Source organism: Sphingomonadaceae bacterium OTU29LAMAA1, from assembly GCA_024072375.1.
Classification (GTDB): domain Bacteria; phylum Pseudomonadota; class Alphaproteobacteria; order Sphingomonadales; family Sphingomonadaceae; genus Sphingomonas.
The window spans coordinates 3,591,146-3,646,556 of record CP099617.1; the positions used below are offsets into that span (position 1 = coordinate 3,591,146).

General features: G+C 66.6%; 58 protein-coding genes, 1 pseudogene and 1 riboswitch (2 of these 60 cut by a window edge). Of the genes and pseudogenes, 25 read left to right on the forward strand and 34 right to left on the reverse strand.

Going from position 1 to position 55,411, the window contains the following annotated elements; translation table 11 throughout:
* Positions 1-165 carry the 5' portion of an acetyl-CoA carboxylase biotin carboxyl carrier protein gene (gene accB / locus NF699_17190; GenBank protein ID USU04747.1) on the reverse strand. It extends 324 nt beyond the left edge of the window, so the window shows 165 of its 489 coding nt (coding positions 1-165); it begins with the start codon at positions 163-165; its stop codon lies beyond the left edge, outside the window.
* A 14-nt stretch (positions 166-179) separates the two neighbouring features.
* Complete coding sequence (gene aroQ / locus NF699_17195) at positions 180-614, reverse strand: type II 3-dehydroquinate dehydratase (protein USU04748.1); 435 nt, start codon at positions 612-614, stop codon at positions 180-182.
* On the opposite strand from aroQ, the gene NF699_17200 reads away from it, so the two are divergent.
* The 5 genes and pseudogenes from NF699_17200 (at position 604) to NF699_17220 (ending at position 2,624) form a co-directional block, all read left to right on the forward strand.
* Positions 604-912, forward strand: coding sequence for a hypothetical protein (locus NF699_17200; protein ID USU04749.1), 309 nt, complete (start codon positions 604-606; stop codon positions 910-912). The two genes, aroQ and NF699_17200, sit on opposite strands and share 11 nt — an antisense overlap.
* A gap of 95 nt (positions 913-1,007) precedes the next feature.
* Positions 1,008-1,100 (forward strand): annotated as a pseudogene (locus tag NF699_17205) (hypothetical protein).
* A 75-nt stretch (positions 1,101-1,175) separates the two neighbouring features.
* A complete protein-coding gene (locus tag NF699_17210; GenBank protein ID USU07139.1) occupies positions 1,176-1,949 on the forward strand; it encodes a thiazole synthase in 774 nt (257 codons plus the stop codon).
* A gap of 112 nt (positions 1,950-2,061) precedes the next feature.
* Positions 2,062-2,244 carry a CsbD family protein gene (locus NF699_17215; GenBank protein USU04750.1) on the forward strand — a complete coding sequence of 61 codons (183 nt, stop codon included), beginning with the start codon at positions 2,062-2,064 and terminating at the stop codon, positions 2,242-2,244.
* A gap of 95 nt (positions 2,245-2,339) precedes the next feature.
* Positions 2,340-2,624 carry a hypothetical protein gene (locus NF699_17220; GenBank protein USU04751.1) on the forward strand — a complete coding sequence of 95 codons (285 nt, stop codon included), beginning with the start codon at positions 2,340-2,342 and terminating at the stop codon, positions 2,622-2,624.
* Positions 2,625-2,693: 69 nt separating this feature from the next.
* Here NF699_17220 and NF699_17225 read toward each other — a convergent pair whose 3' ends face one another.
* The 13 genes from NF699_17225 to NF699_17285 all read right to left on the reverse strand — a co-directional run bounded on the left by NF699_17225 (position 2,694) and on the right by NF699_17285 (position 14,240).
* A complete protein-coding gene (locus NF699_17225) occupies positions 2,694-4,340 on the reverse strand; it encodes a thiamine pyrophosphate-binding protein (GenBank protein ID USU04752.1) in 1,647 nt (548 codons plus the stop codon).
* Positions 4,341-4,381: 41 nt separating this feature from the next.
* On the reverse strand, positions 4,382-4,765 hold the full coding sequence (locus NF699_17230) for a hypothetical protein (protein USU04753.1): 384 nt from the start codon (positions 4,763-4,765) through the stop codon (positions 4,382-4,384).
* Positions 4,766-4,910: 145 nt separating this feature from the next.
* Positions 4,911-5,366, reverse strand: coding sequence for a DUF983 domain-containing protein (locus tag NF699_17235; protein USU04754.1), 456 nt, complete (start codon positions 5,364-5,366; stop codon positions 4,911-4,913).
* Between the two features lie 111 nt (positions 5,367-5,477).
* Entirely contained in the window at positions 5,478-5,819 is a 342-nt protein-coding gene (locus NF699_17240; GenBank protein ID USU04755.1) for a hypothetical protein, read from the reverse strand.
* Positions 5,820-6,313: 494 nt separating this feature from the next.
* The gene (locus NF699_17245; GenBank protein USU04756.1) at positions 6,314-6,547 is read right to left on the reverse strand and encodes a hypothetical protein; all 234 of its coding nucleotides are present in this window, start codon (positions 6,545-6,547) and stop codon (positions 6,314-6,316) included.
* A 43-nt stretch (positions 6,548-6,590) separates the two neighbouring features.
* Complete coding sequence (locus NF699_17250; GenBank protein ID USU04757.1) at positions 6,591-6,806, reverse strand: hypothetical protein; 216 nt, start codon at positions 6,804-6,806, stop codon at positions 6,591-6,593.
* 235 nt (positions 6,807-7,041) lie between these two features.
* Positions 7,042-8,025, reverse strand: a complete 984-nt coding sequence (locus NF699_17255; protein ID USU04758.1) for a type II secretion system F family protein — start codon at positions 8,023-8,025, stop codon at positions 7,042-7,044.
* A 21-nt stretch (positions 8,026-8,046) separates the two neighbouring features.
* Positions 8,047-9,021 (reverse strand): type II secretion system F family protein, encoded by a 975-nt coding sequence (locus tag NF699_17260; protein ID USU04759.1) that lies wholly within the window; start codon positions 9,019-9,021, stop codon positions 8,047-8,049.
* Positions 9,022-9,074: 53 nt separating this feature from the next.
* Positions 9,075-10,358, reverse strand: coding sequence for a pilus assembly protein CpaE (locus NF699_17265; protein ID USU04760.1), 1,284 nt, complete (start codon positions 10,356-10,358; stop codon positions 9,075-9,077).
* 1 nt (position 10,359) lies between these two features.
* Positions 10,360-11,010, reverse strand: a complete 651-nt coding sequence (locus NF699_17270) for a CpaD family pilus assembly protein (protein ID USU04761.1) — start codon at positions 11,008-11,010, stop codon at positions 10,360-10,362.
* 14 nt (positions 11,011-11,024) lie between these two features.
* The gene (locus NF699_17275) at positions 11,025-12,542 is read right to left on the reverse strand and encodes a type II and III secretion system protein family protein (protein USU07140.1); all 1,518 of its coding nucleotides are present in this window, start codon (positions 12,540-12,542) and stop codon (positions 11,025-11,027) included.
* A gap of 124 nt (positions 12,543-12,666) precedes the next feature.
* A complete protein-coding gene (gene cpaB / locus NF699_17280; protein USU04762.1) occupies positions 12,667-13,704 on the reverse strand; it encodes a Flp pilus assembly protein CpaB in 1,038 nt (345 codons plus the stop codon).
* Between the two features lie 62 nt (positions 13,705-13,766).
* Complete coding sequence (locus tag NF699_17285; protein USU04763.1) at positions 13,767-14,240, reverse strand: prepilin peptidase; 474 nt, start codon at positions 14,238-14,240, stop codon at positions 13,767-13,769.
* A 52-nt stretch (positions 14,241-14,292) separates the two neighbouring features.
* Here NF699_17285 and NF699_17290 point away from each other — a divergent pair, with 52 nt between their 5' ends.
* The 3 genes from NF699_17290 to NF699_17300 are packed head-to-tail and all read left to right on the forward strand — an operon-like array spanning position 14,293 to position 16,548.
* Positions 14,293-15,231: an alpha/beta hydrolase gene (locus NF699_17290; GenBank protein ID USU04764.1), complete on the forward strand. Its 939-nt coding sequence runs from the start codon at positions 14,293-14,295 to the stop codon at positions 15,229-15,231.
* Positions 15,228-16,316, forward strand: coding sequence for an FAD-binding oxidoreductase (locus NF699_17295; GenBank protein ID USU04765.1), 1,089 nt, complete (start codon positions 15,228-15,230; stop codon positions 16,314-16,316). Before NF699_17290 ends, NF699_17295 begins: the two co-directional genes overlap by 4 nt.
* Positions 16,317-16,374: 58 nt before the next feature.
* On the forward strand, positions 16,375-16,548 hold the full coding sequence (locus NF699_17300; GenBank protein ID USU04766.1) for a DUF1508 domain-containing protein: 174 nt from the start codon (positions 16,375-16,377) through the stop codon (positions 16,546-16,548).
* Positions 16,549-16,656: 108 nt separating this feature from the next.
* Here the strand turns inward: NF699_17300 and rnhA are convergent, their stop codons facing one another.
* From rnhA to ispH, 3 genes are all read right to left on the reverse strand, one after another.
* A complete protein-coding gene (gene rnhA / locus NF699_17305) occupies positions 16,657-17,139 on the reverse strand; it encodes a ribonuclease HI (protein USU04767.1) in 483 nt (160 codons plus the stop codon).
* Complete coding sequence (gene thrB / locus NF699_17310) at positions 17,136-18,089, reverse strand: homoserine kinase (protein USU04768.1); 954 nt, start codon at positions 18,087-18,089, stop codon at positions 17,136-17,138. The genes rnhA and thrB overlap by 4 nt, the downstream gene beginning before the upstream one ends.
* Positions 18,090-18,229: 140 nt before the next feature.
* Entirely contained in the window at positions 18,230-19,201 is a 972-nt protein-coding gene (gene ispH, locus NF699_17315; GenBank protein ID USU04769.1) for a 4-hydroxy-3-methylbut-2-enyl diphosphate reductase, read from the reverse strand.
* Positions 19,202-19,346: 145 nt separating this feature from the next.
* On the opposite strand from ispH, the gene NF699_17320 reads away from it, so the two are divergent.
* The 6 genes from NF699_17320 to NF699_17345 all read left to right on the forward strand — a co-directional run bounded on the left by NF699_17320 (position 19,347) and on the right by NF699_17345 (position 25,767).
* Complete coding sequence (locus NF699_17320) at positions 19,347-19,982, forward strand: hypothetical protein (GenBank protein ID USU04770.1); 636 nt, start codon at positions 19,347-19,349, stop codon at positions 19,980-19,982.
* Between the two features lie 219 nt (positions 19,983-20,201).
* Positions 20,202-20,294, forward strand: a riboswitch (glycine riboswitch).
* A 165-nt stretch (positions 20,295-20,459) separates the two neighbouring features.
* The gene (gcvT, locus tag NF699_17325) at positions 20,460-21,668 is read left to right on the forward strand and encodes a glycine cleavage system aminomethyltransferase GcvT (protein USU04771.1); all 1,209 of its coding nucleotides are present in this window, start codon (positions 20,460-20,462) and stop codon (positions 21,666-21,668) included.
* A 1-nt stretch (position 21,669) separates the two neighbouring features.
* A complete protein-coding gene (gene gcvH, locus NF699_17330; protein ID USU04772.1) occupies positions 21,670-22,041 on the forward strand; it encodes a glycine cleavage system protein GcvH in 372 nt (123 codons plus the stop codon).
* A 126-nt stretch (positions 22,042-22,167) separates the two neighbouring features.
* Complete coding sequence (gcvPA, locus tag NF699_17335) at positions 22,168-23,526, forward strand: aminomethyl-transferring glycine dehydrogenase subunit GcvPA (protein USU04773.1); 1,359 nt, start codon at positions 22,168-22,170, stop codon at positions 23,524-23,526.
* A complete protein-coding gene (gcvPB, locus tag NF699_17340) occupies positions 23,523-25,097 on the forward strand; it encodes an aminomethyl-transferring glycine dehydrogenase subunit GcvPB (protein ID USU04774.1) in 1,575 nt (524 codons plus the stop codon). Before gcvPA ends, gcvPB begins: the two co-directional genes overlap by 4 nt.
* Positions 25,098-25,245: 148 nt before the next feature.
* Entirely contained in the window at positions 25,246-25,767 is a 522-nt protein-coding gene (locus NF699_17345; protein USU04775.1) for a cytochrome c biogenesis protein CcdC, read from the forward strand.
* Here the strand turns inward: NF699_17345 and NF699_17350 are convergent.
* Positions 25,747-26,646, reverse strand: a complete 900-nt coding sequence (locus NF699_17350; GenBank protein ID USU04776.1) for a DMT family transporter — start codon at positions 26,644-26,646, stop codon at positions 25,747-25,749. The genes NF699_17345 and NF699_17350 overlap by 21 nt on opposite strands.
* A 227-nt stretch (positions 26,647-26,873) precedes the next feature.
* Here NF699_17350 and NF699_17355 point away from each other — a divergent pair, with 227 nt between their 5' ends.
* On the forward strand, positions 26,874-28,403 hold the full coding sequence (locus NF699_17355) for a proline--tRNA ligase (protein ID USU04777.1): 1,530 nt from the start codon (positions 26,874-26,876) through the stop codon (positions 28,401-28,403).
* A 392-nt stretch (positions 28,404-28,795) separates the two neighbouring features.
* Here the strand turns inward: NF699_17355 and NF699_17360 are convergent, their stop codons facing one another.
* Positions 28,796-29,728: a rhodanese-related sulfurtransferase gene (locus NF699_17360; protein ID USU04778.1), complete on the reverse strand. Its 933-nt coding sequence runs from the start codon at positions 29,726-29,728 to the stop codon at positions 28,796-28,798.
* Positions 29,729-29,765: 37 nt separating this feature from the next.
* Here NF699_17360 and NF699_17365 point away from each other — a divergent pair, with 37 nt between their 5' ends.
* On the forward strand, positions 29,766-32,105 hold the full coding sequence (locus tag NF699_17365) for an RNB domain-containing ribonuclease (protein ID USU04779.1): 2,340 nt from the start codon (positions 29,766-29,768) through the stop codon (positions 32,103-32,105).
* Positions 32,102-32,428, forward strand: coding sequence for a hypothetical protein (locus tag NF699_17370; protein USU04780.1), 327 nt, complete (start codon positions 32,102-32,104; stop codon positions 32,426-32,428). Before NF699_17365 ends, NF699_17370 begins: the two co-directional genes overlap by 4 nt.
* Before the next feature lie 123 nt (positions 32,429-32,551).
* Here NF699_17370 and NF699_17375 read toward each other — a convergent pair whose 3' ends face one another.
* Together NF699_17375 and NF699_17380 are read right to left on the reverse strand one after the other, a co-directional pair.
* Positions 32,552-33,700, reverse strand: a complete 1,149-nt coding sequence (locus NF699_17375; GenBank protein USU04781.1) for a saccharopine dehydrogenase NADP-binding domain-containing protein — start codon at positions 33,698-33,700, stop codon at positions 32,552-32,554.
* Positions 33,701-33,797: 97 nt separating this feature from the next.
* Complete coding sequence (locus NF699_17380) at positions 33,798-35,567, reverse strand: ABC transporter transmembrane domain-containing protein (protein ID USU04782.1); 1,770 nt, start codon at positions 35,565-35,567, stop codon at positions 33,798-33,800.
* Between the two features lie 153 nt (positions 35,568-35,720).
* Here NF699_17380 and phaZ point away from each other — a divergent pair, with 153 nt between their 5' ends.
* Positions 35,721-36,953 (forward strand): polyhydroxyalkanoate depolymerase, encoded by a 1,233-nt coding sequence (gene phaZ, locus NF699_17385; GenBank protein USU07141.1) that lies wholly within the window; start codon positions 35,721-35,723, stop codon positions 36,951-36,953.
* A 76-nt stretch (positions 36,954-37,029) separates the two neighbouring features.
* Here phaZ and NF699_17390 read toward each other — a convergent pair whose 3' ends face one another.
* The 3 genes from NF699_17390 to NF699_17400 form a co-directional block, all read right to left on the reverse strand.
* Entirely contained in the window at positions 37,030-37,512 is a 483-nt protein-coding gene (locus tag NF699_17390) for a pyridoxamine 5'-phosphate oxidase family protein (protein ID USU04783.1), read from the reverse strand.
* 246 nt (positions 37,513-37,758) lie between these two features.
* Positions 37,759-38,937, reverse strand: coding sequence for an acetyl-CoA C-acyltransferase (locus NF699_17395; GenBank protein USU04784.1), 1,179 nt, complete (start codon positions 38,935-38,937; stop codon positions 37,759-37,761).
* Between the two features lie 31 nt (positions 38,938-38,968).
* Positions 38,969-39,403: a MaoC family dehydratase gene (locus NF699_17400; protein ID USU07142.1), complete on the reverse strand. Its 435-nt coding sequence runs from the start codon at positions 39,401-39,403 to the stop codon at positions 38,969-38,971.
* Between the two features lie 121 nt (positions 39,404-39,524).
* Between NF699_17400 and putA the strand changes: the two genes are divergently transcribed.
* Positions 39,525-42,572 (forward strand): bifunctional proline dehydrogenase/L-glutamate gamma-semialdehyde dehydrogenase PutA, encoded by a 3,048-nt coding sequence (gene putA / locus NF699_17405; protein ID USU04785.1) that lies wholly within the window; start codon positions 39,525-39,527, stop codon positions 42,570-42,572.
* A gap of 51 nt (positions 42,573-42,623) precedes the next feature.
* Here putA and NF699_17410 read toward each other — a convergent pair whose 3' ends face one another.
* The 4 genes from NF699_17410 to NF699_17425 all read right to left on the reverse strand — a co-directional run bounded on the left by NF699_17410 (position 42,624) and on the right by NF699_17425 (position 45,744).
* Positions 42,624-43,034, reverse strand: a complete 411-nt coding sequence (locus NF699_17410) for a hypothetical protein (protein USU04786.1) — start codon at positions 43,032-43,034, stop codon at positions 42,624-42,626.
* Positions 43,028-43,345, reverse strand: a complete 318-nt coding sequence (locus tag NF699_17415; protein ID USU04787.1) for an N-acetylmuramoyl-L-alanine amidase — start codon at positions 43,343-43,345, stop codon at positions 43,028-43,030. Before NF699_17415 ends, NF699_17410 begins: the two co-directional genes overlap by 7 nt.
* Positions 43,346-43,509: 164 nt before the next feature.
* Positions 43,510-44,715 (reverse strand): mechanosensitive ion channel family protein, encoded by a 1,206-nt coding sequence (locus NF699_17420; GenBank protein USU04788.1) that lies wholly within the window; start codon positions 44,713-44,715, stop codon positions 43,510-43,512.
* 12 nt (positions 44,716-44,727) lie between these two features.
* Entirely contained in the window at positions 44,728-45,744 is a 1,017-nt protein-coding gene (locus NF699_17425) for a DNA topoisomerase IB (protein ID USU04789.1), read from the reverse strand.
* A gap of 115 nt (positions 45,745-45,859) precedes the next feature.
* On the opposite strand from NF699_17425, the gene NF699_17430 reads away from it, so the two are divergent.
* Positions 45,860-46,426 carry a DJ-1/PfpI/YhbO family deglycase/protease gene (locus NF699_17430; GenBank protein ID USU04790.1) on the forward strand — a complete coding sequence of 189 codons (567 nt, stop codon included), beginning with the start codon at positions 45,860-45,862 and terminating at the stop codon, positions 46,424-46,426.
* Positions 46,427-46,502: 76 nt separating this feature from the next.
* On the opposite strand, the gene NF699_17435 is transcribed toward NF699_17430, so the two are convergent.
* The 3 genes from NF699_17435 to NF699_17445 are packed head-to-tail and all read right to left on the reverse strand — an operon-like array spanning position 46,503 to position 49,120.
* Complete coding sequence (locus tag NF699_17435; GenBank protein ID USU04791.1) at positions 46,503-47,597, reverse strand: acyltransferase; 1,095 nt, start codon at positions 47,595-47,597, stop codon at positions 46,503-46,505.
* Positions 47,598-47,616: 19 nt separating this feature from the next.
* Positions 47,617-48,975, reverse strand: coding sequence for a DUF5935 domain-containing protein (locus NF699_17440; GenBank protein ID USU04792.1), 1,359 nt, complete (start codon positions 48,973-48,975; stop codon positions 47,617-47,619).
* The gene (locus tag NF699_17445; protein USU04793.1) at positions 48,968-49,120 is read right to left on the reverse strand and encodes a hypothetical protein; all 153 of its coding nucleotides are present in this window, start codon (positions 49,118-49,120) and stop codon (positions 48,968-48,970) included. The genes NF699_17440 and NF699_17445 overlap by 8 nt, the downstream gene beginning before the upstream one ends.
* 160 nt (positions 49,121-49,280) lie before the next feature.
* Between NF699_17445 and NF699_17450 the strand changes: the two genes are divergently transcribed.
* The 4 genes from NF699_17450 to NF699_17465 all read left to right on the forward strand — a co-directional run bounded on the left by NF699_17450 (position 49,281) and on the right by NF699_17465 (position 53,655).
* On the forward strand, positions 49,281-49,979 hold the full coding sequence (locus tag NF699_17450; GenBank protein ID USU04794.1) for a hypothetical protein: 699 nt from the start codon (positions 49,281-49,283) through the stop codon (positions 49,977-49,979).
* 64 nt (positions 49,980-50,043) lie between these two features.
* Positions 50,044-51,279 carry a glycosyltransferase, exosortase A system-associated gene (locus NF699_17455; GenBank protein USU04795.1) on the forward strand — a complete coding sequence of 412 codons (1,236 nt, stop codon included), beginning with the start codon at positions 50,044-50,046 and terminating at the stop codon, positions 51,277-51,279.
* Positions 51,252-51,971: a hypothetical protein gene (locus NF699_17460; GenBank protein ID USU04796.1), complete on the forward strand. Its 720-nt coding sequence runs from the start codon at positions 51,252-51,254 to the stop codon at positions 51,969-51,971. Before NF699_17455 ends, NF699_17460 begins: the two co-directional genes overlap by 28 nt.
* A 112-nt stretch (positions 51,972-52,083) precedes the next feature.
* Entirely contained in the window at positions 52,084-53,655 is a 1,572-nt protein-coding gene (locus NF699_17465; protein USU04797.1) for an MFS transporter, read from the forward strand.
* Positions 53,656-53,705: 50 nt separating this feature from the next.
* Here the strand turns inward: NF699_17465 and NF699_17470 are convergent, their stop codons facing one another.
* Together NF699_17470 and thpR are read right to left on the reverse strand one after the other, a co-directional pair.
* Entirely contained in the window at positions 53,706-54,242 is a 537-nt protein-coding gene (locus NF699_17470) for a superoxide dismutase family protein (protein ID USU04798.1), read from the reverse strand.
* Between the two features lie 22 nt (positions 54,243-54,264).
* The gene (thpR, locus tag NF699_17475) at positions 54,265-54,831 is read right to left on the reverse strand and encodes an RNA 2',3'-cyclic phosphodiesterase (protein USU04799.1); all 567 of its coding nucleotides are present in this window, start codon (positions 54,829-54,831) and stop codon (positions 54,265-54,267) included.
* Between the two features lie 133 nt (positions 54,832-54,964).
* Here thpR and NF699_17480 point away from each other — a divergent pair, with 133 nt between their 5' ends.
* A protein-coding gene (locus NF699_17480) for a Bax inhibitor-1/YccA family protein (GenBank protein USU04800.1) crosses the window boundary here: on the forward strand, positions 54,965-55,411 show its 5' portion. 294 nt of this gene lie beyond the right edge of the window; 447 of the gene's 741 nt are visible here — the first part of the coding sequence; its start codon is at positions 54,965-54,967; its stop codon lies off the right edge, out of view.

The window sequence follows — 55,411 nt, forward strand, 5'->3', positions numbered from 1 at the left end:
GTATACGGGGGCGGCCTGAGCGGCGGCCTTGCGCGCGACGCGGATCTTGCGGTCGCCCTCCTCTACCTCGATTTCGGTGAGGTGGGTGGCGTCGAGCAGTTCGGCGAGCTGGCGCACGAGGTTTACGTCAACCTGCATGGCACCTGAGTTGGTCTGGTCGGTCATGGGGAGGCCTCCTGTCAGAAGCGCGCCGCCGCTTCAAGCGCAAGGGTGTAGGAGAGCGCGCCGAAACCGGCGATGGTTCCCTTCGCCGCGCGGCCTACATAGCTGATATGGCGGAATTCTTCGCGGGTGTGGGGGTTGGAGAGGTGAACCTCGATCACCGGCGTCCTGATGCTTTTGATTGCGTCGTGGACCGCAACCGAGGTGTGGGTGAAGGCACCGGCGTTGAGGATGACGGCCTTTGCGTTGCGGGCCTGGGCTTCGTGGAGCCAGTCGACGAGGTGTCCTTCGTGGTTGGACTGGCGCATGTCGATCTCAAGGTTCAGCTCGCGGGCGCGGTCTTCGAGCTGGCCGGCGATGTCGTCGAGCGTGTCGCTGCCGTAGATCTCCGGCTCGCGGGTGCCGAGGAGGTTGAGGTTGGGGCCGTTGAGGACGTAGATCGTGTCGGTCATTTCGGTGGCTTATCGCTGTTTTGCGGTCGGGGCAAAGAAGGTGGTTTTCACGCGAAGACGCGAAGGCGCTAAGAAGAAGGTTGTTCGCGCGGAGACGCGGAGACGCGGAGACGCGGAGGATGTCTCGCCCGCGTCAGCGCCGTATGTCATCATGACGGGTTATGAGAGCGCTGCGCGCAAGGCGGTGGCCCTATTCTCCTCCGCGTCGCCGCGTGAACAAACCTTCTTCCTCTTCGCGGCTTTGCGTCTTCGCGTGAATCAACCTTCCGAAGGTGGACACTCGGGAACAGGTGCCTAGATGGAAGCCATCAAGGAGTTTTGAACGTCATGCCGCATAGCGACGGAACCGTATCGATCAGCGTGAACGGCGCACACAAGCGCGTGCATGCGGGGATGAGCCTCGCCGATCTTGCGACCGAACTGGGGCTGGTGCCGGAGAAGGTGGCGGTGGAGCGCAACCTGGAGATCGTGCCGCGGTCGACGCTTGCCGACGTGTGTGTCGAGGACGGCGACGATCTGGAGATCGTGACGTTCGTAGGCGGCGGCGACCATGTTGCGCCGATCGTAGACGATAGCTGGACGGTGGCGGGCCAGACGTTCCGGTCGCGGCTGATCGTGGGGACGGGCAAGTACAAGGACTTCGCGCAGAATGCGGCGGCGCTGGAGGCCTCCGGTGCGGAGATCGTCACGGTGGCGGTGCGACGGGTGAATATCTCCGATCGCAACCAGCCGCTGCTGATGGACTATATCGATCCGAAGAAGGTGACGTACCTGCCCAACACCGCGGGCTGTTTCGATGCGGAGAGCGCGATCCGTACGCTGCGGCTGGCGCGTGAGGCCGGTGGCTGGGACCTCGTCAAGCTGGAGGTGCTGGGCGAGGCGAAGACCTTGTACCCTGACATGCACGAGACGCTGCGCGCGACAGAAGTGCTGGCGAACGAGGGCTTCAAGCCGATGGTCTATTGCGTCGACGATCCGATCGCGGCGAAGCGGCTGGAGAATGCGGGAGCGGTGGCGATCATGCCGCTGGGCGCGCCGATCGGATCGGGGCTGGGCATCCAGAACCGCATCACGATCCGGCTGATCGTCGAGGGCGCGGGCGTGCCGGTGCTGGTCGACGCCGGCGTCGGCACTGCGTCAGACGCGGCGGTGGCGATGGAGCTCGGTTGCGACGGCGTGCTGATGAACACCGCGATCGCCGAGGCGAAGGACCCGGTAATGATGGCGGCGGCGATGCGGAGCGCGGTCGAGGCGGGGCGGCTCGCCTATCGCGCCGGGCGGATGGGGCAGCGGCGCTATGCCGATCCGTCCAGTCCACTTGCGGGACTGATCTAGTAGCTTTGCACCCTAACATATTTGTCACGGAACCGGTCCGACTTGAACCCGTTGTTCTTGCGTTAGATCAAGCGGCCCGGCTGGCGGGGCGCAGTCATCGCAGGAGGTCCTGATGGGCGAGTTCACCGACAAGGTCAAAGGCACCGTCAACGAAGCCATCGGCAACGTGAAGGAAGCCATTGGCAACCACACGGACAACGACAAGCTGGTCGCAGAAGGCGAAGCGCAGCAGCTCGAAGGCAAGGGCGAAAAGGTCAAGGGCAGCGTCAAGGGCGCGCTCGGCGACAACATCTGATCTCGCCGATCAGTATTTTCAGGAAGGGCCGTCCCGATCGCGGGGCGGCCTTTTCTTTGCGACAACCTTTCTTTGCGACAACAGGGGACGACTATATGAAGACGACGATGATCGCGCTGGGCCTGGGCGCCATGGCGCTGTCGCTGGCCGCATGTGGCGGCAAGGGCGACGACAAGCTCGGCAGCCAGGTCGAGGCCGCCGCGGACAACCGCGCCGATGCGCTGGAAGCCGCCGCCGACAACCTGGAAGATCGTGCAGAGGCGGTTCGCGACAACGGCGAGCGTCAGAACGAGGCGATCGACGACGCCGACGTCAACGCCGCGGCTATGTCGGACGAGCAGAAGGCAGCTCTGGTCAACGGATCGTCCAAGCTGCGCTAAACGCTGCCAAACCCCGCCCCCGTCATCGCGCATTCGCAGCGGTGACGGGGTCGGGTCGCTGCCGTCGCTCTACCGCGCGAGCGTCGCGAGGGTGGCACCGGCGGTGATGACCTCGATATCCGTCCTGAGGTGCAAAAGGCGGACGCCACGCCGTTCCTGCGCGCGGGCGAGAGCGGGGGCGAAGCCCGCCGTGCGATCGACGGTTTCGGCCCAGCATCCATAGGCGCGCGCCAATGCCGCGAAATCCGGGTTCGTCAGCGCGGTGCCCGAGACGCGACCGGGAAAGGCACGTTCCTGATGCATGCGGATCGTGCCGTAGCCGCCATTATCGACGACCAGCACCAGCAGGTCGGCATCGTGCTGGACCGCGGTGGCGAGTTCCTGTCCGTTCATCAGGAAACAGCCGTCGCCGGCGAGCGCGACCACCTGTCGTTCCGGATGGCGAAGCGCCGCGGCCACGGCGGCTGGCAGGCCATAGCCCATCGCGCCTGAGGTCGGGGCGAGCTGCGTTCCGGGCGCGGCATAGGGCCAGTAGCGATGCCACCAGCCGCTGTAATTGCCCGCGCCATTGCAGATGATCGTATCGGCCGGAAGGCGCTCGCGCATCGCCGCGACGCACGGGCCGAGGTCCATCGCCACGCCATCGCGCGGTGCGGGCGTCGACCACGCCAGCCATTCCGCATGCGCCGCCGCGCCGCCGGGATGGGGCGGACCATCGAGACCGGCAAGCGCTTCTGCAAAATCGGCCATGCCGGCGCAGATCGCGAGGTCGGTGCGATAGGTCATGCCGAGTTCGTTCGCGTCGGGATGGATGTGAACCAGCCGCTGGCCGGGATGATCCGGGGTGACGAGCGTATAGCCGTCCGTCGTCGCTTCGCCGAGTCGCGGTCCGGCGACGATCAGCAAGTCTGCGGCCTTGACCCGCTCGACCAGTCGGGGATTGGGACCATAGCCGAGGTTGCCCGCATAGCTCGGGCAGTCGTTCGGGATCGCATCCTGCCGACGGAAGGCCGCGACCACGGGCACGCCGGTCCGATCGGCCCAGGCGGCGAAATCCTGTGCGGCAACGCCGTCCCAGCCGGCACCACCCACGATCGCCACCGGACGTTCGGCGGTGGCGAGCAGATCGGCGAGATGGTCGATCGCCGCCTCGTCGCAAGCCTGCGGCAGGCGCTCGACGCGGGGACGATCGATCGCGGCGACCTCGTCGAGCAGCATGTCCTCGGGCAGTGCGAGCACCACCGGGCCGGGGCGGCCGTTCATCGCCACCGCATAGGCGCGGGCGATATATTCGGGGATACGCGCGGCATCGTCGATCCGTGCCGCCCATTTCGCGAGCGGCGCAAACATCGCCTGAAAGTCGACTTCCTGAAAAGCCTCCCGGTCGCGAGTGGCGCGATCGACATCGCCGATGAACAGGATCATCGGCTGCGAATCCTGCCGTGCGACGTGGACGCCGATCGCGGCGTTGGTCGCACCGGGTCCGCGGGTCACGAAGGCGATGCCGGGGCGGTGGGTCAACGTGCCGTCGGCGCAGGCCATGAACGCCGCGCCGCCTTCCTGCCGACACGTCACCGTCTGGATGTGCGGCGTGTCGTGGAGCGCATCGAGCACGGCGAGGAAGCTTTCGCCGGGAACGGTGAAGATGCGCTCGCAACCCTGAGCGATCAACTGATCGACCAATATACGGCCGCCGGTGCGTGTGGGACTCTCCATCCCGCAGTTATCGCCGTCCGATCATCCCCTGTCGAGCGCCGTCACACGCGCGGGCGATTGCCGAAATCGAACCAGCCGGGGCGGCGATCGGCCGGGTAGGCGGGGCGGGCGGCACGCGCAGCGCTGGGTCGGCCGGTGACGCGTTCGGCCAGCGTCGGGGCGGGCGCTGCTGCGGCCACCGGGGTGGCAGCGGTTTCAGCGGCGCGGGCGAGGCGCCCGTTCTCGCGCTCCAGTTCAGCGATGCGGGCATTGGCGGCGGCGAGCCCGGTATCGCCCTGCTTGCGATAGCCGGCGTGCGCCTCGCGCTCGGCGGCATAGCGCGCCTTCCACTTCTTGCCGCCGCCGCTGCTTGCGAGACCGAAGAACCAGCCGGCGATGAGGCACAGCGCCAATGCGGCGAATTGCGTGGTGGTAGTGAAGAGCATCCGGGCCTCCCTGTTACGGGTGCACAACGAGGTCGACCGGGGTTGGTTCATTGCCACGTGCGGGACGGACGAATGGATCGTCACGTGAAGCGATTTGAAAATGCCCGGGTCTGGTGGTCAGCTGCCGGTTCGCTGAGCGACTGGGCTACTGATCGAACTCGCTCTTCGTCGGATCACTATCATGCAACTTTGCCCAGAGAGCCTGTGTACCTGCCTCCTGTGCGCGGTTCACATATTGTGACGCAACCAGCCAGCCCTTGATAGGGCGAAGCGGCAAGAGCGTCCCGAGGGCCATGAAAGGAACCGACGTCAGCAGGTGCACCCACCAAGGCGGGTCAAACGCTACCTGAAGCCAAAGAACAAAGAAGATCAACGGGAGGCAAATGATGCAAAGCGAAAAGAAAGCGGGGCCGTCATCCGGTGCGGCAAAGCGATAATCCAGACCGCATTGTTCACAGCGGTCGGTAACCTTGAGCCATGATCTGAACATGTGGCCCTTGCCGCATCGAGGGCACAATCCTTTCCAGCCACACGTGATGATCCAGCGAAACTTGTCGCCGCCCTCGTGTGGGGGGATGGCGGGCCAATTTTTCTGAAGCATAGCGCCTGCTACAGCAGAGCGGAGACGGCGGACATTGGACAGAATGTCCTACTTTGGGTGGAAAGGAGACAGTCCGCTTTACAAGCTAACCCCTGAAAAGCCGCCGGTTGTTTACGGCTCCTGCTCACAAGCAGCAGCATCGAACGCAAAGTAGCGCCGGCCGGTAACCATGTGAGGTGTGTGTTCCCGCCACCACGCAGCGGCGCTTGGATGATGGTTGGCTAGCTGATCGACCGCCGCCTTGGCGTTGACCATATAGCCTTTCACCGCGAACGTCTTCCCATTGAAGATCGCCCAAACCTGCGAAAGCCAGCCGTGTGGCCCCGTGAGCACGCCTAAACTCCGCCACTCACGCTCGCGCTCCGAGGCCAATGGCAACGACAAACCGATCCACGCGTCTCTGACCCACTCTGGAGCTTCACCGATGGGTCGCTGCACGATCCTGATGTTCATCCCGCGATGCTGTCACGCTGAACAAACGTCCGCAACGGAGAAAGGCTTGCGCCGCTCTCCGCGTCGGCCTTTGGGCGCCAGCCGTCCGGCAGCTTTCCCGCCCGATAGCGGTCCGTCGGCTTTCGGGTGATCGGGTCGGCTTGGTGCCGTCGGCACGGCACGACGTGGTGGGGAGCGGACATCTGGTGTAACGTCGTTCACGATGAGCCAGCGCCCTCACTTTCTTGATCGAACAGGTCTCGTCTTGGCCGTGGCCGGAACCCTGTTTAGTTTGCTCGTCCATGTAGGCGGGTGGGCATATTCCGGCTCGATTTTGCCCAGATGCGCGCCCTCCGATCCGACGGCTTACTGCGCTTCCATCTGGACTTTCTCGGCACTCACCCTCGTGCCGCCGGTCATCCTGTTATTTATGCTTCTGCGTGATCGAGGTGCAGGCTGAACGTCCGCAGTTCGGGCGTTAGCGGAATGGCCGCTTGTGGGTGGAAAGCGGACGTTCAGTCCGCAGGGTTGCGCAATAGCTCTGCGACCTTTTCCTGCCCACCTATCGTCCCGTCGCTGCGGAAGACTTCGACCTCCGGCTCACGGTCGGCAAAAAACTCCACCTCCCAGCGTTCGCCGGGAAGCGCCACGTGCACCATCACCGCGCCCTCGCGAACCGAGGTTAGCGAGTAGTGTGTTCGGCTCGCGTCAAGCTGGCTCAAGAAAGCGTGGATTGTGGGTACGGTCATCGGGCGTGCTTAGAGCCTCACCGCCCATAGCTGCAAATGGGCGTTAGCGGATGTTGGTGACGAGCCAACGAGCGGTTCTAAACAGCGCACCGACCCCATACATCACGACGGCAACGATGCCGAAGATTAGCCCAGCAAGATACACGGGCACAAACGCCTCTGCGTCCGTGATGCCGCCAATCAGACCGATCCCGCACACGACGACGACCAAGACCGGCAGGACGCCAAACAGGAGGAAGTCGAGGCCGATCTTTCGCATGGGGTGAACTGTAAATCGCTGGCGTGGATGTCTGCAAGTGGGCGATAGCCGCCATTCCAGGGTTCGCAGAAGAAACCCCTCAGATGGAAAGTAAGAAGCACGTGCGGTCGCGGCCGTCATTGGCCGACGCTGCTTGCCCAGATGGCGCTAGCGTCTTTTCGGTAGCCGCCGTGCCAATCAATGCCGCCGGCTTACGGGGCCGACGGCTTGCCTTGCGCGTAGCGGCGCATCGTCCTCAGAATGCGTCGCTGATCGAGCAGGCTGCGGGTCCGAGGATGACGATGAACAGCGTCGGCAGGATGAACAGGATGAGCGGGATCGTCATGATCGCGGGCAGGCGCGCGGCCTTTTCCTCGGCACGCATCATGCGTTCGTTGCGGAATTCGCCGGACAGGACGCGCAGCGCGGAGGCGAGCGGGGTGCCGTATTTTTCGGTCTGGATCATCGTCGTGACGACGCCCTTTACCGCGTCGAGATTGACGCGGGTGGCGAGGTTTTCGAACGCCTGGCGGCGTTCGGTGAGGAAGCCCAGCTCGATCGCGGTCAGCGTGAATTCGTCGCCGAGTTCGGGGTAGGCGCGGCCCAATTCCCTGGCGACGCGATGGAAGGCGGCATCGACGGTGAGGCCCGCCTCGGCGCAGATCACCAGCAGGTCGAGCGCGTCGGGCAGGCCCTTGCGGATCGCGTCGCTGCGCTTGGTGATCTTGTTCTTGAGGAAGATGTCCGGCGCTTTGTACGACAGGATGAAGGTGACGGCGACGAGGCCGTAGCGCTTCAGCGGCGACCAGTCGGCGAAGCTGTCCGTGCCATAGACGATGAAGACCATCAGCCCGCCGAACACGATCGGCAGCACCAGGCGACCAAAGATGACGCCGACGGCCCATTCCTTGGACCGGATGCCGGCCTGCATCAGCTTGACCTGCGCTTCCTTGACCTGACTGTCCTGCAACACCTTCAGCGACGATAGCATGCTGCGCATGCGATCGGTGGTGTCGTTGCGCTGGACGAGCTTGGCGCGGCGCTTGGTCGAGGCGGTAATGCCCGCCTTCAGCTGTTCGCGGCGGTCGTTCAGCGCCTTCACCCGCTTGCTCATGGGATCGGTGACGACGGTGGAGACCGTATAGATCGCGAACATCACCGCCATGGCGGCGACGCCCGACAGGATCGTCGCCACCCACAGCACGTCGATGCCCATCAGCGTCGGTCCGGAAGCCTGCATGTCGCTACCCAGTTCTTTCCGTTAGATTTCGAAGCTGACCATCTTGGCCATGATGAACACGCCGATGCCCATCCAGATCAGGCCGCCGAGGCCCGTGATCATGAGCCGCGGATCGACGAAGAAGTTCTGCATATAGCCCTGGTTGATCACCCAGATCATCGCGAAGACGATGAACGGCAGCGAGCCGACGATATAGGCCGACGCCTTCGATTCGGACGACATCGCCTTGATCTTGAGCTTCATCTGGCTGCGCTGGCGCAGGACGGTGGCGAGGTTGGCGAGCGTTTCGGCCAGGTTGCCGCCGGTTTCGCGCTGAATCGCGATGGTAATGACGAAGAACTGGAATTCGGGGGTGCCGAGCCGGTCCGCGGTATCCTGCAACGCGGCGTCCATCGACTTGCCGATCTTCATCTTGTCGGACACCATCCGGAATTCCTCGCCGACGGGCCCTTCGACCTCGTTGCCGACGACCTGGATCGTCTCGGTGACGGGCAGGCCCGAGCGCAGGCCGCGGACGAGCAGTTCGATCGCATCCGGGAACTTGGCGGTGAAGCGGGTGACGCGACGCTTGATGAAATAGCTGACCATCTTGTGCGGCAGTCCCGCGCCGACCGCGAGGCCGAACAGCAGCGCGAGCAGGAACGGCGCACCCTTCAGCAACAGCAGACCGGCGACGACGACGATCAGGCCGGCGCTGACCATGCCGTATTTGCCGACGGTCCAGTCCTTGCCGGTCATCGCCAGCCGCTTGGCGAGTTGCGCCGGATTGGGCAGCAGGCGACCGAACGCCACATCGGTCTTGGTCTGGATGCGGCCGGCGGCGATGCGCCGCATCTGGGCCTCGGCGACCACCGCGCCGTCGCCGTGCCGTTCGCGCATCGCGGCGATACGGCGGGTCTGGGCGCGCTGCGGCGAGGGACCGGCAAGCGCGAACATGACGAGCCCCACCGCGATCACGGCGCCGAGGCAGACCATCAGGAGTGGCAACAGATCCATCGCGGCGCGTTCGCCTCCGGTTCGTTAGGCCGCCGTTACCGACGGCGACACAGTTACTTCTTGGCGCGTCGGGGCAGCAGCGACGAGAAGCCGCCGATCAGCGACTTGCCCTTCGCCTTGCTGCCCTTGTCGGAGCCGTCCTTGCCGCTGGCGACCAGTTCCTCGCCGGCGTTGAGCACGTGGCGGGTAAGGTCGAGGATCGGCGCGACCGTTTTCGACGCTTTGCCCGCTTCGGCAAGGGGCTTACCGAGCTTGGCCGCCTGCGCCGCCAGTTTCTGGTCGAAGGGCACGACGAAATCGATCTTTCGCTCGATCGACCCCTCGAAGTCCTTGCGCGTGATCTCGAGCTGGCCCGAGGCATGAACGCGGTTCGCGACCACGGTGACGTGGGTCTGCGGCGCGTTGCTCTTCAGCCAGGACAGGATGCGGATCGTGTCGCGTGCCGACGCAAGCGTCAGTTCGGTGACGACCACCGCGGCCTGGATATCGCTGATCAGATGCGGGTGCTGGACCAGCATCGCGCGCGGCAGATCGACGACGGTCGCCTCGAACGCGGCGCGCATCTCCTCCTGCAACTGGTAGAAGGCGGCACCGTCGGTCATGATCGGCGCGTTGATCGGGGCCTCGGCGGACAGGACCGCGAGCTTCTCGGTCGCCTTCACCATCGCCCGTTCGATGAACAGGCCGTCGATGCGGCTGGGGTTCTCGATCGCGTCGGTCAGGCCGCGGCCGGGCTCCAGATCGAGGGTCAGCGCGCCGGTGCCGAAATGCACGTCGAGGTCGAGCAGCGCGGTAGAACGCTTTTCCTTTTCGCTGAGCAACCAGGCGACCGACGTGGCGATTGTCGACGCACCGACACCGCCGCGCGTGCCGATCACCGCGATCGCGCAATGCGGACGATCGACGGCGGCCTCGGCAAGCTTGGGCGCGTTGAGCATCGTCTGCGCGTGGCTGAACGCCTCGCGCATCGCATCGGGATGCAGCGGCTTCAGCAGATAATCCTGGATGCCGCTGGCGACGAGATCGCGGTAGAGGCGGACGTCGTTGACCTGGCCGGCGGCGATCACCACTGTGCCGGGTTCGCAGACTTCGGCAAGGGCGTTGATGTCGTTGAGCGGATCCCCGGATTCGGCGAGGTCGACGAACAGGATCTGCGGACTGGCCGAGACCGACAGCGACTGGACCGCGTTGCGCAATCCGCCCTTGTGGACCTTGTCGACCGACCAGCCGAGTTCGGCGGCGATCGGGCGCAGCGTTTCGACCGTCGTGTCGTCGCAGACATAGGCGGCGAAGGGTTCGCGATGGCCGACGCCGGCGGGTTTCCAGGGTGCGTTCATGTTAATTGCCTCCCCCCTTGGCACTGACAGCTTCGAGCGCGCCGGCACCCGTTGCGGGCTTGCGGCGATAGGCTTCGATCGCCTTGGTGTTGACGTCGGTGTCCGCAAGCGTGTCCGGATCGGCACCGCGGACCAGATCGCCGGGACGCGCGATCATCGCGGCCAGATTGGTGTTGATCGCGCAGCCGTAATTGGACGAGGTGTTGCCCTGCAATTCGCTGGACGCGTTACGGCTCCAGTCGGGGCACCCGGGGACTTCCGCGCGCATCCTGCTTACGACGACGCGCAGCGTTCCGGGGGTGACAGGTGCGTTGGTCACCGGCCGGTCTTCGGACAGCAGCAGGCCATAGCTCGCGACCACGTTGGCCACCTGGTTGCGGGCCGCGCTATCGGCATAGCCTGCCTCATCGAGCGCGACGTGGTCGCCGTAGCCCAGATGCATGGTGTTCATCCATGCCATCAGACGGCGGCTTTCCCCCGTCGCCAGCCCGGTGCGGGCGGTGGCGAGATCGAGCGCATAGTCGGTGCGTGCGACCACCGGCTGGTGAACCGATTCCATGCCGCGATTGGTGGTGCCCATGCACCCGCCGAGCAGCAGCGCAGGGGCGGCGAGCGTGGCGAGAAGGATCGAACGGTTGGTCATCGAAGCCATGTCCTTCGCAGGCATCAGTTGGAGAAGCCGGGAGCGGGAGCCGCGCCCTTCTTCTTCGAAGAGGAGCGGGTGTCCGCGGCAAGCACCGGCACGTCGCGGCGCGGCAGCGCCGGCACCGTAGCGGCAGCACCGATCGTCGGCACCGGTTCGGGGCCGCCCGGGATCATCGTCGGCACCGGACGCGGCCCGCCGCCGCCGCCGCCGATCTCGCCCAGCAGGATGCGCGAGGCGTCGTCGGGTGCGCGATAGCCGTCGTGCGGCAAGGCGATCTGCGACGGGCTGTTCACCGGCTTGACGAGGTAGGGCGTGATGATGATCACCAGCTCGGTCTCGTTGCGCTGGAAGCTGTTCGACCGGAACAGGGCGCCGAGGATCGGCAGATCGCCGAGGAACGGCGTCTTCTGGATTGAATTGTTGTGGCTGTTCTGGAGCAGGCCGCCGATCATCATGCTCTGACCCGAACCCAGCTCCAGCGTCGTTTCGACGCGGCGGCTGGTGATGCCGGGTACCCGCGTGCCGTTGAGCGACACCGCGTTCGAATAATCGAGCTGCGACACTTCCGGACGAACGCGCAGCGAGATGCGGCCGTCCGACAGGACGGTCGGCGTGTAGGCGAGGCTGACGCCATATTGCTTGTATTCGACCGAGACGGCACCGAGACCCTGCGCCAAGGGGATCGGGATTTCGCCGCCGGCGAGGAAGGTCGCCGTTTCGCCCGACAGCGCGGTCAGGTTTGGATTGGCGAGCGTCGTGACCTGACCCGTCGTCTCGCCCAGATCGAGCGCGCCGATGAGGTCGAAGCCGAGCAGCTTGCCCGCGAGGCCCAGCGTCGTGCCGCCCGCGATCTGGCTGATGCCACTGGCGGCCGGATTGGTGAATCCGGTGGACAGGGAGCCACCGGGAAGGAATTGCGTGCCCGCGCCGCGGCCCTGCGCGATACCGAACTTGAAGCCGCCGGTGCTGTCGCGGCTTTGCAGGTTGACGCCGACGTTCTTGGCGAAGCCGCGGCTGACCTCTGCGACGCGGACCTGCAGATTGACCTGGAGCGGCGTGGCGGTGCGCAGGCGCGAGAGCACCTTGGTCGCGTCACCGACATAGGCTTGCACGAGGCGCTCCGCCTCGGCCGCATCGCCGGGGCCGGCGACGGTGCCGGTGAGCAGGACGAGGCCGTTCATCGGCGTCGCGGTCAGCTGCGCATCGGGCATCGCCAGTTGCAGCATCGCGCCGATCGAATCGATGTTCTGGCCGACGCGGACGGTGGTCGCATAGACGACCGCGCCGCCCTTTGCGGTGGCGGAGATGGTCGTCTCGCCGGTCTTCCTGCCGAAGATGTACAGCTGGGTCGGCGACCGGACCTGCACGTCGGCGACAGTTTCGTCGGCGATGAACACGTCGCTCATCGGGCGCGACAGCGTGACGAGGCGACCACGACCAGTGTTTACCTGGACGATCGACGACGTGCTGACGCTGCCCGAACGGGTGGCGGCGCGGATGGCGCTGCCGGTCCGGGCATCGGCCATGCCGACCGGCATCGCCGTCGTCGCGACCAGCGCGATGGACAGCGGCAGGGCCAGCGCGGCGATGCCGCCGTGCGTCGCGCGCTTCGATGGCGCATCGGCCACGGGCCCGCGCGATGTCCGCAAGATGGTGCGCATCTTAATTCTTCCCCCCGACCGGAACGACGGTCACTGTGTTGCCGCGCGCGACGCGCACGACGGGTCCCTGGATCACCGGAGCGGTGCCGCCGCCGGCGGGTGCCACGCCCGACGTCATCGACGACGTGCCGTCCGACGGGCCGCTGGCCCTGGCTGGCACCGAGCTGCGCTGGAAACGCGATACGTCGGCGCCGGTGGCGTAGGTGGTGCCGCCGGTCTGCGGCTGGCTGGCGATACGAACCATCATCGCCTTTTCGGCTTTCGGATCGCCGTCCGGTACCTTCACGGCACCGCTGACGATGGCTTCTTCCAGCTCGCTCGAATTGTCGGCGAGCGCACGCAGCGACAGCGATAGTTCGCCGATCGTGCGGGCGACCGCGACCTGCTCCGCCATCTTGGGCGTCGCTTCGAGCGTGACGGTCGAGAAGGTGCTGACGCGGGTCTTGCCGTCTTCGCCCGCGACATTGTCGGTGCGCTGGTCGGTAGCGAGCACGCGGACATTGCGCATGATCGTTTCGGACACCTTGAGCGGCTGGCCATCGCCGCCGCCGTTGACGGTCTGCGTCAGGACGAGATCGATGCGATCGCCCGGGAAGACGAAGCCGGCGACCGCGGCCTGGCTGGACACGCTGACGGTGACCGCGCGCATGCCCGGCCCGAGTGCCGCCGCGAGGAAGCCCCGGTCGCCGGGCGAGACGAGCGCACCCTTGGTGACCGGCTGGCCGGCGGTGATCGCGCTGCGAACCACCGTGCCCTGCAATTTGGACAGGTCGGTCCCGGTGCGCAGGTAATAGGCGCCGTCGACCAGTTCCTTGGGCCACGGCTGGAACTTCAGCGCGGTGGCATCCAGGATGGTACCGATCGGCAGGGCGCGGGTGGCGACCAGCACTTCAGGGCCCATCGGCACCGCTGCGACGGGCTGACCCATCGCGGCGGCTTCCGGTGCGGCAGACCCTGCGATGAGGGTGCGGGCGAAGAATGCCGTGATGCCGGCAACGAACAACGCGCCCACCAGCAAAACGATCTTGCGACTATCCATGTCTCATCGGGCCTTTCAGCGCACCGGTGGTTGATCCGGCGGTAATCATTGGGTCGGAGTGGTTAAAATCCGGTTCGCGACATCGCGGGCGGCAGTGCGAGGAGGGCGGCGGCAGCGATCGCGACGCCGTACGGCACCTCGACCGTGCCGATTCGGCGTTGCCAGCGACGCTCGATCATCATGACCAGCGTGATCGCCCCGCCGAGCACCGACATGACCATCAGCATGTTCACCAGCCCGCCCAACGGCAGCCACAGCGACAGCGCCGCGATCATCTTGACGTCGCCGCCGCCCATCCAGCCGCAGGCGAAGGCGCCGACGAACGCGGCGAAGACGATGCCGGCGACGAGCACCTGCACGCCGACGTCACCCCAGCCGAGGCCCATCGCCCACCACCACACCGGCGCGAGCAACGCGATCGCCGCGTTCTTGGTATTGGCGATCTCGCGGGTGCGCGCATCCTCGATCCCTGCTGCCAACAGCAGCGCGCCGAGAACGACGACCAGCGTCACGACCAGAAGATTGTCCCACCCCATCGGACGCAACAGGTAGACGGGATGGCTTGCGAAAACGTAACCACGACCAAAGATGACCGATCCGACCGCCTTGCGCCGAGAGATGGCGGCCGATTCCCGCCTGTCAGAATGGATCGCGCCGGATGGCTGGCGGCATCGCCGGTTCGATTGGGACCATTCCGATTCGCGCGGGCGTATCCTGGTGCAGGGCGGCCGCGCCGACGTAATCGAGAAGTATCTGGAGACGATCGCGCACCTGCATGATCGCGGCTGGTTGGTAACCGCATTCGACTGGCGGGGGCAGGGCGGTTCGGGACGGCTGGGCGCCGATCCGCACGTCGGCCATGCGGCAAGCTTCGATCCGTGGATCGCCGACCTCGGCGCGTTCTGGCAGGGGTGGCGGACCGAGGGGAAGGGGCCTGCGATACTGCTGGCCCATTCGATGGGCGGGCACATCGCGTTGCGGGCCATGCTGGACGGCATGATCGATCCGGATGCCGCCATTCTGATCGCGCCGATGATCGGCGTGAAATCGCCGGTGGGGGCCGGTGCGGGGCTGCGGGTGGCGCGAATGATGACCCGGATAGGCGATCCGGCCCGCGCGGCATGGGCGGTGCGCCACGACGCACGATCCGCCGGACATCGCCAGCAACTGCTGACGCATTCGGTCGAACGCTACGATGACGAGGCCTATTGGTATGGACGCGATCCGTCGCTGCTGCTCGGCCCGCCGAGCTGGGCCTGGGTGCTGGAGGCGTTCGCGTCCGGCGCTCGGTTGCAGGCCGATCCGCGGTTGGCGAGCCTCGCAGTGCCGATCCTGATGCTGGTCGCCGAAGCCGACGGTCTGGTCGATGCGCCGGCTGCGATCCGGCTCGCGGCGAAGCTGCCCGACGTCGAACTGGTGCGATTCGGCCGCGAATCGGCGCATGAGATCCTGCGCGAGGGTGACGCGGTGAGGCTGCGCGCCTACGACGCGATCGATCGTTTCCTTGATGAGCGTACCCGCCGATGATCCATGATATCGCCATCGTCGGTGCCGGCATCGCCGGTGCCAGCCTTGCCGCCGCGGTTGCGCCGCATGCGCGCGTGCTATTGCTGGAGGCGGAGGATCAAGCGGGATATCACGCCACCGGCCGCTCCGCCGCCTTCTGGTCCGAAACCTATGGCGGGCCGGGTATCCAGCCACTGACCAGCGCATCCCAAGCGCCGTTGCGCGATGGCGGATTTCTGGAGCCGCTGGGCTCTCTACACATTGGCCGGGCGCGAGATGCTGCCCGGATCGACGCCTTTCTGTCCGCCTTCGCAGGCACGTCGGTGCCATTGTCGCGAGTCGATCCTGCCGAGCACATCCCGGGCCTGCGGCCCGAATGGTCGCTCGGCGTGTTCGAGCCCAGCTGCGCCTATATCGACGTGGCGGCATTGCATGCGCATTATCTGACGGAGGTGCGGCGCGCCGGCGGGACGATCGCGACGCGGGCGGGGTTGCGGACGGCGGAGCGGGCGGGCGGCGTGTGGACGATCGCGACCGAGTCGCAGGATTTCAGCGCGACGTTACTGGTGAATGCCGCAGGGGCATGGGCCGATCCGGTCGCCGTGCGGGCCGGGGCGGCGCCGCTCGGGATCCAGCCCTATCGTCGGACGATCGCGCAAATCCGGACCGATCCCCCGGCATCCACGGCGATGCCGCATGTCGCCGACATATCCGGCAATTTCTACTTCAAGCCCGAATCGGGCGGCAGGCTGTGGCTCAGCCCGCACGACGAGACGCCGGTCGATGCGTGCGATGCGGCGCCGGAGGAGCTGGACGTGGCGATCGCGATCGACCGGTTCGAGGGCGTGGTCGACTGGCGGGTCGCCGCGGTGGAGCGCAGCTGGGCAGGCCTGCGCAGCTTCGCGCCCGATCGATTGCCGGTGTACGGGTTCGATGCCGCGGTGCCGGGATTCTTCTGGTGTGCCGGGCAGGGTGGCTTCGGCATCCAGACCGCGCCCGCGGGCGCCGCGGTGGCGGCTAGCCTGCTGCTGGAGCGGCCGCTGCCCGCGGGTCACGAGCGTATCGATCCGCAGCGGTACGGCCCGGCACGGTTCGGGCAGGATTAGGCTGGCGCACGCCGGCGATGTTGTTAACCTGCGTCAATCGCACGAGAAGGAGCAGGGCATGGCGCACAAGTTCGTGATCGAGAAGAACAAGGCCGGCGATTACGTCGCCAAGTTCAAGCACAACAGCGAGTTGATCTGGTGGACGGAGGGCTATGAGAGCCGTGCGTCCGCTCGCAATGCGATCGCGTCGATCCTGAAGAACGGGCCGGAGGCACCGGTCGAGGAGGAGTGATGTCGCGGGCGTGAGCCTGGGCTGAACGAGGCCTGTTCCTACGTCACCCCGGAACACGTCCGATGTGAAGCGGGCGGCGGGGCTGAACGACCGGTATCCAGCGTGTTTTCAGGCCGTGGCGCGCCCGGCGCCTGTTGCAGCCTGGCCGGCGGTCACCGCGGCATCGCTCGCCAGTTTGTCGACGCGTTCGTTGTCGGCGTTGCCGGCGTGGCCTTTGACCCAGATCCACTCGATGTCATGTTTCTGCGTCTCGGCGAACAGCGCCTGCCACAATTCGACGTTCTTTACCGGTTTCTTGTCCGCGGTGCGCCAGCCATTCTTTTGCCAGCCGTGGATCCAGCGGGTGAGGCCATCCATGACGTATTTGCTGTCGGTGGACAGCTTCACCTTGCACGGCCGCGTCAGGATACGCAGCGCCTGAATCGCCGCGGTCAGCTCCATGCGGTTGTTGGTGGTCAGCGTCGCGCCGCCCGACAGCTCCTTTTCATGGGAACCGAAGCGGAGCAGCGCGCCCCAGCCGCCGGGGCCGGGATTGCCCTTGCACGCGCCATCGGTGGCGATTTCCACCAGCTGCGGAGCGGGGTCGGTCATGCGAATGTCTCCGGATGCACGTCGTACCAGTCGAGGCGGCGCAGATAGGCGAGGGGGTCCTTGCGCGTCACAAGTGCATCGGCGGGGGTGTTGAGCCAGTCCCACGCACGGGTGAGCAGGAAGCGGATGCACGCGCCCTTTGCCAGGACCGGCAGCGCCGCGCGCTCGGCATCGGACAAGCCGAACGCCTGCGCGTAACCGGTGAGCAGTGCAGGGCCGACGCCGTCGAGCGGTGCGCCGGGCGGATCGAAGGCCCAGGAGGTGTGCATGACTGCGACGTCATAGGCGCGCAGATCGCGGCAGGCGAAGTAGAAATCGATGAGTCCCGTCACCTGTGCGCCGAGCGTCAGGACGTTGTCGGGGAACAGGTCGGCATGGATGACGCTGGCGGGAAGGTCGTGCGGCCATTCCGTCTCGACCGCGGCGAGCGCGGCGTCGACGCGCGCGAACAGGCCGGGTGCAATCCGGTCGAGGTCACTGCCGCAGCGCTCCAGCAACGGCCGCCAGTTGGCGATGCCAAGGCTGTTGGCGCGAGTGCCGCGGAAGTCGGCGACGGCGGCGTGCAGATCGCCGAGCGCGGCGCCGGCGGTGGCGGCCTGTTCCGGCGTAGGCTGGGTCAGCGAGACGCCGTTGAGGAAGCGGATGAGGCAGGCCGGGCGGCCCTCCAGCTGCTGGATCGCAATGCCGTCCCGGTCCTTGATCGCCGGGGGCACGGGCAGGCCACGGGCGGCGCAATGGTCGAGCAGATCGAGGAAGAAGGGGAGGTCGCCGGCATCGACGCGCTTTTCGTAGAGCGTCAGGATGAAGCGGTTCGTCGTCGTATCGACCAGATAATTGCTGTTCTCGACCCCTTCCGCGATGCCTTTCGCGGAAACGAGTTCGCCGACGTCGTCGTAACGGCGGAGGAAGGCGGTCAGCGCTTCGGCGGACACCTGTGTGTAGACGGCCATCGTGTCCTCTCCCCGATTATTCCGGGCATCGCCCCTATTCGTCATTCCCGCGCAGGCGGCGGCCGACACATCGCTTCTATCGAGGCCGGAGGGATTATGGATCCCCGCCTGCGCGGGCATGACCAAGCTGGCGTTTGGTTCTAGGCCGCCGCTTCCAGCCCGCGCGGGAGCTTGAAGGCGATCGTTTCGCGCGTCGTTTCTTCCTCACGCTCGGACACCGTGAAGCGGGTGGCGAGCAGGTCGACCAGTTCGCGGACCAGCAGTTCGGGGGCTGAGGCGCCGGCGGTGATGCCGAGCGTGCCGACGCCGTCGAGGAACGCCCAGTCGATGTCGGCGGCGCGCTGGATCAGGCGTGCGGGGATGCCTTCGCGTTCGGCGACCTCGACCAGCCGTACGGAGTTGGACGAATTGGGCGCGCCGATGACCAGCATCGCGTCGCACGCGGCGGCGATCGCCTTCACCGCCGCCTGACGATTGGAGGTGGCGTAGCAGATGTCTTCGCCACGCGGCGGCTGCATGTTGGGAAAGCGGCGCTGCAACGTCGCGACGACCGCAGCGGTGTCGTCGACCGACAGCGTCGTCTGGGTCAGGAAGGCTAGGTTGTCGGGATCGGGCGGCGTGAAGGCTTCGGCGTCAGCGACGGTCTCGATCAGCGACATCGCGCCCTCGGGCACCTGGCCGAAGGTGCCGACAACCTCGGGGTGTCCTTCGTGACCGATGAAGACGATGTGGCGTCCCGCGGCGACAAGGCGCTCGGCCTGACGGTGCACCTTCGATACCAAGGGGCAGGTAGCGTCGAGATAGTCGAGGCCGCGGTTCTGCGCCGCTGCGGGCACCGACTTCGGTACGCCGTGTGCAGAGAAGACGACGGGGGCGCCGTCGGGCACCTGATCCAGTTCCTCGACGAAGATCGCGCCCTGCGCCTTCAGCGTGTCGACGACGAACTTGTTGTGGACGATCTCGTGCCGGACATAGACGGGAGCGCCGTGCTTTTCGATCGCGAGTTCGACGATGCGGATCGCGCGATCGACGCCGGCGCAAAAGCCGCGGGGTGCTGCGATCAGCAGCTCGAGGGCCGGCTTGCCGCCGGCCACGCTTGGAAGAGAAGCCATGATGCGGCCTTTCCTACGCGATTGGGTGAACGCGCGGAAGTACGCGATTGCTTGCACCCGCTAAAGGCGGTTCCTATGGTGCGCGCCGCACCGCCGGGGCCGTCCGGCGACGCACCATGCCCGCTCGACAAAGGTACGCGTCTCCGTGAAAACTCCGCTTCTCGGCCTCACCGCCCTCGGCCTGATCCTCTCCGGATGCGCCGGCAAGGGCGAGATCGTGGAAGGCGGCATCACCGCCGTGCGCTCCGCCTGCCCGACCGTGGGTGTTGCGGCGGGAACCGGCGACATCACGTTGTTCGACCCTGTCACCAGCCAGGACGCGAGCGCGATCGACATGGTGGCCAGCATGACCAACGTGCGCGGCGCGTGCAACGACGCCGGCGACCAGATCGCGACCGCGGTGACGTTCGACGTGCTCGCCCGCCGCACCCGTACCGACGCCCCGCGCGATGTCGTGCTGCCTTATTATATCGCGATCGTGCGTGGCGGCAGCGCGGTGACGGCGAAGCGCAAGGGACAGATCGCGATCCACTTCGATGCCGGGCAGGCGCGCGCGCAGGCAAGCGGCACGGCCTCGACGCAGATCGCGCGCAGTGCGGCGACGTTGCCGGAGGAGGTGCGCGAGCAGCTGACCCGCAAGCGCAAGGCGGGTGACGAGGATGCCGCGACCGATCCGCTGGCACGGCCCGAGGTGCGGTCCGCGGTGCTGCGCGCGACGTTCGAGGCGCTGGTGGGGTTCCAGCTGACCGACGAACAGCTGAAGTATAACGCACAGCGTTGACGCTGGGCCGGGGGGTCGGCTTTCGGTCCATGATCCGTCATCCCGGCGAACGCCGGGACCAATGGCGGGGATGCAGGCGCGGTACGTGCACTGCCATCAGCCGTGTGCGTCCATGGGTTCCGGCGTTCGCCGGGATGACGGGTCGCGGGGCTGCTTTCTCGATTGACTAACCCCCCTCGCGCCGCCACAGCTTGGCCCGTCGATGCCGGGCAACCGGCATGGGCACGCGCGGGAGAGAGCCTCTTCACAAGGAGGCCGCCGAAGGAGCAACCACCCCGGAATCTCTCAGGCACAACGGACCGCGCGGGCCTCATCGACACTCTGGAAAGCGTTCCTTCGAGGAGCCACCGAAGGGGTAAGCCCGATGCCGCAAGGCAAAGGGTCAAAGCTCTCAGGTTACCGTGACAGAGGGGGTATGACGGATCGAATGGAGCCCGCGGCTGCTATTCGGTCGCGTGCCTTTTATGGAGACGGTTGATGAGCGAAACGCTGCCAGACACCTTGCCCGATCCGCTCGACGGCCTTGATGAAGGCGATGAGCCTGCCATCCTGCAACTGCCGCTCGACGCCTGGCACCGCGCCCGCGGTGGCCGGATGGTGCCGTTCGCCGGCTATGAAATGCCCGTCCAGTATGACGGCATCATGGCCGAGCATCTGTGGACACGCGAATCGGCGGGATTGTTCGACGTCAGTCATATGGGGCAGGTCGGCCTGACCGGTGACGGACTTGACGCGGCGGGCGTTGCCAGGGCGCTGGAAGCGGTGTTGCCGGGCGATATCAGCGGGCTGGCCGCGACGAAGATCCGCTATTCGCTGCTGCTGAACGACGAGGGTGGTATCCTCGACGACCTGATGGCGACGCGGTTGCCGGAAGAGGGCGCGCATCCGTTCGGCGAGGCGAGCTATTATGTCGTCGTCAACGGCGCGACCAAATATGACGATTTGTCATACCTGCTCGACGTGCTGCCCGACGATATCACGATGAACCTGATGGAAGATCAGGCGCTGCTCGCGGTGCAGGGACCCAAGGCGGTCGCGGCGGTCGCGCGGCTGATCCCCGGAGTTGCCGATCTCGTGTTCATGACCGCGGGCGCGTTCGAGTGGAACGGCCATGCGCTGTGGATCAGCCGGTCGGGTTATACGGGCGAGGACGGGGTCGAGATTTCGATTCCTGCCGAAGCCGCCGCCGGCTTCGCCGATGCGATCTGTGCCGAACCCGAGGTGAAGCCGATCGGATTGGGCGCACGCGATTCGCTGCGACTCGAAGCCGGTCTGCCGCTGTATGGTCATGATCTCGATCCCGAGACGACGCCGGTAATGGCGGACCTGGGCTTCGCATTGTCGAAGCGTCGGCGCGAGGCCGCCGATTTCGCCGGTGCCGCGCGCATCCTCGCCGAGCGTGAGGATGGCCCTGCCGTCAAGCGCGTCGGGCTGTCGGTCGCGGGGCGTCAGCCGGTGCGCGAGGGCGCAAGCGTCGTCGATGCGGACGGCGCAGTGATCGGCCGCGTCACCAGCGGCGGTTTCGCCCCCAGCGTCGGCGCGCCGATCGCGATGGCCTACGTTCCGACCGCGCTCGCCACCGCCGGCACGTCCGTGCGGCTGGTCCAGCGCGGCAAGATCCACGAGGCGACGGTGACCCCGATGCCGTTCGTTCCCCACCGCTACGTCCGTGCAGGAGGCAAGTGAGATGAGCCGTTACTTTACCGAAGATCACGAATGGGTCGATGTCGACGGCGACGTCGGCACCGTCGGCATCTCCGAATACGCACAGAGCCAGTTGGGCGACATCGTGTTCGTAGACGTGCCGGAGGACGGCAAGCAGCTGGGCAAGGGCGATGAGGCCGCGGTGGTCGAATCGGTCAAGGCGGCGTCCGACGTCTATTCGCCGGTGTCGGGCAATGTCCTGGAGGGCAATGCGGCGCTGGTCGACGATCCTTCGCTGGTGAACTCCGACGCCGAGGGCGAGGGCTGGTTCTTCAAGATCACGCTCAGCGATCCGTCCGAGGTCGAGCAGCTGATGGACGAGACTGCGTACGAAGCGTTCGTCGCGAAGTTGTAAGTCTTTGCAAGCCCCTCCCCTTCAGGGGAGGGGTTGGGGTGGGGCATGTCCGCGGGCGATGGTCTCGGTGAGACCTCCCCCACCCCCTGCCCCTCCCCTGAAGGGGAGGGGTTTAGGGAGTATATGATGCGCTACCTGCCGCTTACCCAGCCCGACCGCGACGCGATGCTCGGCGTCATCGGTGCCGCGACGATCGACGATTTGTTCATCGACGTGCCGGAATCCGCCCGCCTCGACGGCCCCGTCCACGGCCTGCCCAACCACGCGTCCGAGCTGGCGGTCGAGCGGCACATGACCGCGCTCGCCCGCAAGAACGTCGTCGCGGGCGAAGTGCCGTTCTTCCTCGGCGCGGGCGCGTATCGGCATCACGTGCCGGCGAGCGTCGATCACCTGATCCAGCGCGGCGAGTTCCTGACAGCCTACACCCCGTACCAGCCGGAAATCGCGCAGGGTACGCTCCAGATGTTGTTCGAATTCCAGACGCAGGTCGCGCGGCTGCTCGGCACCGATGTGGCGAATGCGTCGATGTACGACGGCTCGACCGCGTGCTGGGAGGCGATCGGCATGGCGCGGCGGATCACGCGGCGCGGCAAGGCGATCCTGTCGGGCGGGCTGCACCCGCATTATGTCAGCGTCGCCAGGACGATGGCGAAATACACCGGCGACGCGCTGGAAACCTCGACGCCGACGCTGACCGCCGAGACCGATATCGACGCGTTGATCGCGGCGATCGACGGCGATACGTCGTGCGTCGTCGTGCAATATCCCGACATTCTCGGCCGCATCGCCGACCTGACGCCGCTCGCCGACGCCTGCCACGCCAACAAGGCGCTACTGATCGCGGTCGTCACTGAACCGGTCGCGCTGGGGGCGATCAAGTCGCCGGGCGAGATGGATGCGGATATCGTCGTCGGCGAAGGACAGTCGCTCGGCGTCGGGCTGCAATTCGGCGGGCCGTATGTCGGGCTGTTCGGTTGCAAAGACAAATACGTCCGCCAGATGCCGGGCCGGTTGTGCGGCGAGACGGTGGACGCCGATGGCAAGCGCGGCTTCGTGCTGACGCTGTCGACGCGCGAGCAGCATATCCGCCGCGAAAAGGCGACGTCGAACATCTGCACCAACTCCGGCCTGTGCGCGCTGGCATTCTCGGTGCACATGACGTTGCTGGGCGAGAAGGGGCTGCGGCAGTTGGCGGCGATCAACCATGTCGGCGCAGCGGCGGCGGCGGAGCGGCTGGCCAAGGTGCCGGGCGTCGAGCTGGTCACCGACACGTTCTTCAACGAATTCACGCTGAAACTGCCCGTCGAGGCGCGTCCCGTCGTTCGCACGCTGGCGGATCGCGGCATCCTGGCGGGCGTGTCGCTCGGGCGGCTGTACCCGGACGAGGCGGGGCTTGCGAACGGGCTGATCGTCGCGGTCACCGAAACCACCACCGCGGAGGACGTCGAGACGTTTGCCGCCGCGCTTCAGGAGGTACTGGCATGAGCATCAACCAGAGCGGCTGGCGGCCGGAGATGAACGCTGGCACCGGTAACGCGGCCCCGACCTTCACCGGCAACAAGGCGCTGATGCTGGAAGAGGCGCTGATCTTCGAGATCGGCTCGGCGGAAACGACCGGCGTGGATTTCGCCGATCGTGGTGAGATCGGTGCGAGCAACAAGCTTGGTGGGTTGTTCCGCGATAAGGCGATCGGGCTACCCGGCCTCGCCGAGCCCGAAGCCGTGCGCCACTATACGCGCCTGTCGCGTCAGAATTACGCGATCGACCTCGGCCTGTTCCCGCTCGGGTCGTGCACGATGAAGCACAATCCGCGACTGAACGAAAAGATGGCGCGGCTGCCCGGCTTCAGCGACGTTCACCCGCTCGCGCCGGTCGATACGGTGCAGGGCGCCCTGGAGGTGATCCATCAGCTCAGCCACTGGCTGGTGACGCTGACCGGCATGACCAGCGTCGCGATGAGCCCCAAGGCGGGCGCGCATGGCGAGCTGTGCGGCATCCTCGCGATCAAGGCAGCGCTGGCCAAGCGCGGCGAGGTGGATCGCAAGGTCATCCTCGTCCCCGAATCGGCGCATGGCACCAATCCGGCCACCGCCGCCTTCGCCGGCTTCAAGGTGGAGGATATTCCTGCCACCGCCGATGGCCGCGTCGACACCGCGGCGCTGACCGCGCGGCTGGGGCCGGACGTGGCGGGCGTGATGATCACCAACCCCAACACCTGCGGGCTGTTCGAGCGCGATCTCAAGACGATCTCGGACGCGGTGCATGCGGCGGGCGGCTACGTCTATTGCGACGGCGCGAACTTCAACGCGATCGTCGGGCGGGTGCGCCCGGGCGACCTCGGCGTCGATGCGATGCACATCAACCTGCACAAGACCTTCTCCACCCCGCACGGCGGCGGCGGACCGGGGTCGGGTCCGGTGGTGTTCTCCGAAGCACTGACCCCGTTCGCGCCGCTGCCGTTCGTCGAGAAGCAGGGCGAGCAGTTCGTGCTGGTCGAGGAAGAGACGGCGGGCGAGCATCACGCGGGCAGCTTCGGCCGGATGGTCGCGTTCCATGGCCAGATGGGCATGTTCACGCGGGCGCTGACCTACATCCTGTCGCACGGTGCCGACGGCCTGCGTCAGGTGGCCGAGGATGCGGTGCTCAACGCCAATTACGTGCTGCGTTCGCTCGAGGGTTCGCTCGACGCGCTGTTCGCCGGATCGGGGCCGTGCATGCACGAGGCGATCTTCTCGGACGCCAACCTGGCCGAGGGCTTCTCGACGCTGGATGTCGCCAAGGGGCTGATCGACGAGGGCTTCCACCCGATGACGGTGTATTTCCCGCTGGTCGTCCACGGTGCGATGCTGGTCGAGCCGACCGAGACCGAATCGAAGGCGGCGCTCGACCAGTTCATCGGCGCGCTGCGCTCGGTGGCGGAGCGGGCGAAGGCGGGTGACGTGTCGCTCAAGTCCGCGCCGCACTTCGCCCCGCGCAGTCGGCTGGACGAGACGCTCGCCGCGCGCAAGCCGGTGCTGGTGTGGAAGGACGCAGTTCTGGCGCAGGCGGCGGAATAACTTCGTGTTCCTGCGAACGCAGGAACCCCGAGCAACGGGCCGATCGGCTAGTGGCTCGGTGCTCCTGCGCGCGCAGGAGCACCGGCGCGTTTATAACCTTCCTTGTCACAGCGTGTCCGACTAGCCTTACCCGAACGGGAGGCGGGGAATGCAGGCACAGCAACCGGGCGGATGGATCAGTTATGCGATCCCGCTGGTCATCGTCGCGATCGTCATGGCGATCCGGTGGAAGCGGATGAGCCGGGTACGGCCGCTCAAGCTCGAGCGGCTGTGGATATTGCCGGCGATCTATGCGGTGGTGATCGGATTCACTTTTTCGCGCTTTCCGCCGCAGGGTTGGGGATGGGCGTCCTGTCTTGCCGCCTTGATGCTCGGTGCGGGGCTGGGGTGGCAGCGGGGCAAGATGATGCGGATCACGCTCGATCCAGAGACGCATACGCTCGGTCAGACGTCGTCGCCCGCGGCGTTGCTGTTCATCCTGCTCCTGATCGTCGTCCGGAACGGTGCCAAAAGCGCCGTGGACTATGCCGGGCCGGTCGGGCTCGATCCGATGGCGATGACGGATATCCTGATGGCGTTGGCGCTCGGGCTGTTCACGGCGCAACGGCTGGAGATGTATCTGCGGGGAAGGCAGATGCTGGCGGGCGGCTCACGCGATCTCGCCGGCTGACAGGGTTTCCTGCCGCCGGCGGACGGCTTCGCGCCAGACGATCACCAGTCCGCTGGCGATGATGACCGGCGCGCCGATCCAGGTCGCCGCCGCCGGGAGCGAGCCGAACAGCAGCCAGCCGAGCAGGGTCGCCCATAACAGGCTGGAATAATCCATCGGCACCACGACCGACACCGGACCGAGACGTAGCGAGTTGGTCATCGCGATCTGCGCGCAGCCGCCGAGCGTGCCGACTGCCGCCAGCGCTGCCCAACCGGTCGGGCTGTGCGCCTGCGCGACCGGCAGGTAGAAGACCGACAGGGGTACCAGCGACAGGACGGAGAACCAGAAGACGGTGGTCAGCGCAGCCTCGGTCTTGCCGATCTGGCGGAGCAATATGGTAACGCAGGCGGTCCCGAATGCGCCGGCCAGCGAAAAGGCCGCGCCGCGCAACGGGAAATGGTCACCGGCCGGTTGCGCGACTATCAGGACACCGGCGAACCCGACGAGGACTGCGCCCCAGCGCCAGACACCGGTCGGCTCGCGCAGCACCGCCGCGCCGAGGATCGTCGCGAAGATCGGCACGGTGAAGCCGATCGTCGTCGCCTCCGCCAGCGGCAGCGCGACGATGCCGTTGAAGGTCATCGCCATTGCCGACAGCCCGACGATCGCGCGGAGGACATGTGCAGGCAGGCGCTGCGTCGCGACGGCGGAGAGGCTTGGACCCGCAAGGATTACGCCCGTCACCAGCAGCGCCGCGCCGAACTGGCGGAAGAACAGGATCTCGACGACGCTTGCGCCCGCTTGTTCGGCAAGTTTGATCGCGGCGTTCATCAGCGCGAAGAACACCACGGACAGCAGGCGCAGCGCGATCGCGGGAAGGATACGGTCGGATGTCACGCAGGCGTCCTAGCGGCGGCGCCTGCTAAAGTCCTCCCCCGCCAAAGGGGAGGTGGCACGGCGCAGCCGTGACGGAGGGGGAGGGAAGCGACGGCGTCCGTGATCATAGCGTTCACCGCTTACCTCCCCCACCACCATTCGGCTGACGCCGAACGGTCCCCCTCCCCCTGGCGGGGGAGGAATGAAGGTGGGTGACGAATATGGCGGAGCGGCATAAAGGCACCCCCATGAAGCACGCTCTCTCCGTCACGCGCGAAGCCGATTTCGCCGCCTGGTACCAGTCCGTCATCGCCGAGGCCGACCTCGCCGAGGAATCCGGTGTGCGCGGGTGCATGGTCATCCGGCCATGGGGCTATGGCATCTGGGAGCGCATCCAGCGGCTGCTCGACGACCGGATCAAGGCCACCGGGCATGAGAATTGCTATTTCCCGCTGTTCATCCCGCTGTCCTATTTCGAGAAGGAGGCGGAGCACGTCGAGGGCTTCGCCAAGGAGATGGCGGTCGTCACGCATCACCGGTTGATCCCGGACGGCAAGGGCGGGCTGATGCCCGATCCCGCCGCCAAGCTTGAGGAGCCTTTGGTGGTGCGGCCGACGTCGGAGACGGTGATCGGCACCGCGTTCGCGCGCTGGGTGCAGTCGTGGCGCGACCTGCCGGTGCTGATCAACCAATGGGCCAATGTCGTGCGCTGGGAGATGCGGACGCGCATGTTCCTGCGCACCAGCGAATTCCTGTGGCAGGAAGGGCATACCGCCCACGCCACTGCGGACGAGGCGCGCGAAGAGACGCTGAAGATGCTCGAGGTTTACCGCTCGTTCGCCGAGGATTGTCTCGCGTTGCCGGTGGTCGCGGGCGAGAAGCCGGAGAACGAGCGCTTCCCCGGCGCGGTCGCTACCTACAGCATCGAGGCGATGATGCAGGACGGCAAGGCGCTGCAGGCGGGCACCAGCCACTTCCTGGGCACGAACTTCGCCAAGGCGCAGAACATCCGCTTCCAGAATACGAGCGGCGAATTCGAACTGGCGAACACGACAAGCTGGGGCGTCAGCACGCGGATGATCGGCGGCGTCATCATGGTGCATGGCGACGACGACGGCCTGCGTGTGCCGCCGCGGATCGCGCCGTGGCAGATCGTGATCGTGCCGATGCTGCGCGACGTGCCCGAGGACGAGGCGCTGGTCGCCTATGCAAAGGACATCCAGTCCAACCTTGCCGGCCTGACGGCGTTGGGCGAGCCGGTGCGCGCGCTGCTCGACCTGAAGCCGGTCAAGGCGGCGACCAAGCGCTGGGGCTGGGTCAAGAAGGGCGCGCCGATCATCGTCGAGATCGGCGGTCGGGATATGGCGGGTGGCAACGTGTCGGTGATCCGCCGCGACCGGTTGTATCGCGAAGACGGCAAGATCGACAGCGCGGTGATGCCGCGCGGCGACTTCGAGGCGGATGCGCCGGGGTTGCTGGCGGCGATCCAGACGGCGTTGCACGAACAGGCGCGCGCGCGATTGCAGGCGAACATCGTGCCCGCGGGCGACTGGGCCGCGGTCGAGGCGCATTTTGCCGGGGGCGTGAAGAACCCCGGCTGGGTCGAGGTGTCGTGGTCGAAGCCGACGGGCGCGGCGCTGGATGCGGTGGTCGAGCGGTTGAAGGCGTTGAAGCTGACGATCCGCAATGCGCCGAGCGATGCGGGTGTCGTAGAGGGGGCGTGCGTGTTTACCGGCGATCCCGCGGTGGAACGGGTGTTGCTGGCGCGAGCTTACTGACGGGCGTTTTTAGGCCATCGTCATCGCCGCGGGGGTGGGGATTCGAACGTACGAATGCCCTCGTCATCCCGCGTAGGCGGGGATGCCACCGTACCAATGCCCTCGTCATCCCCGCGTAGGCGGGGATCCATATCGGCTGGCGTCGAGGATAGAGCCGGTTGGTCACTGACTATGGATCCCCGCCTACGCGGGGATGACGATGTTGGTGGATGTACGTCACTCCTTACCTCTTCGTCGTCCCGAACGCCGGGACCCATGGTTAGCGAGCGGCTGCCGATGTGCGCCGTCGCGAATCCAGCCACTCCATGGGTCCCGGCGTTCGCCGGGATGACGGGAGGGGGGCTAGGCAGAAGGCTAAGACGCGAGGAGCCGGTTGGGGCGGCGTCGCCGATCTACTCCTCCCGCGGCGTATCCTCGTACCGCCGCCCGACATGCGCCTCGCCGCGCGCTGCCGCCAGCAGTGCCTGCCGATGCCGCTCCGCATATCGCGCGCGGTCGTCCTCGTCGCGCGTATCGGCGCAACGGGGGCAAGCGACGCCCTCCGCGTAGAGCGGCGACGTGCGATCCTCTGGCGACACCGGCATCCGGCACGCGCGACACAGGCCATGCGTCCCCGGCGCCAAGCCATGCCCCACCGCGACGCGCTCGTCGAAGACGAAGCATTCGCCCTGCCACGCGCTGTCCTCTGCCGGCACGTCTTCCAGATATTTCAGGATGCCGCCCTTGAGGTGGAAGACGTCCTCGATGCCCTCGGCCTTCAGGAACGCCGTCGCCTTTTCGCAGCGGATGCCGCCGGTGCAGAACATCGCGACCTGCTTGTCGCCCGCCACCAGCGCGTCGCGATGGTCGCGGAACCACGCCGGGAAGTCGCGGAACGTCCGCGTCGCCGGGTCGATCGCGCCGGCGAAGGTGCCGACCGCGACCTCGTAGTCGTTGCGGGTGTCGATCAGCACAGTTTTCGGATCGGCGATCAGCGCGTTCCAGTCTGCCGGCTCGACGTAATGGCCGGCATCGAGCGGTTCGATCGCGGGTTCGCCCATCGTCACGATCTCCGCCTTCACCCGAACCTTGGTGCGGTGGAACGGCATCGTCCCGGCGCGCGATTCCTTTACGTCGAGGTCGGCGCAACCGGGTAGCGCGCGGATATGGGCGAGTACCGCCTCCATCCCCGCATCGGTGCCGGCGATGGTGCCGTTGATGCCCTCATGCGCGAGCAGCAGCGTGCCGCGCACGCCCGCCGCTTCGCACGCGGCCAGCAGCGGCGGTTTCAGGGCGGCGGGATCGGTGAACGGGGTGAAGCGGTAGAGCGCACAGACGCGGAACATGGAGAGCCTTTAGCCGCTCGGCGGCGCGCGCGCAAAGATGGAGCATGACGGAACGCGGTCGGCTCCCTATCTCTCATCCGTGCATAAGAAAACCAGACCCGGCCTGCCAACGCAGGCGCAGATCCTCGACTTCATCGCGACCTCCGACGTGCCCGCCGGCAAACGCGAGATCGCCAAGGCGTTCGGCCTGACCGCGCAGGAGAAGATTGCGCTGAAGGCGTTGCTGAAGGACATGGCCGACGAAGGCCTGATCGATAGCGCCCCCGGCCGCGCCTTCCACAAGATGGGCGGGCTGCCCAAGGTGACGGTGCTGCGCGTCGCCGATGTCGATGACGGCGGCAACGTGTGGGCGGTGCCGGAACGGTGGGAGGCGGACACGCCGCCGCCGCGCCTGCGGGTGCGCGAGCGGAAGGGGAGCACGCTGGGGATCGGCGAGCGCATCCTAGCGCGGACCGAGGAAGCGGGCGCGGGCTGGATCGCGCATCCGATGAAGGTGCTGGCGAAGGCGTCGGAGCAGGTGCTCGGCGTGCTGCGGCGCGAGGGAGACCGGTTCTGGCTGACCGGGGTCGAGAAGAAGGACCGGCGCGAGTTCCCGGTGTCCGACGTTGGCGAGGCGCAAGCGGGCGATCTCGTGATGACCGAAATCACCGGGCGGCCCCCGCGGCTATCGGTGCGGGTGGTGCAGCGGTTGGGCGATCCGTTCGCGCCGCGCAGCTTCTCGCTGATCGCGATCCACAAGCTCGGCATTCCCGACGTGTTTTCGGGTGAGGCGCTCGACGAGGCGGAGCGGGTGTCGCGGCTGCCGTTGGGCGACGATCGCGAAGACCTGACGCATCTGCCGATCGTCGCGATCGATCCGGTCGATGCGCGCGACCACGACGATGCGGTGTGGGCGGCGCCCGACGATGACCCCGGCAACCCCGGCGGGTGGAAGGCGGTGGTCGCGATCGCGGATGTCAGCTTCTACGTGCGACCCGGTTCGGAGATCGATCGCGAGGCGCGGCGGCGGGGCAATTCGGTGTATTTTCCCGATCGCGTCGTACCGATGCTGCCGGAGATCCTGTCCGCCGAGGTGTGTTCGCTGAAGGAAGGGGAGGATCGCGCGGCGCTGGTGTGCCATTTGCAGGTGGGGAAGTCGGGCAAGCTGGAGAGCTGGCGGTTTTCCCGGGCGCGGGTGCGGATCGCGGCGAACCTGGCGTATGAAGATGCGCAGGCAATGATCGACGGCAAGCCCATTCCCTTCAGGGGAGGGGACGCGGGCGTCGGTCTCGGTGAGACGTCCCCCACCCCCACCCCCTCTCCTGAAGGGGAGGGGCTTATCCTGGGGTCGCTCCGCCACCTTTGGGACTGCTGGCGCGCGCTGGCGAAGGCGCGGGATGCGCGCGAGCCGCTCGACCTCGATCTGCCCGAACGGCGCGTCGTGCTCGACGAGAAGGGGCGGATCATGTCGGTCGCGCCGCGCGAGCGGCTCGATGCGCACCGGTTGATCGAGGATTACATGATCGCCGCCAACGTCGCCGCTGCCAAGGCGCTGGAGGCGAAGAAGGCGCCAGTGATGTACCGCGTGCACGAACCGCCAAGCCGTGAAAAGCTGGTCGCGTTGAAGGACTATCTCGAGACTTTCGATGTCGCTTTTGCACTCGGGCAGGTGATCCGTCCGGCGACATTCAACCATGTGCTGAACCGCGTCGGTGACGCCGATTTCCGCCCGCAGGTAATGGAGCAGGTGCTGCGCACGCAGACCCAGGCTTATTACGCGCCGGCCAACCAAGGGCATTTCGGGCTGTCGCTGGGCTCCTACGCGCATTTCACCTCGCCGATCCGGCGTTATGCCGATCTCGTCGTCCACCGCTCGCTGGTCGCGGCCTACAAGCTCGGGCCGGGTGAGCTGACCAGGACGGATGCCGAGGCGATCGAGCAGATCGGCACCACCATCAGCGGCCTCGAACGCCGCGCGATGGAGGCGGAGCGCGATACGATCGATCGCTATGTCGCGGCGTTCCTGTCGGAAAAGGTCGGCGAGACGGTGTCGGCGCGGATCACGGGGGTGCAGAATTACGGCTTCTTCGCCACGGTGGAGGGAATCGGCGGCGACGGGCTGATGCCGGTCCGCGATCTGGGCGGCGAATATTTCCGCTTCGACGAGGCGGCGCGCAAGCTGATCGGCGAGCAGACCGGCGAGGAATATGCGCTCGGCCAGCGCATCGACCTGAGGCTGGCGGAGGCGAACCCCGTGTCGGGCGCGTTGCGCTTCGAACTGCCGGGCGGCAAGGGGGCGGCACCGGGCGCGCGGCATGTCGGCTCGGGGCGCAAGGATCGCGTGATCAAGCATCGCGGGCGGCCGCAGAACATCCGCCATCAGGGCAAGCGGCGGTGACGCGTCTGGTGCGTGTCGAGCCGCAGGGTACGGTGCGCGACCGTTATCTGGTGCACGGGACGATCGCGCCGCGTTTCGTCGACGCGCACGCGGTGACGGCGAGCGATGCGATCGATTTCGCGCCGGCCGATGAGCGCGAGGCGAAGGCGTTCGCGGCGATGGTCTCCGACGGGTCGATCCGGGTGGCTGTGCCGGGACGGTTTTGGTTCGACATGGATGCGTATGAGGCGGCTGCGGCAGGACGACGGGCGAAGCGGGTGCCGGTGATGCTGATCGTGACGCTGTTGATCGCGGTGGGGGCGGTGATGTTCTACCGCGGATGAAATCCTCCCCGGCGAGGTGAGTCGAGGGGGCGTTTCCGCGAGTCACCACGTTCATGGTGGACCTCCCCCTCCGCCACGGCTTCGCCGCGCCACCTCCCTCTGGCGGGGAAGGAATTGCAAGACTCACCCCGCAGTAAACGTCAGCCCGGCCTTGTCCTGCAAGCGATCGCGCAGCGTCGTGCCGAGCAGCGCGCCGGGGGTCCAGACGCCGCCGGCGCCTTCCGTTTCCAGCAGGCAGCGCGCGGTCTCGGCGATCATCTTGCTGGTCGATCCATAGCCGGGGTCGCGGTCACCGGTGACCACCGCGTCGAAGCGCGCGCCGTCGGGCATCAGGCCGACGAACAGCAGGTCGTAATGGCCACTGTCGCGCTCTTCCTTGCTGGGGCCTTCGCCGGGTTTGGGCCCCTTGTCGCTCGCCAGCGGGTTGAGCTTGGCGATCGCGTCCGCTGCCGCCTTGCCCATCTCGCCGAGGCCGGCGACCATCATCTCGTCGTACACGAAATCCTTGCCGTAGCGGTGGTCGAGCAGGAAGTTGGTGCGGTGGACGTTCTTGGTGTTGATTGCCGCCATGATGAACGGCGCGACCCAGGTGTTGAGCGTCGCGTCGAATTCGGGCAGCAGCCCGGTCGGCTGGTGCGGGCCGCTGAAGCCGGGGGTCAGCGCAAATGGGCTGGCGAGCAGGCCGAGGATCGACGGATCGCGCGCTGCGGCGGCGAGCGTCGCCTTCAGGCTTGCCGCGGTGCCGCCGGAAAAGCCGCCCTTCATCGCCCGTACGCGGCCCTTCACGCGGGGTGCTGGATGGCCGTATTTGGCGCGGGCGCATTCCTGCAAGGTCAGCACGCCGAGATCGAACGGGATCGAATCGAAGCCGCAGGAGAACACGATGCGCGCGCCGCTCGCCTGCGCTCCGGCATGGTGGGCGTCGATCATGTGGCGCATCCACGCCGGTTCACCGCACAGGTCGACGTAAGCGGTGCCCGCGGCGACGCAGGCGGCGATCAGCGGCTCGCCATAGAGCTGGTATGGGCCGACGGTGGTGAGCACGACCTGCGTCGATTGCGCCATCGCCTTCAGGCTGGCGGGATCGTCTGCATCGGCGACGAGCAGCGGCGTGTCTGCGGGCGCGCCGATGATGTCGCGCACCTCCTCCAGTTTGGCGCGGCTGCGGCCCGCCATCGCCCAGCGGGTGACGTTCTGCTGGCAGAGATATTCAGCGACGAGACGCCCGGTGAAGCCCGTCGCGCCGTAGACGATTATGTCATAGTCGCGCATTGCTCTCTCCCATTGCTTTACGCGAACGTCATGCGCTTTGCGGGACAAGGGATCAAGTTTCCCCAAACATCCCAACGAAAACCGGGATGACGGAAGGTTACGCCGCCTCGCTGAACTGCAAGCTCGCCAGCCGCGCGTACAAACCGCCGTGACCGATCAGGCTGCTATGCGTACCCTCCTCGACGATCCCGCCTTGATCCATCACAACGATGCGTTCCGCGGCGCGAACCGTCGCCAGCCGGTGCGCGATCACCAGCGTGGTGCGGTTCTCCATCAGTCGTTCCAATGCCTGCTGCACCAGCCGCTCGCTTTCGGCATCCAGTGCGCTGGTCGCCTCGTCGAGCAGCAGGATCGGCGCATCGCGGAGCAGCGCGCGCGCGATCGTCACCCGCTGGCGCTGGCCGCCGGACAGGCGCGCGCCGCCTTCGCCCAGATTGGTGTCGAGGCCCTGCGGCAACGCACGCAGGAAATCGGCGGCGTTGGCGGCTTCTGCCGCGGCCCACAATTCGTCGTCGGTCGCTTCCCACTGGCCATAACGCAGATTGTCGCGGGCGCTGGCGCCGAAGATCACGGTTTCCTGCGGCACCATCGCGATCTGTGCGCGGATCGCGGCGGGGTCGGCCTCCCGCAGATCGACGCCATCGAGCAGGACGCGGCCCGCGGCGGGGTCGTAGAAACGCTCGGCAAGCTGGAAGAGCGTAGATTTGCCCGCACCCGAGGGGCCCACCACCGCGACCGTTTCGCCGGGACGTACGCTGAGGGTGAAATCCTCCAGCGCGGCGACGTCGGGGCGGGTCGGATAGTGGAAGCGGACGTGCTCGAACGACAGCGCGCCGTTGACCGGTACGGGCAAGGGGATCGGCGCGGCGGGGCGCGTGATCTCGGGCTGTTCGCGCAGCAGTTCGGCGAGACGGCTGGCTGCGCCGGCACCGCGGAGCAGATCGCCGTACACTTCGGTCAACGCGCCGAACGCGCCGGCGACTATGCCGCCGGTGAGCACGAAGGCGGCGATCGCTCCGCCGCTGATCTTGCCGGCGGCGACATCGGTCGCGCCCTCCCACAGCACCAAAGTAATCGACCCGAAGATCAGGAAGATCATGATCGCCGTCATCACTGCCCGCAACGCGATGCGCGACTTGGCGGCGGCGAAGGTCGCGTCGACCGCGCTGGTGAAGCGTTGCGCCTCGCGCGGCTCCTGTCCGAACGCCTGGACGATCTTCATCGCGCCGAGCGTCTCCGTGATCAGCGATCCGACGTCGGCCACCCGATCCTGCGACGTGCGCGACAAGTTGCGGATGCGGCGGCCCAGGATCGTCACGGGCAGGATGATGAGCGGGATGCCGAGCAGCAGCATGCCGGCCAGTTTGGGCGACAGCGCGAAGAGATAGATCATGCCGCCGACACCGGTGAAGGTGTTGCGCAGCGCGATGCTGACGGTGCTGCCGACGACGTTTTCGATCAGCGCAGTATCGGACGTCAGGCGCGATGCGATTTCCGACGGACGATTTTCCTCAAAGAAGCGCGGCGTCAATCCGAGCAGGTGAGCTTGCACGCGCGTGCGGATATCGGCGACGACCCGTTCGCCCAGCCAGGACACGAAATAGAAGCGGATCGCCGTCGCTACCGCGAGGACCGTGACGATCATCAGCAGGTAATGGAACGACGACGCCACCGTCTCGCCGCCGCCCGGTGCGAAGCCGCGATCGATCACGCGCTTGAATCCATAGGGGATTCCGATCGTCGCCGCGGACGTGGTGGCAAGCGCGGCAAGCGCGATGGCGAGTTGGCGCGGATAACTCAGCACGCGCTCCAGCACGAGCCGGAGATCGCCGAGGCGGCGGTTGCTGGAAACGGGATCTTTGGCCATGCCGACGCGCCTAGCAGTCGCGGAAGGGTGGCTCAACGGCTCGCGACGGGCCGGCATTGGGGCCGGTCGGGCGTCTCGGGCGTTCAGACTGATTACACGGGCCGTGATTTGCGTTACGACGCTCTCAACCTATCTTATGTAAAGATGCCAACCATGCTCTACGACGCCTATGAAATGCAGCGCTCGATGCTCGCCGGGGCCAGCGCGATGGCCACGTTCGGGGCCGACTGGATGCGCAATCCCGCCAATCCGTGGTCGTATGTCGGCGGTGGCCAGATCGTCAGCTCGGCGCTCGACGTGTTCGCTCATGCGTCCGCGACCCGGGGCAAGCCGGCGTTCGGGCTGACGCACACGACGATCGACGGGCGCGAGGTGGCGGTGCATGAAGAGATCGTGCTGCAAAAGCCGTTCGGCCAGCTGAAGCGGTTCCGTCGCGAGGGCGTCGAGGGCGGACCCAAGCTGCTGATCGTCGCGCCGATGTCGGGCCACTTCGCCACGTTGCTGCGCGGCACTGTAGAGCGGATGCTGCCGACCGCCGAGGTCTACATCACCGACTGGCGCGACGCGAAGCTGGTGCCGCTGTCGGACGGGCGTTTCGACCTCGATGATTATATCGATTATCTGATCGCGTTCATGGAGGCGATCGGCCCCAACGAGGGGCAGGGTGGTGCGCACATGCTCGCAGTCTGCCAGCCATCGGTGCCCTGCTATGCCGCCGTTGCGTTGATGAGCGCGGACCAGAACCCCTGTCGTCCGAAGACGCTGACGATGATGGGCGGGCCGGTCGACACGCGCGAGGCGCCGACCGCGGTCAATACGCTGGCGACTGAGCGGCCACATGCGTGGTTCGAACAGAATGTCGTGGTGACTGTGCCGGCGATGTACCCGGGTTCGGGCCGCAAGGTGTATCCCGGCTTCCTTCAGCTCGCCGGCTTCATGTCGATGAACCTCGGCAACCACATGGTCTCGCACTGGGAGATGTTCAAACATCTGGTCCAGGGCGACGGCGAAAGCGCGGACGCGACCAAGGGGTTCTACGAGGAATATCGGTCGGTCTGCGATATGACGGCGGAATTCTATCTGCAGACGGTGGAACTGGTGTTCCAGAAGCATGCACTGCCGCGGGGCGAGATGATGCACCGTGGGCGCCGGGTCGATCCGGGCGCGATCACCGATGTCGCGGTGCTGGCTATCGAGGGCGAGCGCGACGACATCTCCGGTATCGGCCAGACGAAGGCGGCGTTGACGCTGGCGACCAACCTGCCCGAGGACAAGAAGCGTTATCTGATGGCGGAAGGCGCCGGCCATTACGGCATCTTCAACGGATCGAAGTGGCGCAACCATGTCGCGCCGGTCGTCGAAGAATGGATGGCGGCGAACGCCTGATATGAAACGAGCGGCCTGTTGAAAGGCCGCTCGTACTGTTTCGACGGAGGGGCGGTGGCGACCGCCCCTTTTCGTGTCAGGCGACCGAGTCGACCATGGCGTGGCTGCTCGATTCATCGCCGCGGATCGTGCCGCCGAACAGCATCTTTACCCGGCCAGATATCGAGATATCGGTCTCCCACAGCTCCGCACTGTCGATGTCAAAGCGCAGCAGCGTGACGTTCGGATCGTCCTTGCCGTTCGGGAACCAGGCGTCGACCTGATTATTCCAGAGCTTGTCGATCTGACCCCGGTCGTTATCCTGGCTGACATTGCCGGCGAGGCAGGCGAAGAAGTCATGCCCCTTGCCGACGAACTGCGCCATCGCGTCGCCGCCCTTCGCGATACGGTTGTCCTTGCCAGCGAAGAAGAACAGCGTGTTCGGCTGATCGTCGTCGATCTGCGCAGTCATCGGCTCGGAATGTTCACCGTCCACAAGGCCGATCATCACGAACGGGCTCGCCTTCAGCTTGTCGAGGAACTTGGCGGCAATCTCCTGAGGACTGTCGTGGTCGGCCATGCGTCGTCTCCTGTACGGGGTTTGGCGGGAGAACGAGCGCGGCGAGGGTTGGTTGCGCGGTTGGCAGCTTCGGCCATCGACGTGATTGACAGACGCAAACGATAAAGCACACGGGCGGCGCTCGGGTAGCAGCCTAAGCCCCAAACGATTTGGGCCCCGACCGTAGCAGCGGTCGAGGCCCATACAAGGAGGACACCAATGACAATGCCCGATCCGGACATATGCCGATCAGGCTAACACTTCAACTCACAGCACCTCGAACAGACCGGCCGCGCCCATGCCGCCGCCGATGCACATCGTGACGACGACGTACTTCGCCCCGCGGCGCTTGCCCTCGATCAGGGCGTGGCCGGTCATGCGGGCGCCCGACATACCATAGGGATGGCCGATCGAGATCGCGCCGCCGTTGACGTTGAGCAGTTCGTCGGGAATGCCGAGCGTGTCGCGGCAATAGAGAACCTGCACCGCGAACGCCTCGTTGAGCTCCCACAGGCCGATGTCGTTCATCGTCAGGCCGTTCTTCTCGAGCAGCTTGGGGATCGCGTAGACCGGGCCGATACCCATCTCGTCGGGCTTGGTCCCTGCCACCGCCATGCCGACGTAGCGGCCGAGCGGGGCGAGGCCGCGCGCGGAAGCGACGCTTTCCTCCATCAGCACCGATGCCGATGCGCCGTCCGACAGCTGGCTGGCGTTGCCGGCGGTGATGACGCCGTCCGGACCGACGACTGCCTGGAGCGCCTGAAGCCCCTCCAACGTGGTGTCGGCGCGATTGCCCTCGTCCTTCGACAGGGTCACGTCCTTGGTGCTGACCTCCTTGGTCAGCTTGTCCACCACGTTCATCGTCGCGGCCAGCGGCACGATTTCGTCGTCGAACTTGCCCGCGGCCTGGGCGGCGGCGGTGCGCTGCTGCGACTGGAGGCCATAGGCGTCCTGCACGTCGCGGCTGATACCGTAGCGCTTCGCGACTGTCTCGGCAGTCTGGAGCATGGGCATGTAGATGTCGTCGTGCATCACCATCAGCTGCTTGTCGGGCGCGACGCGCATCTGCGGGGTTTGCACCATGCTGATGCTCTCGACACCGCCGCCGATGGCGATGTCCATGCCGTCGACGATGATCTGCTTCGCTGCCGTCGCGATCGCCATCAGGCCGCTCGCGCACTGGCGGTCGAGCGACATGCCCGAGACCGACGTCGGCAGACCGGCACGCAGCGCAGCCTGGCGAGCGATGTTGCCGGCCTGATGGCCCTGCTGGAGCGCGGCGCCGAAGACGACGTCGTCGACCTCGGCGCCATCGATCCCCGCGCGCCTGACGGCATGTTCGATGGCGTGGCCGGCGAGCGCCTGCGGCGTCGTGTTGTTGAACGCGCCGCGATAGGCGCGGCCGATCGGCGTACGGGCGGTGGAGACGATGACGGCTGAGCGCATGGTGGATTTCTCTCGGCTGATGATGGGACGGTTAGACGAATATCTGGCTGATCCATTCGGCGATCATCGCGGGTTTCGGCTGCCCTTCGATCTCGACGGTGAATTCATTGGTCTGCTGGAACTGGCCGGGGCGCTTTTCATCGAATTCGATTAGCTTGAAGCGACCGCGGACGCGGCTGCCGGAGCGGACGGGGGTGAGGAAGCGGACTTTGTTGCCGCCGTAATTGACCCCCATCTTCACGCCTTCCAACCGCGGCGCATCGGGTACCTTGGACGACAGTAGCGGCATCAGCGACAGCGTCAGGAAGCCGTGTGCGATCGTGCCGCCGAACGGCGTCCGCGCGGCGGCGGCCGGATCGATGTGGATGAACTGGTGATCGCCGGTCGCCTCGGCGAACTGGTCGATCATGGCTTGCGTCACCTCGACCCAGTCGGAGACGGTTTCGGTGCCGATCCTGTCTTTCATCTGGTCGACGGTGATCGTCGTCACGGGATTCCCCTTCCAACCTATTTGGCGCTAAACGCGGGGTATTCTGTAGGCGCGGGAGGGTGTTCCTCGCAAGCCTCGACCGACCGAAAGCTTGAACATGTCCTCTGCCGTAACGTCCGCTGCCCGCAAATCCATGGCACAACTGTACCGCGCCAGCGAACCCGATGTTCTAAAACCCCTGCTGGACCGTGCGTCGACCGCTCCCGACTCGCGTCAGCGGATCATGGGACATGCGTCAGGACTGCTGGCGGACCTGCGCGCGGCGCAGAACCGCGGCTGGGTGAACCAGTTCCTGCAGGAATATCGCCTCAATTCGTCGGAGGGCGTCGCGCTGCTGAGCCTCGCCGAGGCATTCCTGCGCGTGCCCGATCCGGAGACGGCGGACCTGCTGATCGCCGACAAGCTGGGCGACGCCGATTGGCGCGCGCATGCCGGTCGGTCGAACAGCAAATTGGTCAACAGCGCGACTTGGGGGCTGGTCGTCGGGCGCGTGCTGGTGGGCGAGGGGCCGTCCGGGCCGCTGCGTCGGCTGATCTCCCGCGCGGGAGAGCCGTTCGTCCGGCAGGCGGTCGGCGCGGCGATGAAGATGATGGGCGAGATCTTCGTGATGGGCCGCACCATCGACGAGGCGATGCGGCGGATGAAGCGCGGTGAGAACAAGGGTTTTACCGCCAGCTTCGACATGCTGGGCGAGGCTGCGCGGACCTATGACGACGCGGATCGCTATTTCCGGGCCTATGTCGGTGCGATCGATGCGGTCGGCAGCGATCCGGCGGCGGGGCATTCGGTGTCGGTGAAGCTGTCGGCGTTGCATCCGCGGTACGAGGTGGCGCGGTGGAGCGAGTGCGTGCCGGCACTGACCGAGATGTTGGAGCAACTCGCGGTGCAGGCGGCGGCGAAGAACATCGCGCTGACCGTCGACGCGGAGGAATCCGAGCGGCTGGAGATGAGCCTCGACATCATCGGTGCGGTCGCGGCGCTGCCGAGCCTGAAGGGCTGGGACGGCTTCGGCATGGCGGTGCAGGCCTATGGCAAGCGCGCGCGGCCGGTGGTGGCGTGGGCGAACGGGCTGGACCGCGTGATGAACGTGCGGCTGGTCAAGGGCGCCTATTGGGACAGCGAGATCAAGCGGACGCAGGTCGAGGGGCTGGCGGACTACCCACTGTTCACGCGCAAGGCGGCGACCGACGTGTCGTATCTGGCGGTGGCGAAGGACATGCTGGCGGCGGAGAATATCCGGCCGGCGTTCGCCAGCCACAATGCGCTGACGGTGGCAACGATCCTGGAATGGGCCGGCAACAGCCGCGACTTCGAATTCCAGCGGCTGCACGGGATGGGCGACGGCCTGTATGAGCGGCTGGTGCGCGAGAACGGCTATCATTGCCGGATTTACGCGCCGGTGGGCGGGCATCGCGATTTGCTGGCGTATCTGGTGCGGCGCTTGCTGGAGAATGGAGCGAATTCGAGCTTCGTGCATCAGTTGGCGGATGCGCGGTTGAGCGAGGACGAGATTCTGGCGGACCCGGTGGCGAAGATCGCTGCGGTCGGCGGCACGCGACATCCGAGCATTCCGTTGCCGAAGGATCTGTTCGCGCCAGGACACCGCAATTCGCGCGGGCTGGATTTGAGCGATGTGGCGACGCTGGAGGCGGCGGTCGCGGCGGTCAAAAAGCCGCTGCCTCACCCTCACCCTCACCCGTCGCCGGCTGACGCCGTCTCTCCCTCTCCCGATGGGAGAGGGAAGGGGCCCGCTGCCGCAGGCGGTGGGAAGGGTGAGGGTGAGCGCGTGTCTGCAGCCGTCACCCGCGCGCATGCCGCGTTCCCGGCGTGGTCGGCCACGCCGGTGGACGACCGCGCCGCCTGCCTCGAACGGCTCGCGGACCTGCTGGAGGAGAATCGCGACCGGTTGATGGCGATCTGCGTGCAGGAGGCGTTCAAGACGATCCCCGATGCGATCGGCGAGGTGCGCGAGGCGGCGGATTTCTGTCGCTATTACGCCGGCGAGGCGCGGGCGCGGTTGCGCGCGGTGGAGCTGCCGGGGCCGACCGGCGAGCGCAACATGCTGCATATCGAAGGGCGCGGTGTCTGGGCGACGGTGGCGCCGTGGAATTTCCCGCTGGCGATCTTCCTCGGCCAGACGGTCGCGGCGCTTGTCGCGGGCAACACCGTCGTCGCCAAGCCTGCGCCGCAGACGCCGGAGATCGCGCGCTTCGCGGTCGAGCTGGCGCATCGCGCGGGGGTGCCGGCGGATGCGCTGGTGCTGGTGACCGGCGGGCCGGAGGTCGGCGCTGCGCTGACCGGCGACGTGCGGGTGGCGGGCGTCGCCTTCACCGGATCGACCGCGACCGCCAAGCGGATCGCGCGGACGCTGGTGCAGGACGACGATCGCCCGATCGTGCCGCTGATCGCGGAAACGGGCGGGATCAACGCGATGATCGTCGATTCCACCGCACTGCCCGAACAGGTGGTGGCGGACGTCGTCACATCCTCGTTCCGGTCGGCTGGGCAGCGCTGTTCGGCGCTGCGCCTGCTGCTGGTGCAGGAGGATGTCGCGGATACCGTCATCCACATGCTGACGGGGGCGATGGATACGCTGCGGCTGGGTGATCCGGGCGATCCGGCGACGGACGTCGGGCCGGTGATCGACCGCGCGTCGTACGAGAAGCTGATGGACTATCGTGCGAGTGTGACCGACCGGACGCTCAAGACGCTGGAGGCGCCGGTGGACGGGCTGTTCGTGCCGCCGACGCTGGTGAAGCTCGACCGGATCGAGGATCTGGACCGGGAGTGGTTCGGGCCGATCCTGCACGTCGCGACGTGGGAAGCGGGCAAGCTGTCGGAGACGATCGCGCGGGTCAACGCCAAGGGCTATGGCCTGACGATGGGGCTGCACAGCCGTATCGCGCGCGCGGCGGAGGTGACCGAGGCGGCGGCGGCGGTCGGCAACCTCTACATCAACCGGTCGATGATCGGCGCTGTGGTGGGGTCGCAGCCGTTCGGTGGTGAGGGGCTGTCGGGCACCGGGCCGAAGGCGGGTGGACCGCATTACCTTTACCGGTTCTGCGCGGAGCGGGCGGTGTCGGTGGATACGACCTCCGCCGGCGGCAATGCGACGTTGCTGAGCCTGGACGAAGGGGGAATTTGAGGGGCAGCAGCGCGAGCCGGGAGACGCTCGCGCCTGCTGCTCTCGCGGGCGCTACCAGCGGAACGGAAGGGTCCGACAGTCGGCGCAGAACAACAACAATCGGCTACGCCCGCGGATCAGCGTGCCGACGCGGAGTTGCTCGATCGTCCAGCGCCCTCTGCTGCCGTCGGTAAAGGTTACCGTCCCGGATGCCTGACACGGCGAACGATCCAGCGTGGCATCGGCCGCCACGGGATCGACCCGCTTGGCGGTCATCAGGAAACGTCGAACCTGAGGCGCGGATGGCCTGAAGCTGCCGCACGAGATACGGTCGCCGTCTTCGGCATACGCGCGATGGCCGACGCGGGAGACGACGAGCGTGCGGATGGCAGGCAATCTGCTGGCGCAAAGCGGCGGCACCTGCTCCGTTCCGACCGTGCATGCGCCATGTGCCGCCAACGCCGCAAGTAACAGACCTACCATCGCGCCGTACTCGCCTCTGACGGTGTTTTTCGCGACAACTGCGGATGGCGGAACACGTCCGTCATCTGGACGCGGAAGGTCTGCGCCAACTCGCCTACCAGCCACTTCAAAGCGGCGTTCCGGGCTTCCGTCGTCGTGACGAAGATGCCTGTCTTAGTCGACACCTCCCCCACCAACTCTATGCCGATGCTATCCCTGTTAGCAGGATATCGTGCAGGATGCGCCTTTTTCATCTCCAGGAGGCTTTCCGTAATCGATGAAAACTTGGCATACCGCGTCATGCCGACGGGCGAGCAATCATGATCGGCCAAGCACCGTGCTTCCAACTTACCGACCCGTTGGTGAGTATGGCAGCGATGCATTCTGATAGATCGTATCATCCTTGTCGACCAAGACATACTTCTCGAACGTTCTACGAATACATAGCTTTGGTGGCCAGAACAACTGGTCAGTCATGGCATTGCCGCAGTCCTGGTCACTCCTTCACACCGGCTTCCGCTTTCACCGGCACTGCATAGGGCATCACCAGCTTCCCGTCCGGCGCGGCGGTGTAGGTCGTCTGAGTCGGGTAGGGGATGCTGATGCCTTCGCTAGCGAAGCGGGTCATGATGCTGACCATGATGCGATCGCGCATCGGGTGGGCGGTGGCCCAGTCGTCGCCGGGAATGTCGAACTGAAGCGCAAAGTCGAGGCTGGAGGCGCCGAAATTCTCGAAGCCGCTGCGGGCGACCTTGCCGCCTTCCGCCTCGACGATCTCCTTCAGCATGTCGGGAATACGGGCGAGGGTTTCCGGGGGTGTCTCGTATGCGGCGCCGATCATGAAGCCGATGCGGATATGGTCGCGGACGCTGGTATTCTGGATTTCCTTGTCGAGCAGTTGCTTGTTACTGATGACGCGCAACTCGCCGGTGAAGGCGCGGATGCGGGTGCTTTTCAGGCCGATCGATTCGATGACGCCGCTGGTGGTGCCGTAGCTGATCTTATCACCGCGGCGGAACGGGCGGTCGAAGATGATCGCGAGCGCCGCGAACAGGTCGCCGAAGATGCCCTGCGCCGCCAGACCGATGGCGATGCCGCCGACGCCGAGGCCGGCGATCAGGCCGGTGACGTTGACGCCGAGATTGTCGAGCACGACGACCAGCGCGACCGCGAACAGCGCGACGGTGACGAGCAGGCGGATCAGGCCCATCGCCGACAGCAATGCCTCGCCGCTGTAATGTTCGCTGCTGGTACGATGTTCGATCGCGCCGAGGATCAATTCGCGCGCCCAGATCGCCGCCTGGAACACCGAAGCGACGGTCCACAGGAAGTTGACGGTGGTCGCGACCTGGCTGGGGGCGCCGGCGTAACCGACGACCAGCTTGGCGGCGAGCATGACGATGAAGAAGTTGTTGGTGCGGGTGATCGCGCGGCCGACGATCGTACCCCAGCCGCGGCGGGGGATGCCCGCCACGCCGTCACCGCTGCCGAGTGGTTTGCCGCAGAGGCGCTCCCCCAGCTTGCGCAGGCCGTGTAACGCGACGACGATGATCGCGCCGATTCCGAACGCGATCAGGATCTGCAACCAGTGCGTATGCAACCAGACCTCGCTGGCGACGTACAGGTCGCCGATCTGGTTCTGCACGTTGTCGGCGTCGAAGATTGGCGCCTTGGCGGCGGCGGTGGTGGTGTTGCTAGCCATGAATACTCTTTGTCAGGCGGCCGCCTTCATGTCCGGCAGCGTCGCGGGCGTACCGGCTTCGAGGAACGCGATGAGGCCGCGTTCTTCGCGGCTGAGGTAACGGGCGGAGCGCGGCAGGCGCAACGCCTTGCGGAATGTGCTCTGGCCCTGTTTCACAAGCGCGATGAGCGCGGGGTGAACGTAGCTTTTGCGCGCGATGGCGGGGGTGTTGCCGAGGCGCTCGACCACCGGTTCCAGCAGCGCTTTCAGGCTGAGGTCCGCCTCGGCCTTCGCCAGCGCCTCGAACGCGGTGACGCTGGCGCCCCAGGTGCGGAAATGCTTGGCGGTGAAGTCGGCGCCGCTCGCGCGCTTGATGTAGTCGTTGACATCGGACGAGGTGACCGGATGCGCGTCTCCGTCGGCATCGACCCAGGCGAAGAGGTGCTGTTCGTCGAGATCCTGCATCTTCTTCACCGTCGCGGCGAGGCGTTTGTCGGTGACCTTCATGTCCCGTTCCTTGCCCGACTTGCCCTTGTAGCGGAGCTTGAGCGTGTCGCCGCGGACCGTGCCGTGTTCCTTGCGCAATGTGGTGGCGCCGTAGCTCTCGTTCGCTTCGACATAGGCTTCGTTGCCGACGCGAATGTGGCCGATGTCGAGCAGGCGGACGACGGCGGCGATCGCGCGGTCCTTGTGCAGGCCGCGCGAGGCGAGGTCTTCCTCGACCCGGGCGCGGACCTTGGGCAGGCAATGGCCGAAGTCGGCGCATTTTTCGTATTTCGCCGCCTCCTGCGCCTCCCGGAAGCCGGTGTGGTAGCGATATTGCTTGCGGCCCTTCTCATCCCAGCCGACCGCCTGGATGTGGCCGTTCGGCTTCGGACAATACCAGGCGTCGCGATAGGCGGGCGGTAAACCGACAGCGTTCAGGCGGTCGATCTCGTCGCGATCGGTGATGCGGTCGCCATTCGGAGCATAATAGGCCCAGCCGTTGCGCACCTTCTTGCGGGTGATCCCGGGTTTCGAATCGTCGCAATAGGTGATCCGCGTTGCCACTCGGCGCTTCCTTGTCAGCAGGTGATCCGAAAATGCGCGGGGAGGCCGGTGTGTTCCGGAACGGGCGGGTGCGGGCGGGGGTTGAGGCGAGGTATCCCCACAGGAGTGAAACGACATGGCCGATCTATCCGACGCGCGCGTGCTAATGCTGGCGACCGACGGGTTCGAGCAGGACGAACTGTTCAAGCCACGGCAGGCGTTGCTGGATGCGGGTGCCAAGGTGACGCTGGCATCGATCAGGACCGACGCGATCACCGGCGTGATCAACGACAGCGACAAGGGCGAGAGCATCACGCCGGACCTGACGCTGGATGACGTCGACACGGACGATTACGACGCGCTGGTGCTGCCGGGCGGGGTGGGCAACCCCGACAAGATGCGGTTGCAGGAGCGCGCCGTCGAGATCGTCACGGAGTTCATGGAAGATGGCAAGATCGTCGCAGCGATCTGCCATGCGCCATGGCTGCTGGTCGAGGCGGACGTGGTCGACGGGCGGCGGGTGACGAGCTGGCCGTCGGTGCGGACCGATCTGGAGAATGCCGGCGCGGATGTCGTCGACGAGCAGGTCGTCGTGGACGAGAATCTGATCACCAGCCGCAAGCCGGACGATATTCCGGCGTTCAATGCCGCGATCATCGCGGCGCTGGAGGAAGAGTTGGCGGAGGAAAGCGAGGACGCCTGACGTCTGGCCAATTCCTGCTGAGGCGGGGAGGTGGGCCGTGCCGCTCGTAACCGCACGTCGCTTGCCTCCCCCTCCGTCAGCCTTCGGCGGCCGCCTCTTCCTTGCGGGGGAGGAACCGGCGTTGGTTGATCCACCGCTGCGCGGGTCGCTCGGTGCCGTGGTAGAGTGCGATCGAGGCGGCAAGCACCAGCGCGAGGTACAATGCGATCAGGGCCGGCGACAGCGACTGGCTGGAGAGCGGGAGTTTGAAGGCTTTCCAGATCAGGAAGTGCGACAGGTAGGTCGCGTAGCTGATCTCGCCCAGATAGTGGATCGTACGGCCTTCGAGCAGATGGTGTTTGCGGCCCGAGGTCAGCGCGAGCGACAGCAGCAGCGCAGCGAAGGTTGCGGGCGCTGCCAGGGTTTCGGGGGTGCCGAGAATCCAGGCGGTGATCGCCAGAGCCGTCGCCGTTAGCGCCAGGGGCGTCTGCGAACTTAGAGATCTCTGGATTTGAGGGGCGCCGGTTGCATCTTCGTGTTCCCGCGTTCGCAGGAACACCGTGGCGATGATCGTGCCTACGGCGAATTCGATGAGGCAGCGGATCAGGCCATAGCGGGGGATGTTCTCGCCGAGCGAGGGTGCGCCGTTCATGGCGACGTGCAATGTCAGGAACAGCGCCGCTACGATGCAGATCAGCGCCGTCGTCGGTAGCTTGCGCCAGTCGACGGTCAGGACCAGCAGCGGGAACAGCAGGTAGGCGGCGAGTTCGCAGCTGATCGACCAGGAGGGATCGTTCCAGCGGAGGGTGTCGGTGAACCCCCAGTTCTGGACGAGCAGGACGTGCAACGGCAGTTCCGCAAAGGGGAACGCCGGATCGTCGCGCCCTGTCGCCCGCAGCACCAGCGCCAGCGCTACCGCGGCGGTCAGCATGACCGCGTGCAGCGGCCAGATACGCGCGACGCGCTTTTGCAGGAAGCGCGGGATCGCGCCGGGCGTGCGGAAGCGGTCGTGCCATGTCAGCCAGATGACGAAGCCGGACAGCAGAAAGAAGAAATCCACCGCGAGATAGCCCTTGGCGAAGGCCGCTTCGATCGCAGGCGGGAGTCCGGCCATGCCGCCGCGGATGTGGTAGAGGACGACCAGCCATGCCGCGAGACCCCGCACGCTGGTGAGGACGCGGAGTTCGGTCATCGCGCGTGGCGTCCAATGCTCACGCCGCCGCCGCTTCCGGCATGCGCGCCTTGCGCATCGGCACCTGCGCCGTTTCGCTCCGCCGCCGCGCCAGATACGAATCGAGTCCGATCTGCGCGCCTATGAGCATGTAGACGAACGGCTGGAAGGCGATGGCGATGAAGGCCGCGCCGAGCAGGTATACGAGATGCGCGGTTTGCAACGCGGCCGCGAGCGGTCCGGCCCAGCCGAATTCTCCTTCCGGGTCGCGGTAGCGGCGGCGCAATATCTCCATGCGGACCAGGCCGATCAGGCTGATGGCCAGCCACAGCGCGAGGCCCATATAGCCCTGTTCGCCGAGCATTTCGAAATAGGCGCTGTGATAGCCGCGCGCCTTGTCCGTCACCGCCTGATCGGTGACGCCGGGGGCGGGGCCCGCGCCGGCGACCTTCTTGATCTCGTAGCGGATGCGGTTGCCGCGATACGCCTCGAATCCGCCACCGAACGGATGCGCCTTGGCGTAGTCCATCGTCCACTGCCACACGGCGAGGCGGGTGGAGGCGGATTCGTCGGCGTCGTGGCTCTTGATCGTGCTCATCCGGTCGGTGAAGGTCGCCGGCAGGAACGGCACCGCGACCAGCCCCGCCGCCGCGATCAGCGACACGTACAGGACCTTGCGCTTGGCGTTGCGCAGCGACAGCAGCGCGACGAGCACGGTGCACAGGGTGCCGGTGCGCGTCGACGTGCCGATCGGGATCAGCAGGCACGCGAAGATGAGGCACAGGCAAAAGCCCTTCACCTTCCAGTCGGGCGGAAAGATCGTGCCGTAGCGCATGAACCACGCGATCAGCGGTACGATCGCGATCGCGACGGTGGAGATCGTGCTGCCTTCGTACAGCCCGGAGTTGTTGTTCACCATCAGATCGAGCTGGCCGTAACCGCCGCCGCCCGCCGCGGTCTTGATCCCGCCGACGATGATGATCGATGCCGCCGACAGGATCATGAACAGCAGCAGCGCCTCGATCCGCAGTCGCGTCCGCAGGGTGAGCGGCAGGAAGGCGGCGAAGGCGAGGCATTTCCACACCCAGTCCCATTTGTCCTTGGCATCGAGCGGGAAGTCCGCGCCTGCGGTCGTGCCCCAGCAATACAGCAGCAGCAGCACGATGAGGCCCTGCCGCGGGGTGAAGCGGCTGTCCGACTTGTCGTCCATCAGCAGCCAGCCACCGACCGCCATCGCGACCGCGATCAGCGAGATCGGCACGGTGTTGAGCAGGATATAGGTCAGCCGCTGGGGCGAGACGATGTCGATATAGACATAGGCCAGCACCAGGATGAACGGCCGTCGCAGCCCCATCCCGAAGATCGCGGCGAGGAAGGCGACGAAGACGAGATCACGCACCGGGCGGCGGGTCCAGCGGCATGGCTTTCGCGCGCCAGTGGCGCGGCGGCGGGGATTCAGCGTCGAGATCGGGCCGCTTGAGCAGCAGCCATGCCGCGAGCAGCATGAGCCCGTGGGTGAGGCCCAGCGACAGATTGTCGATCATGGTGTCGCCGCGCTCCTTTCCCGGTGTCGGGCGGATGTAGGGGGAGAGGGGTTGATGCGGCGTTAAGTGGAACAGCTTCCCTGCGTCGATGCCCCGCCGGATCGTTGCGTACGTCGTAACGCCGATCTAGCCATTGGTGCGAGAACATGGGGAGGGCGACATGCGAATCGAACCGGGGCTGGTGGCGATCGGGGCATTGGCATTCGGTGGCCTGCAGGACCAGCCTTCCCCTGTCGCCGCGCCGGGCAACATGCAGGATGGCCAGATCGTCGTCATCGCCCCCGACGACGCCGGTATCGACACGCGCGGACCGGTGCCTGTGCTGCGGGGCGGAGAATGGCGGTTCGAACGGAGCGGGCAGCTGGGCAGGGGCGAGTCCAGCAACGAGGCGGTGCAGCGGATACCCGGTGCCGGTGGTAGCCCTCGCCGGTTCGGGTTTTCCGTCTGCCTGCCCGACGACAGTCTGGAGGCTGCGCTCCAGCGGCTCGCCGGCGATCGATCCACCATGCCCAACCCCAGCCAGTTTTGCGGACGGTTGCGAGTGGACGCGGGCAAGGGGCGCATCGGCGGGCGGCGTACCTGCCAGCTGCCAAGTCGGCAGATCGGCACATCGCACAGCAACCTGAACCTGCGACTGAGCGGGCGTTACGATGCGCGCGCGATGACGATCAACGTCTATGCGGAGGAACAGACCGACGGGATTGCGGAGGGGCAACGCGTGCCGCGGCCCGCGACCTATAGCTGGAGGGTCGGCGCGCGACGCGTCGGACATTGTCCCGGCACCGGCGGCACGGTGCGGTCGCTGGACGAGGCCGCAGACCTGCTGTTCGTCCCCGGGGCGGACGGTAGCGGCATCTGAACGCGACGGTCGGCGTTCCCACGGTTGACGGCCTATTAAGCCGTGTCATGTCACAGCGTTGCCCATGCGGATTCTTCATGTTCTGGACCATGGCCTGCCTTTGCAGAGCGGCTACACCTTTCGCACCCGCGCGATCCTGAAGGCGCAGGAGCAGCGGGGCTGGCACGTGGCGGCGGTGACCGGGCCGCGGCAGGGCATGACGGCGGATGCGGTGGAATCGGTGGACGGGCTGACATTCCACCGAACGCGGGCGACGTTGAAGAGCGGTGCGTTCGGAGAGCTGGCGGGGATCGCGGCGTTTGCGCGGCGTATCGATGCCGCGGTCGAATCGTTCCGGCCGGACATCCTGCACGCGCATTCGCCCGTGCTCGACGCGCTTGCGGCCTATCGCGTGGCGCGGCGGCGCGGGTTGCCTCTGGTCTATGAAATCCGTGCGTTCTGGGAGGATGCGGCGGTCGGCAACGGGACCGGCACCGAAGGGTCGGTCAAATATCGCGCAACGCGGGCGATGGAGACATGGGCGGTACAGCGCGCCGATGCGGTGGCGGTGATCTGCGAAGGCTTGCGCGGCGACCTGATCGCGCGCGGGGTAGCGGCGGACAAAATCGTGGTCTCGCCCAACGGCGTCGATCTGACCGTGTTCGGCGAGCCCGTGCCACGGGATGACTCGCTGGCGCGCGATCTGGGGCTGGAGGACGCCGAGACGATCGGTTTCATCGGCAGCTTCTACGATTACGAGGGGCTCGACGATCTGATCGCGGCAATGCCGGCGCTGGTCGCGGCGCGGCCGAAGGCGCGGTTGCTGTTGGTCGGCGGCGGGCCGATGGAGGCGGCATTGCGGGCGCAGGCGGCGGCATCGCCGGTGGCCGGAGCGATCCGCTTCGTCGGGCGGGTGCCGCATACCGAGGTAGAACGTTATTATGCGCTGGTCGACGTTCTGGCCTATCCGCGCAAGCACATGCGGCTGACGGATCTGGTGACGCCCTTGAAGCCGCTGGAAGCGATGGCGCAAGGCAAGCTGGTCGCGGCGTCCGACGTCGGCGGACATCGCGAATTGATTCGCGACGGCGACACCGGCACGTTGTTCAGGCCTGACGACCCGGCGGCGATCGCGAGCGCGCTGGCGGGATTGCTGGCGGATCGCAGCGGCTGGGATGCCCGTCGGGCGCGGGGGCGGGCGTTCGTCGAGGCGGAGCGTAACTGGTCGTCAAACATTTGTCGTTACGAGCCAATTTACCAGCGGCTGACATCGGCCGCGACAGTGGATGGATCATGGCAGCGTTCACCAGCCAGTATTTGAAGCTCCCCCGCCCGGGCATGACGGCGGCGGCCCATTGGGTCGCACCCGTGGGCGGAACCGTGGCCGCGGTCCTTGCGGCGGCGACATTCCTGCTCGTGCCGCAAGCCCTGCTGGAAAGCTGGGTATGGAGTAGCGGTCTGCCGGCGCTGATCGCCGCGGCAGAGCCGCCGCTCGGTACGACCGCGCGTGCGGTGCTGGCGCTCGGCGTGGGGGCACTTGCTGCCGCGGTGACCTGGTCCGCGCTGTTCCTGATGTTCGGGCCCGACGGCCTGCTCGCGCCGAAGCCGGTCGCCGAAGAGGGCGTGCCGATATTGCGACGGGCCGATGCGCATCCGGACGCGCCGGCGCGCAAGCCCCTGTCCGCCGCCGATCTGGGTGCTCCCTTGCCACCGCCGCAGGTCGAGGTTGCAGGGGAGCCGATGCCAGCACCGCCGCCACCGCCGGTGATGCAGCCGATCCCGGTCGACCTCGATATGCCTTTGTCCGCCTTCCATCCCGGTGCGTTGCCGGACGTGCCGCGCGAGCCCGTTCGCCCCGTCGCGCCGTTGCGTCCGCCGGTGGCGCTGGAGCAGGGCGAGCGCATCGCCACCGTCCAGTTGCCGCGATCACCGGCGGAATCGACGACCGCTCCCTCGATCGAGGCGCTGCTGAAGCGGCTGGAACACAGCACGCGACGGCCGTTGCGCGCCTGACGGGCCGGCGGTCCCGTCGATCGGGCTGCGGTTTAGAATATCGGGTATCGTTTTCGGGCTTACCGCCCCGCCGTGCCTCTGTTAGCCTTCGGCCAAACAGACGGAGAGGATGATGGCCGACCCCACATTGCCCGGGCTTGCCGGGGGCGAGCAGAAGGCATCACGGTATGCCTGGTACGTGCTCGGCATCCTGTTCGTCGTCTATGTCCTGAACTTCATCGACCGGCAGGTGATCTCGATCCTGGCGGAGGATATCAAGCGCGACCTGAACCTGAAGGACGAGGATCTGGGGTTCCTGTACGGGACCGCGTTCGGCGTATTCTACGCGCTGTTCGGAATCCCGCTGGGGCGGCTGGCGGACAGCTGGCATCGGGTGCGGCTGATGACACTGGGGCTGGCGCTATGGTCGTCGATGACCGCGCTGTCCGGCTTTTCCCGCACCGGCGGTCAACTGGCTGCGGCTCGGATCGGCGTCGGCATCGGCGAGGCGACGGCGAGCCCGTCGGCCTATTCCCTGATCTCGGACTATTTCCCCAAGCGGCTGCGCGCCACCGCGCTGTCGATCTATTCCGCCGGGCTGTATGTCGGTGGCGGCGTGTCGCTGTTCATCGGCGGGCTGATCGTACAGGGCTGGAACAACGCCTATCCGGGCGGTGGGCCGTTCGGGCTGGTCGGGTGGCAGGCGGCGTTCCTGGCGGTCGGTGCGCCGGGACTGATCGTGGCGCTGTGGATCGCGACGCTGCGCGAGCCGGTTCGCGGGTTGGTCGAGGGGCTGCCGGAGCCCGAGAAGCACCCGGCGCCGTTTCGCGCGTTTTTCGAGGAATTGCTGACGATCATCCCGCCGTTGACGCTGATCGGCGCGGCGCGGGGTGGTGCGCGTGCGCTGATGATCAACCTGACCGGACTGGCGGCGGTGGTCGCGGTGGTGGCGCTGCTGATCGGGCTGGGCGAACCTAAACCGCAGTGGCTGGCGGTCGGGACGGGCGTCTATGCGGTGTTTTCCTGGGCCTGTGCGCTGAAGCGGCGCGATCCGCCGACGTTCGCGCTGATCGTCGGCACTCCGGCGTTCCTGTGCACGGTAGTGGCCTATGGGCTGAATTCGTTCCTGAGCTATGCCGCCAGCTTCTGGGGCGCCCCCTATGTCTTGCGCGAACTGGGTGAGACGCCGGCGCGCGCCGGCCTGCTGCTGGGAAGCAGCGGCGCGCTGTCGGGATTCCTGGGGCTGACCATCGGCGGGATCGTTGCCGATCGGCTGCGGCGGACCGACCCGGCGGGGCGGCTGATCGTCGTGATCTTCGGCGCGAGCGTTCCGGTGCCGTTCCTGATCGGGGCGTTCACGGCGAGCAGCGTCTGGGTGTTCTACCCGTGCCTGTTCCTCGCCGGCCTGACCGCGAGCGGGGCATTGGGTTCGGCGGCGGCGACGACGCAGGATCTGGTGTTGCCACGCATGCGGGGAACGGCGACGGCGACCTTCTTCATCGGCACGACGCTGATGGGGCTGGCGATGGGGCCGTATCTGGCCGGGCGGATATCGACGCTGTCCGGCAGCCTGTCGGTAGGCATGCTGTCGCTGCTGCTGGCGATGCCGATCACGCTGACCTGTGCGATCGCGGCATACCGGCTGGTGCCGAAGGCCGAGGCATCACGGGAGGCGCGGGCGCGGGCTGCGGGCGAGCCTATCTGAAGGCGAACCGGTGTTCCTGCGGGTGCGGGAACACCGGAAGGCCGCCGGGGTCAGGCGGCGCCGAATACGCCGCACGCGATGCGGCCACCGCTATTGCCGGACGGATCGGTCATCAGATCGTCCGGGCCGGCATGCACCACGATCGCCGATCCGTCCGCATCCAGCAGCCCGGCCATCGTCGCGCCGGGGACGGTGATGCCGAGCGTACCGCGCCCGTCGGTGCCGATGATAAGATTGGGCAGGTCGCCCTCGTGCGGCCCTTGCGGGTTCATCGTACCGTGCTTTGTAGCGGTCGGGTTCCAATGGCCACCGGCAGTGGTGAAGTCCGGCCCGTCGCAGCGGCCGACGGTGTGGACATGCGCACCATGCGTACCGGCGGGCAGGCCCTTTACGTCCAGCGTATAGCGGATGCCGCCCGCGACTTCGGTGGCGGAGGCGCGCCCGGCATCGATGCCCGTGCCGGTCTTCAACATCGCGGTCGCACGCGCGCCGCCCTCGGTCGGCGATCCGACGGCGACCTCCTCCGACTTGGTGCAGGCGGCAAGGGCCAGCGAGGACAGGCCGGCGAGGACGAGAATGGCGCGCATGATGGAAACTCCCTGATTCACATTACGAACCCGTCATGACGGCTGCCGGTTCCAGCGACCAGCGGGCGACCGGTTGGTAGCTGGCGCCGCTGCGGCCGAGATGGCTTTGATAGAGCAGGATGTGGGGCATCGCGAACAGCGGGCCGGTCAGGCCGGCATGCACTGCGAGCCAGCCCTCAATTTCCGGCATCATGCCTGCGCTGCGCGGCAGGCGGGCGAGGGTGATATGCGGCAGATATGCGCGACGCTCCGGCGGCAGGCCGGCGCGGACGCAGGCCTGATCGACCTTGCGGGCGAGATGATGGAGCGCATCGGTGGGGGCGAGGCCCGCCCATAGCGTATCGGTGCGCCCCTTGTGCGCGAACCGGTCGACGCCGGCGATCCGCACGGTCGGCGTTTCCGCATGGATCGCGGCGAGCGCGGCTGCGATATCCTCCGCCTGCGGGCGATCGACCTCGCCGATGAAGCGCAACGTGCAATGGAGTTGTTCGTCATCCTGCCACCGGGCATGCGGCACGCCGCCCATGGTCGCCGCCAGCAAGCGGCGGATACCGGGTGGCGGACGGAGCGCGACAAACAGGCGTAACATGATGAATGCGAAGCCCTTTGTAATGTTCTGTTGCTTTGGAACGCGACCCTAGCCGGTTTCGCTTGAAAAGGGACGGGTCGAGGCCGATATTTCAGCTATCCGACATCAGGTCGGAAAAGGAGTTCTGGATACCATGGCAAACTGGTCTGACCCCCGGCCGAGCGCCGCGCCGTTCGGGGCTTCACGCGCCGATGCAGCGCGTAGCGGCGCGTACGACGCGGGTCTGCGTTCGTACATGCTGTCTGTCTACAATTACATGGGCTCGGGCGTTTTGCTCACGGGCATCGTCGCCCTGCTGTTCGCGACCTCCGGCGCGGCACAGGCGGTGTTCGCCAATGGCGCGCTGCGGATGATCCTGATGCTGGCACCGCTCGGCATCGTGTTCGCGATGAGCTTCGGCCAGGGCCGGATGAAGACGGCGACGCTGCAACTGTTGTTCTGGGCCTTCGCGGTCCTGATGGGCCTGTCGCTCTCGACGATCTTCCTCGTCTATAGCGGTACGTCGATCGCGGGTGCGTTCTTTGCGACGGCGGCGGGCTTCGCCGGTCTGAGCCTGTACGGCTACACGACGAAGAAGGAT

What these genes read in the sequence shown, in the direction of transcription:
- aroQ (USU04748.1), bottom strand. Translation starts at nt 614, where the DNA reads ATGACCGACACGATCTACGTCCTCAACGGCCCCAACCTCAACCTCCTC.
- NF699_17215 (USU04750.1), top strand. Translation starts at nt 2,062, where the DNA reads ATGGGCGAGTTCACCGACAAGGTCAAAGGCACCGTCAACGAAGCCATC.
- NF699_17220 (USU04751.1), top strand. Translation starts at nt 2,340, where the DNA reads ATGAAGACGACGATGATCGCGCTGGGCCTGGGCGCCATGGCGCTGTCG.
- NF699_17225 (USU04752.1), bottom strand. Translation starts at nt 4,340, where the DNA reads ATGGAGAGTCCCACACGCACCGGCGGCCGTATATTGGTCGATCAGTTG.
- NF699_17230 (USU04753.1), bottom strand. Translation starts at nt 4,765, where the DNA reads ATGCTCTTCACTACCACCACGCAATTCGCCGCATTGGCGCTGTGCCTC.
- NF699_17235 (USU04754.1), bottom strand. Translation starts at nt 5,366, where the DNA reads ATGCTTCAGAAAAATTGGCCCGCCATCCCCCCACACGAGGGCGGCGAC.
- NF699_17240 (USU04755.1), bottom strand. Translation starts at nt 5,819, where the DNA reads ATGAACATCAGGATCGTGCAGCGACCCATCGGTGAAGCTCCAGAGTGG.
- NF699_17245 (USU04756.1), bottom strand. Translation starts at nt 6,547, where the DNA reads ATGACCGTACCCACAATCCACGCTTTCTTGAGCCAGCTTGACGCGAGC.
- NF699_17250 (USU04757.1), bottom strand. Translation starts at nt 6,806, where the DNA reads ATGCGAAAGATCGGCCTCGACTTCCTCCTGTTTGGCGTCCTGCCGGTC.
- NF699_17255 (USU04758.1), bottom strand. Translation starts at nt 8,025, where the DNA reads ATGCAGGCTTCCGGACCGACGCTGATGGGCATCGACGTGCTGTGGGTG.
- NF699_17260 (USU04759.1), bottom strand. Translation starts at nt 9,021, where the DNA reads ATGGATCTGTTGCCACTCCTGATGGTCTGCCTCGGCGCCGTGATCGCG.
- NF699_17265 (USU04760.1), bottom strand. Translation starts at nt 10,358, where the DNA reads ATGAACGCACCCTGGAAACCCGCCGGCGTCGGCCATCGCGAACCCTTC.
- NF699_17270 (USU04761.1), bottom strand. Translation starts at nt 11,010, where the DNA reads ATGGCTTCGATGACCAACCGTTCGATCCTTCTCGCCACGCTCGCCGCC.
- NF699_17275 (USU07140.1), bottom strand. Translation starts at nt 12,542, where the DNA reads ATGCCGGTCGGCATGGCCGATGCCCGGACCGGCAGCGCCATCCGCGCC.
- cpaB (USU04762.1), bottom strand. Translation starts at nt 13,704, where the DNA reads ATGGATAGTCGCAAGATCGTTTTGCTGGTGGGCGCGTTGTTCGTTGCC.
- NF699_17285 (USU04763.1), bottom strand. Translation starts at nt 14,240, where the DNA reads ATGGGGTGGGACAATCTTCTGGTCGTGACGCTGGTCGTCGTTCTCGGC.
- NF699_17290 (USU04764.1), top strand. Translation starts at nt 14,293, where the DNA reads ATGACCGATCCGACCGCCTTGCGCCGAGAGATGGCGGCCGATTCCCGC.
- NF699_17295 (USU04765.1), top strand. Translation starts at nt 15,228, where the DNA reads ATGATCCATGATATCGCCATCGTCGGTGCCGGCATCGCCGGTGCCAGC.
- NF699_17300 (USU04766.1), top strand. Translation starts at nt 16,375, where the DNA reads ATGGCGCACAAGTTCGTGATCGAGAAGAACAAGGCCGGCGATTACGTC.
- rnhA (USU04767.1), bottom strand. Translation starts at nt 17,139, where the DNA reads ATGACCGACCCCGCTCCGCAGCTGGTGGAAATCGCCACCGATGGCGCG.
- thrB (USU04768.1), bottom strand. Translation starts at nt 18,089, where the DNA reads ATGGCCGTCTACACACAGGTGTCCGCCGAAGCGCTGACCGCCTTCCTC.
- ispH (USU04769.1), bottom strand. Translation starts at nt 19,201, where the DNA reads ATGGCTTCTCTTCCAAGCGTGGCCGGCGGCAAGCCGGCCCTCGAGCTG.
- gcvT (USU04771.1), top strand. Translation starts at nt 20,460, where the DNA reads ATGAGCGAAACGCTGCCAGACACCTTGCCCGATCCGCTCGACGGCCTT.
- gcvH (USU04772.1), top strand. Translation starts at nt 21,670, where the DNA reads ATGAGCCGTTACTTTACCGAAGATCACGAATGGGTCGATGTCGACGGC.
- gcvPA (USU04773.1), top strand. Translation starts at nt 22,168, where the DNA reads ATGCGCTACCTGCCGCTTACCCAGCCCGACCGCGACGCGATGCTCGGC.
- gcvPB (USU04774.1), top strand. Translation starts at nt 23,523, where the DNA reads ATGAGCATCAACCAGAGCGGCTGGCGGCCGGAGATGAACGCTGGCACC.
- NF699_17345 (USU04775.1), top strand. Translation starts at nt 25,246, where the DNA reads ATGCAGGCACAGCAACCGGGCGGATGGATCAGTTATGCGATCCCGCTG.
- NF699_17355 (USU04777.1), top strand. Translation starts at nt 26,874, where the DNA reads ATGAAGCACGCTCTCTCCGTCACGCGCGAAGCCGATTTCGCCGCCTGG.
- NF699_17360 (USU04778.1), bottom strand. Translation starts at nt 29,728, where the DNA reads ATGTTCCGCGTCTGTGCGCTCTACCGCTTCACCCCGTTCACCGATCCC.
- NF699_17365 (USU04779.1), top strand. Translation starts at nt 29,766, where the DNA reads ATGGAGCATGACGGAACGCGGTCGGCTCCCTATCTCTCATCCGTGCAT.
- NF699_17375 (USU04781.1), bottom strand. Translation starts at nt 33,700, where the DNA reads ATGCGCGACTATGACATAATCGTCTACGGCGCGACGGGCTTCACCGGG.
- NF699_17380 (USU04782.1), bottom strand. Translation starts at nt 35,567, where the DNA reads ATGGCCAAAGATCCCGTTTCCAGCAACCGCCGCCTCGGCGATCTCCGG.
- phaZ (USU07141.1), top strand. Translation starts at nt 35,721, where the DNA reads ATGCTCTACGACGCCTATGAAATGCAGCGCTCGATGCTCGCCGGGGCC.
- NF699_17390 (USU04783.1), bottom strand. Translation starts at nt 37,512, where the DNA reads ATGGCCGACCACGACAGTCCTCAGGAGATTGCCGCCAAGTTCCTCGAC.
- NF699_17395 (USU04784.1), bottom strand. Translation starts at nt 38,937, where the DNA reads ATGCGCTCAGCCGTCATCGTCTCCACCGCCCGTACGCCGATCGGCCGC.
- NF699_17400 (USU07142.1), bottom strand. Translation starts at nt 39,403, where the DNA reads ATGAAAGACAGGATCGGCACCGAAACCGTCTCCGACTGGGTCGAGGTG.
- putA (USU04785.1), top strand. Translation starts at nt 39,525, where the DNA reads ATGTCCTCTGCCGTAACGTCCGCTGCCCGCAAATCCATGGCACAACTG.
- NF699_17410 (USU04786.1), bottom strand. Translation starts at nt 43,034, where the DNA reads ATGGTAGGTCTGTTACTTGCGGCGTTGGCGGCACATGGCGCATGCACG.
- NF699_17420 (USU04788.1), bottom strand. Translation starts at nt 44,715, where the DNA reads ATGGCTAGCAACACCACCACCGCCGCCGCCAAGGCGCCAATCTTCGAC.
- NF699_17430 (USU04790.1), top strand. Translation starts at nt 45,860, where the DNA reads ATGGCCGATCTATCCGACGCGCGCGTGCTAATGCTGGCGACCGACGGG.
- NF699_17435 (USU04791.1), bottom strand. Translation starts at nt 47,597, where the DNA reads ATGACCGAACTCCGCGTCCTCACCAGCGTGCGGGGTCTCGCGGCATGG.
- NF699_17445 (USU04793.1), bottom strand. Translation starts at nt 49,120, where the DNA reads ATGATCGACAATCTGTCGCTGGGCCTCACCCACGGGCTCATGCTGCTC.
- NF699_17450 (USU04794.1), top strand. Translation starts at nt 49,281, where the DNA reads ATGCGAATCGAACCGGGGCTGGTGGCGATCGGGGCATTGGCATTCGGT.
- NF699_17455 (USU04795.1), top strand. Translation starts at nt 50,044, where the DNA reads ATGCGGATTCTTCATGTTCTGGACCATGGCCTGCCTTTGCAGAGCGGC.
- NF699_17460 (USU04796.1), top strand. Translation starts at nt 51,252, where the DNA reads ATGGCAGCGTTCACCAGCCAGTATTTGAAGCTCCCCCGCCCGGGCATG.
- NF699_17465 (USU04797.1), top strand. Translation starts at nt 52,084, where the DNA reads ATGGCCGACCCCACATTGCCCGGGCTTGCCGGGGGCGAGCAGAAGGCA.
- NF699_17470 (USU04798.1), bottom strand. Translation starts at nt 54,242, where the DNA reads ATGCGCGCCATTCTCGTCCTCGCCGGCCTGTCCTCGCTGGCCCTTGCC.
- thpR (USU04799.1), bottom strand. Translation starts at nt 54,831, where the DNA reads ATGTTACGCCTGTTTGTCGCGCTCCGTCCGCCACCCGGTATCCGCCGC.